At 39.8% G+C, this 52,700-nt stretch carries 51 protein-coding genes and 2 pseudogenes; 49 read left to right on the forward strand and 4 right to left on the reverse strand.

What is annotated here, in order from left to right; translation table 11 throughout:
• Positions 1-22 precede the first annotated feature (22 nt).
• Positions 23-1,726: a lysozyme family protein gene (locus ACQRBN_RS11800; RefSeq protein ID WP_427739199.1), complete on the forward strand. Its 1,704-nt coding sequence runs from the start codon at positions 23-25 to the stop codon at positions 1,724-1,726.
• A 64-nt stretch (positions 1,727-1,790) separates the two neighbouring features.
• Here ACQRBN_RS11800 and ACQRBN_RS11805 read toward each other — a convergent pair whose 3' ends face one another.
• Positions 1,791-2,243 (reverse strand): hypothetical protein, encoded by a 453-nt coding sequence (locus tag ACQRBN_RS11805; RefSeq protein ID WP_427739200.1) that lies wholly within the window; start codon positions 2,241-2,243, stop codon positions 1,791-1,793.
• A gap of 226 nt (positions 2,244-2,469) precedes the next feature.
• Between ACQRBN_RS11805 and ACQRBN_RS11810 the strand changes: the two genes are divergently transcribed.
• The 42 genes and pseudogenes from ACQRBN_RS11810 (at position 2,470) to ACQRBN_RS12015 (ending at position 42,951) form a co-directional block, all read left to right on the forward strand.
• Positions 2,470-2,805: a helix-turn-helix domain-containing protein gene (locus tag ACQRBN_RS11810; protein ID WP_101069756.1), complete on the forward strand. Its 336-nt coding sequence runs from the start codon at positions 2,470-2,472 to the stop codon at positions 2,803-2,805.
• 202 nt (positions 2,806-3,007) lie between these two features.
• Positions 3,008-3,214 carry a helix-turn-helix domain-containing protein gene (locus ACQRBN_RS11815; protein ID WP_101069754.1) on the forward strand — a complete coding sequence of 69 codons (207 nt, stop codon included), beginning with the start codon at positions 3,008-3,010 and terminating at the stop codon, positions 3,212-3,214.
• 74 nt (positions 3,215-3,288) lie between these two features.
• Positions 3,289-3,891 carry a DUF1819 family protein gene (locus ACQRBN_RS11820; protein ID WP_427739201.1) on the forward strand — a complete coding sequence of 201 codons (603 nt, stop codon included), beginning with the start codon at positions 3,289-3,291 and terminating at the stop codon, positions 3,889-3,891.
• Positions 3,892-3,894: 3 nt separating this feature from the next.
• Positions 3,895-4,470: a DUF1788 domain-containing protein gene (locus ACQRBN_RS11825; protein WP_427739237.1), complete on the forward strand. Its 576-nt coding sequence runs from the start codon at positions 3,895-3,897 to the stop codon at positions 4,468-4,470.
• A 13-nt stretch (positions 4,471-4,483) separates the two neighbouring features.
• Positions 4,484-8,101 (forward strand): BREX system P-loop protein BrxC, encoded by a 3,618-nt coding sequence (brxC, locus tag ACQRBN_RS11830; protein WP_427739202.1) that lies wholly within the window; start codon positions 4,484-4,486, stop codon positions 8,099-8,101.
• A gap of 20 nt (positions 8,102-8,121) precedes the next feature.
• A complete protein-coding gene (locus ACQRBN_RS11835; RefSeq protein WP_215631392.1) occupies positions 8,122-8,589 on the forward strand; it encodes a hypothetical protein in 468 nt (155 codons plus the stop codon).
• Positions 8,586-9,425, forward strand: a complete 840-nt coding sequence (locus tag ACQRBN_RS11840) for a hypothetical protein (RefSeq protein WP_427739203.1) — start codon at positions 8,586-8,588, stop codon at positions 9,423-9,425. The genes ACQRBN_RS11835 and ACQRBN_RS11840 overlap by 4 nt, the downstream gene beginning before the upstream one ends.
• Before the next feature lie 17 nt (positions 9,426-9,442).
• Entirely contained in the window at positions 9,443-13,048 is a 3,606-nt protein-coding gene (gene pglX, locus ACQRBN_RS11845) for a BREX-1 system adenine-specific DNA-methyltransferase PglX (protein WP_427739205.1), read from the forward strand.
• Between the two features lie 21 nt (positions 13,049-13,069).
• Complete coding sequence (locus ACQRBN_RS11850; protein WP_427739206.1) at positions 13,070-13,417, forward strand: hypothetical protein; 348 nt, start codon at positions 13,070-13,072, stop codon at positions 13,415-13,417.
• 45 nt (positions 13,418-13,462) lie between these two features.
• Entirely contained in the window at positions 13,463-13,885 is a 423-nt protein-coding gene (locus ACQRBN_RS11855; protein WP_427739207.1) for a hypothetical protein, read from the forward strand.
• Between the two features lie 22 nt (positions 13,886-13,907).
• Complete coding sequence (gene pglZ / locus ACQRBN_RS11860) at positions 13,908-16,430, forward strand: BREX-1 system phosphatase PglZ type A (RefSeq protein WP_427739208.1); 2,523 nt, start codon at positions 13,908-13,910, stop codon at positions 16,428-16,430.
• A 24-nt stretch (positions 16,431-16,454) separates the two neighbouring features.
• Positions 16,455-17,636 carry a hypothetical protein gene (locus ACQRBN_RS11865; RefSeq protein ID WP_427739209.1) on the forward strand — a complete coding sequence of 394 codons (1,182 nt, stop codon included), beginning with the start codon at positions 16,455-16,457 and terminating at the stop codon, positions 17,634-17,636.
• A gap of 153 nt (positions 17,637-17,789) precedes the next feature.
• On the forward strand, positions 17,790-19,820 hold the full coding sequence (gene brxL / locus ACQRBN_RS11870) for a protease Lon-related BREX system protein BrxL (protein ID WP_117886558.1): 2,031 nt from the start codon (positions 17,790-17,792) through the stop codon (positions 19,818-19,820).
• Between the two features lie 23 nt (positions 19,821-19,843).
• Positions 19,844-20,269 carry a RipA family octameric membrane protein gene (locus ACQRBN_RS11875; protein ID WP_427739210.1) on the forward strand — a complete coding sequence of 142 codons (426 nt, stop codon included), beginning with the start codon at positions 19,844-19,846 and terminating at the stop codon, positions 20,267-20,269.
• A 14-nt stretch (positions 20,270-20,283) separates the two neighbouring features.
• Positions 20,284-20,679, forward strand: a complete 396-nt coding sequence (locus tag ACQRBN_RS11880; protein ID WP_130179699.1) for a TIR domain-containing protein — start codon at positions 20,284-20,286, stop codon at positions 20,677-20,679.
• 100 nt (positions 20,680-20,779) lie between these two features.
• Positions 20,780-21,781 (forward strand): helix-turn-helix transcriptional regulator, encoded by a 1,002-nt coding sequence (locus ACQRBN_RS11885; RefSeq protein WP_427739212.1) that lies wholly within the window; start codon positions 20,780-20,782, stop codon positions 21,779-21,781.
• 100 nt (positions 21,782-21,881) lie between these two features.
• The gene (locus ACQRBN_RS11890) at positions 21,882-22,649 is read left to right on the forward strand and encodes a zinc ribbon domain-containing protein (RefSeq protein ID WP_044681695.1); all 768 of its coding nucleotides are present in this window, start codon (positions 21,882-21,884) and stop codon (positions 22,647-22,649) included.
• Between the two features lie 211 nt (positions 22,650-22,860).
• On the forward strand, positions 22,861-23,436 hold the full coding sequence (lexA, locus tag ACQRBN_RS11895; RefSeq protein WP_015530046.1) for a transcriptional repressor LexA: 576 nt from the start codon (positions 22,861-22,863) through the stop codon (positions 23,434-23,436).
• 130 nt (positions 23,437-23,566) lie between these two features.
• Positions 23,567-24,292 (forward strand): ImmA/IrrE family metallo-endopeptidase, encoded by a 726-nt coding sequence (locus ACQRBN_RS11900; RefSeq protein ID WP_118236493.1) that lies wholly within the window; start codon positions 23,567-23,569, stop codon positions 24,290-24,292.
• Positions 24,289-24,537 (forward strand): hypothetical protein, encoded by a 249-nt coding sequence (locus ACQRBN_RS11905; RefSeq protein WP_002594701.1) that lies wholly within the window; start codon positions 24,289-24,291, stop codon positions 24,535-24,537. Before ACQRBN_RS11900 ends, ACQRBN_RS11905 begins: the two co-directional genes overlap by 4 nt.
• A 311-nt stretch (positions 24,538-24,848) precedes the next feature.
• Entirely contained in the window at positions 24,849-25,436 is a 588-nt protein-coding gene (locus tag ACQRBN_RS11910; protein ID WP_118236494.1) for a sigma-70 family RNA polymerase sigma factor, read from the forward strand.
• A gap of 105 nt (positions 25,437-25,541) precedes the next feature.
• Positions 25,542-26,108 carry a type II toxin-antitoxin system PemK/MazF family toxin gene (locus ACQRBN_RS11915; RefSeq protein ID WP_427739213.1) on the forward strand — a complete coding sequence of 189 codons (567 nt, stop codon included), beginning with the start codon at positions 25,542-25,544 and terminating at the stop codon, positions 26,106-26,108.
• Positions 26,095-26,301 (forward strand): excisionase, encoded by a 207-nt coding sequence (locus ACQRBN_RS11920; RefSeq protein ID WP_002594704.1) that lies wholly within the window; start codon positions 26,095-26,097, stop codon positions 26,299-26,301. Before ACQRBN_RS11915 ends, ACQRBN_RS11920 begins: the two co-directional genes overlap by 14 nt.
• Before the next feature lie 99 nt (positions 26,302-26,400).
• Positions 26,401-26,628, forward strand: a complete 228-nt coding sequence (locus ACQRBN_RS11925) for an excisionase (RefSeq protein ID WP_002594705.1) — start codon at positions 26,401-26,403, stop codon at positions 26,626-26,628.
• On the forward strand, positions 26,594-26,875 hold the full coding sequence (locus ACQRBN_RS11930; RefSeq protein WP_118236496.1) for an excisionase: 282 nt from the start codon (positions 26,594-26,596) through the stop codon (positions 26,873-26,875). Before ACQRBN_RS11925 ends, ACQRBN_RS11930 begins: the two co-directional genes overlap by 35 nt.
• 9 nt (positions 26,876-26,884) lie before the next feature.
• Entirely contained in the window at positions 26,885-28,114 is a 1,230-nt protein-coding gene (locus ACQRBN_RS11935; protein ID WP_427739214.1) for a tyrosine-type recombinase/integrase, read from the forward strand.
• 170 nt (positions 28,115-28,284) lie between these two features.
• Positions 28,285-29,358 (forward strand): hypothetical protein, encoded by a 1,074-nt coding sequence (locus tag ACQRBN_RS11940; RefSeq protein ID WP_427739215.1) that lies wholly within the window; start codon positions 28,285-28,287, stop codon positions 29,356-29,358.
• 509 nt (positions 29,359-29,867) lie between these two features.
• The gene (locus tag ACQRBN_RS11945; protein ID WP_427739216.1) at positions 29,868-31,121 is read left to right on the forward strand and encodes a serine/arginine repetitive matrix protein 2; all 1,254 of its coding nucleotides are present in this window, start codon (positions 29,868-29,870) and stop codon (positions 31,119-31,121) included.
• A 2-nt stretch (positions 31,122-31,123) separates the two neighbouring features.
• A pseudogene (locus ACQRBN_RS11950) lies at positions 31,124-31,801 on the forward strand (CHC2 zinc finger domain-containing protein).
• On the forward strand, positions 31,743-33,092 hold the full coding sequence (locus tag ACQRBN_RS11955) for a VapE domain-containing protein (protein WP_427739238.1): 1,350 nt from the start codon (positions 31,743-31,745) through the stop codon (positions 33,090-33,092). The pseudogene ACQRBN_RS11950 and the gene ACQRBN_RS11955 overlap by 59 nt, the downstream one beginning before the upstream one ends.
• 238 nt (positions 33,093-33,330) lie before the next feature.
• Positions 33,331-33,528 carry an excisionase gene (locus tag ACQRBN_RS11960; RefSeq protein ID WP_427739217.1) on the forward strand — a complete coding sequence of 66 codons (198 nt, stop codon included), beginning with the start codon at positions 33,331-33,333 and terminating at the stop codon, positions 33,526-33,528.
• Between the two features lie 101 nt (positions 33,529-33,629).
• Complete coding sequence (locus ACQRBN_RS11965) at positions 33,630-34,907, forward strand: AAA family ATPase (protein WP_427739218.1); 1,278 nt, start codon at positions 33,630-33,632, stop codon at positions 34,905-34,907.
• Complete coding sequence (locus tag ACQRBN_RS11970; protein WP_427739219.1) at positions 34,897-35,529, forward strand: hypothetical protein; 633 nt, start codon at positions 34,897-34,899, stop codon at positions 35,527-35,529. Before ACQRBN_RS11965 ends, ACQRBN_RS11970 begins: the two co-directional genes overlap by 11 nt.
• Positions 35,530-35,713: 184 nt before the next feature.
• On the forward strand, positions 35,714-36,646 hold the full coding sequence (locus tag ACQRBN_RS11975; protein WP_427739220.1) for a hypothetical protein: 933 nt from the start codon (positions 35,714-35,716) through the stop codon (positions 36,644-36,646).
• Positions 36,624-37,175 carry a hypothetical protein gene (locus ACQRBN_RS11980; protein ID WP_427739221.1) on the forward strand — a complete coding sequence of 184 codons (552 nt, stop codon included), beginning with the start codon at positions 36,624-36,626 and terminating at the stop codon, positions 37,173-37,175. The genes ACQRBN_RS11975 and ACQRBN_RS11980 overlap by 23 nt, the downstream gene beginning before the upstream one ends.
• Positions 37,172-37,669, forward strand: coding sequence for a hypothetical protein (locus ACQRBN_RS11985; RefSeq protein ID WP_427739222.1), 498 nt, complete (start codon positions 37,172-37,174; stop codon positions 37,667-37,669). Before ACQRBN_RS11980 ends, ACQRBN_RS11985 begins: the two co-directional genes overlap by 4 nt.
• 166 nt (positions 37,670-37,835) lie before the next feature.
• Entirely contained in the window at positions 37,836-39,110 is a 1,275-nt protein-coding gene (locus ACQRBN_RS11990; RefSeq protein ID WP_427739223.1) for a tyrosine-type recombinase/integrase, read from the forward strand.
• A gap of 276 nt (positions 39,111-39,386) precedes the next feature.
• A complete protein-coding gene (locus ACQRBN_RS11995) occupies positions 39,387-39,722 on the forward strand; it encodes a hypothetical protein (RefSeq protein WP_427739224.1) in 336 nt (111 codons plus the stop codon).
• Between the two features lie 219 nt (positions 39,723-39,941).
• Positions 39,942-41,231: pseudogene (locus ACQRBN_RS12000) on the forward strand (Na/Pi cotransporter family protein); the annotation flags it as partial.
• A gap of 21 nt (positions 41,232-41,252) precedes the next feature.
• Positions 41,253-41,690, forward strand: coding sequence for a PhoU domain-containing protein (locus ACQRBN_RS12005; protein ID WP_427739239.1), 438 nt, complete (start codon positions 41,253-41,255; stop codon positions 41,688-41,690).
• Positions 41,691-41,915: 225 nt separating this feature from the next.
• Positions 41,916-42,059: an HPr family phosphocarrier protein gene (locus ACQRBN_RS12010; protein ID WP_427739225.1), complete on the forward strand. Its 144-nt coding sequence runs from the start codon at positions 41,916-41,918 to the stop codon at positions 42,057-42,059.
• A 175-nt stretch (positions 42,060-42,234) separates the two neighbouring features.
• On the forward strand, positions 42,235-42,951 hold the full coding sequence (locus ACQRBN_RS12015) for a sulfite exporter TauE/SafE family protein (protein ID WP_427739226.1): 717 nt from the start codon (positions 42,235-42,237) through the stop codon (positions 42,949-42,951).
• A 62-nt stretch (positions 42,952-43,013) separates the two neighbouring features.
• Here the strand turns inward: ACQRBN_RS12015 and ACQRBN_RS12020 are convergent, their stop codons facing one another.
• The 3 genes from ACQRBN_RS12020 to ACQRBN_RS12030 are packed head-to-tail and all read right to left on the reverse strand — an operon-like array spanning position 43,014 to position 45,425.
• Positions 43,014-43,409, reverse strand: coding sequence for a hypothetical protein (locus ACQRBN_RS12020; protein ID WP_427739227.1), 396 nt, complete (start codon positions 43,407-43,409; stop codon positions 43,014-43,016).
• Positions 43,410-43,422: 13 nt separating this feature from the next.
• Positions 43,423-44,541: a carbohydrate kinase family protein gene (locus ACQRBN_RS12025; protein WP_427739228.1), complete on the reverse strand. Its 1,119-nt coding sequence runs from the start codon at positions 44,539-44,541 to the stop codon at positions 43,423-43,425.
• Between the two features lie 53 nt (positions 44,542-44,594).
• Positions 44,595-45,425 carry a class II fructose-bisphosphate aldolase gene (locus ACQRBN_RS12030; protein ID WP_427739229.1) on the reverse strand — a complete coding sequence of 277 codons (831 nt, stop codon included), beginning with the start codon at positions 45,423-45,425 and terminating at the stop codon, positions 44,595-44,597.
• 223 nt (positions 45,426-45,648) lie between these two features.
• Between ACQRBN_RS12030 and ACQRBN_RS12035 the strand changes: the two genes are divergently transcribed.
• The 6 genes from ACQRBN_RS12035 (at position 45,649) to ACQRBN_RS12060 (ending at position 52,675) form a co-directional block, all read left to right on the forward strand.
• Complete coding sequence (locus ACQRBN_RS12035) at positions 45,649-46,407, forward strand: DeoR/GlpR family DNA-binding transcription regulator (protein WP_427739230.1); 759 nt, start codon at positions 45,649-45,651, stop codon at positions 46,405-46,407.
• Between the two features lie 96 nt (positions 46,408-46,503).
• Positions 46,504-47,430, forward strand: coding sequence for a cysteine synthase A (cysK, locus tag ACQRBN_RS12040; protein ID WP_427739231.1), 927 nt, complete (start codon positions 46,504-46,506; stop codon positions 47,428-47,430).
• Between the two features lie 50 nt (positions 47,431-47,480).
• On the forward strand, positions 47,481-48,191 hold the full coding sequence (locus ACQRBN_RS12045) for a FadR/GntR family transcriptional regulator (RefSeq protein ID WP_427739232.1): 711 nt from the start codon (positions 47,481-47,483) through the stop codon (positions 48,189-48,191).
• A 185-nt stretch (positions 48,192-48,376) separates the two neighbouring features.
• Entirely contained in the window at positions 48,377-49,735 is a 1,359-nt protein-coding gene (locus tag ACQRBN_RS12050) for a GntP family permease (RefSeq protein ID WP_427739233.1), read from the forward strand.
• 124 nt (positions 49,736-49,859) lie between these two features.
• Positions 49,860-51,605: a dihydroxy-acid dehydratase gene (gene ilvD, locus ACQRBN_RS12055; RefSeq protein ID WP_427739234.1), complete on the forward strand. Its 1,746-nt coding sequence runs from the start codon at positions 49,860-49,862 to the stop codon at positions 51,603-51,605.
• 47 nt (positions 51,606-51,652) lie between these two features.
• Entirely contained in the window at positions 51,653-52,675 is a 1,023-nt protein-coding gene (locus ACQRBN_RS12060; RefSeq protein WP_427739236.1) for a sugar kinase, read from the forward strand.
• The last annotated feature ends 25 nt before the right edge of the window (positions 52,676-52,700 follow it).

The raw sequence follows: 52,700 nt of genomic DNA on the forward strand, positions 1-52,700 counted from the left end.
TTTTCGAGAAAGGAGGAAACCGATGGCTGATATAAAAACAAGAGATACAAGCAAAGGTACAATCAAGACCATAAATAAGGCAGCAGTTGTAACGGAGCGAATGAAGAAAGCCTATGTGATGACGAAAGATAAGGCAGAACATTCCACGAATGCTTCGGAACATTCCGCAGAGGAATATGCTTCCGATAAAATCGAAGCGGCAACGGATAGGGCGATTCACGAAACAGCATACCGTGTGGATAAAGTCGGCAGATGGGGTGTGCGTGAAACAAGACAGAATTATCAGAAAGCCAAAACGGGAATTGAGAATTTCAAGACCAAGCGTGCAGAGAAACAGCTTCAGAAACAATCGGTCAATCCTGGCGGAAAACAGAGTATCCGAACTCTGGAGCATACGGAGAAAACAATTAAGCAGTCTGCAAGGTCAGCAGGAAATACGACAGTCAAGACCATATCGAAAGGTGCAACCAATACTGTTCAAAGGTCGGTCAAGACTGCGGAACAAACGGCAAAGACTTCTATTAAGACCACAAAGGAAGCTGCCATTATAGCACAGAAAACAGCAAAAACAACAACCAAAGCAGCACAGAAAGCGGCTCAGGCGGCAAAGAAAGCAACGAAAGCCACAGCAGATACCGTCAAAGCCACAGCGAAAGCTACTGTTGCGACAGTCAAAGCGATTATTGCAGGGACAAAAGCACTTGTAGCAGCAATCGCAGCAGGCGGTTGGATAGCGGTGCTGATTATTATGATTGTCGTGTTGTTTGGTGCTGCCGTAGCAATGTTTGGAGGAGGAAGTGACAGTAATTCTTATACTCCGGTAAGTGCAGAGGTAGAAGCCTATGAACCTATCATACAGAAATATGCTAAAGAGTACGGCATTCCTGAGTATGTAGAACTTATCAAGGCGGTTATGATGCAGGAAAGCGGCGGCAGAGGACTTGACCCTATGCAGGCAGCAGAAGGAAGCTTCAATACGAAGTATCCGCACGAACCCAATGGAATTAAAGACCCTGAATATTCTATCCAGTGTGGAGTTCAGGAATTGAAAGCGGCTCTTACTTCGGCAGAAGTGGAAAGTCCGATAGATATGGAGCATATCAAACTTGCCTTGCAAGGCTACAATTTCGGTAACGGATATATCTCTTGGGCAAAATCAAAGTATGGCGGTTATTCTTATGCCAATGCCGTGGAGTTTTCCACTCAGCAGGCACAAAGGCTTGGTTGGGACAGTTACGGAGATATTCAATATCCGGCTCACGTTCTGAGATATTATCCATACGGACGAGCATTTACTGCCGGAAGCAATCAGGCGATTGTTGAGGTTGCCTTGACGCAGGTAGGCAATCAGGGCGGACAACCTTACTGGAGCTGGTATGGTTTTGACAGCCGAGTGGAATGGTGTGCCTGCTTCGTATCTTGGTGTGCTGACCAATGCGGGTATATTGAAAGCGGACTTGTTCCGAAATTTGCAGGTTGTGTGGACGGTGCAAACTGGTTTAAGTCAAATGGAAAATGGCAAAACCGCACTTATGAACCAAAGGCAGGAGATATTATCTTCTTTGATTGGGAAGGCGACGGTACAACAGACCACGTTGGTATCGTAGAGAAGTGTGAGAATGGCACAGTTTATACCGTAGAGGGTAACTCAGGCGACGCCTGCAAGCAAAGACAGTACGCAGTCGGAAGCAGCAATATCTATGGATACGGTATTCCGGCGTATTAAAAATTCCAGACGGTGTCTGGAAAATCGAAAAGATGGCTGCTCAGTTGAGTAGCCATCGGGTACATTATGAGAAATCGGTTGTTTCTCTATTATTCAGGAAAATATGGTGTGTGTGATAAGTGAAGCTGAAAAGCATATCGACATTTTCTTTACTGCCGTCTAAAAAGGAAATATCATCGGCAAGGATAAAAAGAATTGCTAATAATTTCTTGATATATCCAGTGTAGCAGGCATAATCTACATAGATGTTGGCGATATATCCCTCGGCAAATTCTATCAGGTCAGCGTCAATTTCAAAGCTGTTGGATAGCTCGTAAACTGTTTTGATAAACTTATCTTTATCAGCAATTCGTTCTTTACTTGGAACACTTCTGCGGTTCTTCTGTATGAATTTCAAAAAATCATCAGCTTCCGTAAAGTCAGGAGTGATTGTGTTGCCAGTTCCCAAATCTGTTTTGTAATCCTCAAATTTCTCTTTTTCAAACCGATTACTGAATATTATCTTTTGTTCGTCCATTCCTTTTTACCCCTAAGTTTATTCTATGGAGATTGTTTAACCTGGCTCTTGGGTTGTGATTTGTCTTTCGCCATTAACAATCGTGAATTACTACTTTTATAGTATAACATAAAAATAGTTGGGAATCATCACTAATAGTTGGTTTGACTTCCTTTTGGTGCGTGTGATTTGAAATCGACTTAACCTATACTATTAGTTATGGAAACACACTAAGGGAGGTGATGTGATGAAGCTCGATACAATCGGCAAGAATATAAGAAAGTTTCGACTTGCGAAGAAATTACGCCAAGAAGATTTGGCTGAGAAAACAGACTTGACAACAAATTATATTGGTATGGTTGAGCGTGGAGAGAAAATTCCGTCACTCGAAACTTTCATAAAGATAGTAAATGCTTTAGGTGTATCATCGGATATGGTTCTTACAGATGTCTTGGAAACGGGATACACAGTCAAGAACTCTATGCTGAATGAGAAACTTGAAAAACTTGCTCCTGAAGATAGAAACAGAATTTATGAAGTCATAGATACACTTGTGAAGCAGTCAAAGCAAATACTTCCATAAAACACAGAAGTTCGTCCTAATCGACGAGCTTTCTTTTTTTGCTTTGAATTACCTTGCTGTTAGGTGTTAGTAAAAAATGACACCTAATCAATGACGAGTTGTAAATAAACGTCCATATCTTGAAAAAATAGATTATTTATGGTATGATGTTAATCGAGTAACTGTAACCAGAAGAAACGGAGAATACAAAGGAGAGTTACAGATGAGAATAAGCTATAATAAACTTCAAAAACTTATGATTGATAATCAGATGAAAAGGCAGGATTTAATGCGTGCAGCGGAAATTTCATCATCTGTTGCGACGAAGCTGAATAAGAACGAAACAGTATCTCTTGATGTCCTGATGAGAATTTGTAAAGTGTTCCATTGCGATATTGGAGATATATGTGAAGTTATATTAGACGAATAGAAGAAACATTGCTTCCAGTCAAAAAATAAAATTGGATATTAAAAGATTTAATGTCCACCAAAAGGGTGAATTAGATGGTAGAAGAAACATATAGTGCAGGATTAATTTCCCAATCATTCTGGTTTGTTGAAATGAAGAAGGTCATCAAGCTGATTGACGATGGAAAGTCCGAAGAAGAAATTAAAAAAATGTGTATAGAAGAAAATCTTTTTGGTGCGGCAAAAGAGTATCGAGCCAAAAGAATATATGGATACATTTGGAATAGAGCAAAAAGATTGGATAAGACATTGATTGACTTGTTTTGTACGTCTGACTTGGCAACCCAAAAGGTAATCAATTTGATTGCCATTCTCAGGTCAGACCGGTTGTTCTTTGAATTTATGTTTGAAGTGTATCGAGAAAAAAATATACTTGGTATTCCGATAATCGAAGATGCAGATGTAAATATTTTTTTCAAGAATAAAGAAATTCAAAGTGAAGATATTGCAGTTTGGACAGATGGTACAAAACGCAGGCTTCGCTCGATATATTTTAACTATTTGACAGATGCAAACCTTTTAACGGCTGTTGAGAAAAAGAAAACAATAACGCCACCAATTCTTGATATTGCTTTAGAACGTTATCTAGAAGCGTGTGGAGAGAGTGCAATGATTAAGGCAATTACGGGGGTGGACTAAATGATGTCGCTTGATGAACGATTAGATAAAGCAGAAGAAATGATACAAAAACCCTCGTTTAGAGAGAACAAAGGGTTAGGTAATGAAGTCGGATACTATATCTTTGATTATCCGTCTGAAAAAGAATTGTATATCCGTGAGAGGATAGAATACATCAAGAAAAAAAGTGAAAACTCAGATGATGATTTCAGAGTTGTAGTGTTTGACCTTTACGACATTATGATTGATATTCTTATCAAAAAAGGATATTTAGAAAAGTGTTATCAGTTTGAAAAGACAAAAGGCTTTGAGAGAGTATCAAAATCCATCAGCAATATGTTGAGGATAACATCATCAGACAGTCTGATAGTGAATCATATCAGGGATAATACGCCGGAGAAAGCAGTTGTGTTTATTACTGGTATTGGAAAGTGCTATCCGATATTGCGTTCACATACGGTACTGAATAATTTACATCAGGTCATAGATAATGTTCCGGTAGTACTGTTTTATCCGGGCAATTATGACGGTCAGGAACTGGTGCTGTTTGGAGAGATAAAGGACGATAACTATTACAGAGCATTCAAACTCGTGGATTAAGAGGAGAGGGAATATGATTATCAAGAATATGTTTTCAAAGCCTATCGACAGAGATATTAAAGGCGTAATCAAAGTTGGACAGGATGACGATGCAAATATTAAGCAAGAGCTTGAAGAATATGTTGTGACAAGAGAACTTCAGAAGCATTTTTCTGATTTCTTTGCGAGCTATAAGAGAGGAATTACTGGAAATACAGACAAGATGGGCGTATGGATTTCTGGTTTCTTTGGAAGTGGTAAATCTCACTTCCTGAAGATTTTATCCTATCTCCTTGAAAATAAAGAAGTTGGCGGTAAGAAAGCGATTGACTACTTCATAGATGATAATAAAATTTCTGACCAGATGGTGCTTGCAGATATGAAACTGGCTGGTACGATACCGACGGATGTTGTCCTTTTCAACATTGACTCTAAAAGCGAAGTGAATGGTAAGCAGTCTAAGGTTGCCATTGTTTCTGTATTGCAGAATGTATTCAATGAAATGCAGGGATTTAGTGGCTCTAATCCGTTCCTTGCAGATTTGGAACGCAAATTGACAGAAGAAGGAAAGTACAATTTATTCAAAGAAAAATTTGAAGATAGCTTTGGTTCTGCTTGGGAGGAAGCACGCAGCGACTTTGATTTCATTCAGGACGATGTGGTAGAAGTCCTTGATGAGATTGGATTTATGAGCATAGAAGCCGGTAGAAACTGGTGTGAGAAAGCTACCGGAGAATATACATATAAGGTTGAGGATTTCGCCAGACTTGTAAAAAAATACCTTGATAAAAAAGAGAGCAATCATCATATCGTATTCCTGATTGATGAGATTGGACAGTACATAGGCGACGATTCTAAACTTATGCTGAATCTTCAGACTGTAACAGAAGATTTGGGTACTGCCTGCGGCGGCAAGGCTTGGATTATCGTAACAAGTCAGCAGGATATTGATTCGATTACAAAAACAAAGGGAAATGATTTCTCGAAAATTCAGGGACGTTTTGACACCAGACTTTCTCTTTCATCTGCCAATGTTGATGAAGTAATCAAAAAGAGAATCCTTGAAAAGAACGAAGCAGGAAAACAGACGCTTACACTTCTTTATGATGATAAGGCGACAGTCATCAAAAACCTGATTTTGTTCAATGATGGTGTTGAAAAGAAATTATATTCCGATAGAGAAAATTTTGCGGACATCTATCCGTTTATTCCATATCAGTTTAATTTACTTGGAAGTGTGCTGACTTCCATTCGTACTCACGGTGCATCTGGTAAGCATCTGGCAGAAGGCGAGCGCTCTATGCTTGCATTGTTTAAAGAATCTGCCGTAAAAGTTATGAACGATGAGCCGGGAACGATTGTGCCATTTAATATGTTCTATGACGCCCTTGAGCAATTCCTTGACCATTCTCATAAGGGTGTTATTTCCCGTGCCTTAGATAATGAGTATCTGAATCCGAATCACGAAAAAGAATGCTTTGATGTTAATGTACTGAAAACACTCTTTATGATTAAGTACGTTAAGGAAATCAAAGCAAATATTGAGAATATCACAAGTCTTATGGTATCGAATGTAAATGATGACCGTATGGCTCTTGCACAGCAGGTAGAGGACGCGTTGAAACGACTTGTTCGTCAGACTTTGGTTCAGAAGAACGGGGATATTTATGTGTTCCTGACAGATGAGGAGCAGGAAATTAACAGAGCGATTGAATCGCAGAATGTAGATTCCGGAGAAGTTATTGCCAAAGTATCTGAAATGATTTTTGATGGTCTTTATGGTGAAAAGAAGTATCGCTACCCGGCATTCAACGGAAGATATGCGTTTGCTTTTAATCAGGTTGTCGATGATAAACCATATAAGGCAAATCAGAATAATGATATAACATTGAAAATTCTTACTCCGAACAGCGATGAACGAGCAGATGAAACGACAATGAGAATTCTGTCCGGTCAGTCAAGTTGTGTGCTTGTAGTATTGCCTGACGACAGAACATTCCTCGATGAAATCCGTTCTGCTTTGCAGATAGAAAAATTTATCCGTTTTGATGCTACAAATGCAGTTACGCAGTTTGAAAGCATTAAGGAAGCTAAGAAGGTGGAAATGCGTGAGAGAAACGGAGCTGCAAAGCTGTTCCTTTCCGAAAGCTTGAAGAATGCAGAAATTTACGTGAATGGCGATAAAATTCAGAGCGGAGCAAAGGAAATTGCTTCTAAGATAAATGAAGCACTCGGTAAGTTGGTTTCCACAGTTTATCACAAATTGTCTTATATTGATGCGGCAATGAGTGAGTCGGATATTCGCACACTGTTCAAGAATAATGGACAGCAGCTTACTCTTGCAGGTACAAATACAGCAAAGAATGAATTGGCTCTTCACGATGTTAATGACTATATCGCTTTAAACACACAGCGTCATATGAAAACTTCTATGAAGTCCATTCTGGAACGCTTCTTGAAAGCACCATATGGATTTGTAGAAGCCGATGTGCAGTGGCTTGTCGCTAAGTTGTTCAAAGATGGCGAAATTGCAATGTTCGTTAATAACGACGCAGTGACATTACTTTCAAAGACTCCGGAAGAAATTATCCGTTGTCTGACACGCAAAGAGTTCAATGAAAAACTGATGACCGAAAAGCGTGTAAAAGCGAATGAAAAACAGAAGAAATCTGTCCGTACAGTAATGAAAGAATTATTTAATGTTACTTCGGCAAGTGATGATGACGATGCGATTATGAGAAGTTTTCTTGGTTACGCATCAAATCTGAAGAATGACCTTGAAAAATTGGATATTCACTATGCGACACAGTCTGCATATCCGGGCAAACAGCTTATTGCTTCCGGTAAAAAGCTGATAGCTGATGTTCTGCAAATGAAATATTCCAATGAGTTCTTTGCAGGTATTGACCATAAAAAAGATGATTTCCTCGATTTTGCTGAGGATTATGAGCCTGTTAAGAAGTTCTTTGCGGGAGAACAGAAAGGCATATTTGATAAAGCACTGAAGCTGATGAAGATTTATGATGACAGTAAGACATTCATTGTAAATAGTGAGATTGAAGCAGTTGTTGCAGATATCAAGTCTATTTTGAAGAAATCTGTTCCTTATTCAGAAATCTTTAAATTACCGGAGTTACTGGATACATTTATCAATCTTTACAGCAAACTCCTTAACGAAATGCAGAAACCGATAGATAATGCCATTCAGGAAGCAAGACAGCGTGTTTTTGAAGAATTGCAAGATAAGAAATGCCACGATAAATTGGCTGATAAATATGTAAATCTGTTCAGAGAAATCAGTGACAAGGCAACGAGCTGTAATAATGTGGCTACACTGCAAAATATCAAAGTGGAAGCAGACGCACTAAAAGTCCGTTGCTTAAATGAGATTGAAAAGGAAGAAGCGAAAATCATTGCAGCAGAACAGCCTGCTCACGTTGCAGAAACCGGAAACTATGGCGGAGAAACGATTGCTCCGGCTACACCTGCTCCAAAGGTAAAGAGAAAGAAAACTGTCAGCATTAAATCTATCAATAATGCAACTACTTGGCAGCTTGAGAATGAAGCAGATGTTAAGAAGTACGTTGCAGAACTTGAGCAGAAATTGATGAATACACTGGAAGAAGATACGATTATCAATATTGAGTTCTAAGAGATTGGGAGGTGTAAGCCTTGTCAACAGAAAATTTTACAATATCTATTCAGGGAGATAGCGAAGGATATGTGACTTTCGAATGCCCATACTGCAATTCAGAATTTAAGTTGCAAGCCGGAGAATATCAAAATGACGATGAGCCCTTTGAAGAACTGTTTTGCCCTTACTGCGGTCTGGCGAAAGAAAAGAATGAATTTCTATCAGCAGAGGTAATCGAGCAGGCACAGGCAATCGCTTATAACTATATGGTAGAAGAATTGAACAAGACCTTTAAGAAAATGCAAAGGTCGCTTAATCGTTCTAAAGGCTTGATAAAGATAAAAATGGATTATAAGCCATTGAAAAAGGTTGCAACGAAAGAATTAAAGGATAAGGATACCACAGAAACAGAGTTTAAGTGTTCTTGCTGTGGTCGCAGAGTAAAGGTACTTTATTGTGCAGGAGCAGCGAAGGTATTTTGTCCGTATTGTGGGGTGGATATATGAACCGATTAGAATTAAGAAAACTGAGTTTAGAATTTCGTAGATTATCAAGCAATTTGCTTAATAGCACTAATGACACAGCAGATATAAACCTTTCTCGTTTTCTGAAATTTATAGATGGAAACGAGTTAATATCTGGAATCATTCAGGATAAAATATCAGGTGTCGATTATGACTTTAAGAAGTGCTATGCAATAGGCTGTTCAGGTTGGGCAGACTATAATCCGCCTGAAGATGAAGCGTGCCATATTAAAGCACAGTATGATTATCTGACATTTATAAATAATGAGGACAAAGTAAATGTTCAGGGACAATCAATGAGATATTGTTGGTCGAGCCGAAAAATCAATGATAATATTCAAAGCTTCCTTGAAATGGCATTTAAGCCGCTTATAGATTTTATCAACGACCAGCTTTCAATGGAAATGATTGTTCTTGACGAGGAGGCAAAAGCTATGGGAGGAAATACGTATATTCAGAATATTGAAACTGTCAATGGCTCTGCGAGTCAGCAGAACAGTGGCGTGATAAATACTTATAACACTACAAATGATACAAGTTCTATGCTTGAGTTAATTGACAAATTACTTGCTTCATTGCCTGAGATACAAGGTGTTGATGCAGAAGAAATTGAGAATGTAAAAGATGATTTGGAAATGGTTCAGGAACAGTTGAAAACCGATAATCCGAAAAAGAACCGTATAGGAAAAGCTCTTGTAGGTATCAAAAAGTTTGCAGGCGATTTTTCTATGAAACTTGCAGTAACGCTTGCTGCCGGAGCAGTTACCGGAGCAGATTGGGGTATGTTACTGCAACAGCTTGAAAACTTTATTAGATAAGAGATGGAGAAAGCAAGATGAATAAAACAGCAATAAAAAATTTTTCTGTATGGGCAAGGGAAAAACTTATATCAGATATCAAATATAAGGCAAGTATGATTGGTATCACAGAAGACGGAATTGCAGATGAGTTACCTCAGTCAACAAAAGACTTGCACTTTTTTGATATTGGAACGAAGAATTATGTTGAGATTTCAAGCGATGAGATTGAACAGCGTAATACATTAGTCAGTGTGATTAAGAAAAAAGAAAGAGATATTCAAAATTATAAAGAAGCATTTAGATATCTGGTTGAAGAAGTTGCATATACTTGGTTCAATCGTTTAATTGCGATTCGTTTTATGGAAGTCAATGATTATTTGCCTTCCGGTGTTCGTGTGCTTTCTTCTGAAAATAAAGCAAAAAAAGAGCCTGATTTGGTAACGGCACCATTTGATACCGATTTAGAATTTACATTATCTGAACAGGATAAAATAATACAACTGAAAGACGATAATGAACTAGATGAGTTGTTCCGTATTCTTTTCATTAAGCAGTGCAATAAACTTCACGATATTTTACCTGATTTATTTGAAAAGACAGATGATTACTCAGAACTATTGCTTACAATTCCGTTTACAGACCCAGATGGAATTATATATCATCTTGTGAACGATATTGAAGAAGTTGATTTCCGCATTAACGATGAAATGTATACCGATGATGGAAAAATAAAAGCTGATGGTCAGGTCGAAATTATTGGTTGGTTGTATCAATATTATAATATTGAACCAAAAGCAGCAGTTTTTGGACGAGCAAGCGGCAAGAAAATATCAAAAGAAGAAATTCCGGCGGCAACACAACTTTTTACACCGGATTGGATTGTTCGCTATATGGTTGAAAATTCACTGGGCAAAATTTGGTTAGAGGGACATCCGGATAATTCTTTGAAAAATACTTGGAAATATTATGTTGATGAAGCAGAACAAGAATCGGATATCATAACTAAACTTGAAGAAATTAAATCAACATATAAAGAATTAGTACCGGAAAGCATTAAGATAATAGACCCATGTATGGGTAGTGGTCATATTCTTGTGTATGCTTTTGATGTACTTATGCAGATATATGAGAACTATGGATATACGCAGAGAGATGCTGCACGTAGTATATTGAAAAATAATATTTTTGGTCTTGATATTGATAAACGTGCATATCAGCTTGCATATTTTGCAATTATGATGAAAGCTCGTCAGTATAACCGCAGAATACTAACTTCGGGAATAGAGCCTAATCTCTGCTACATTCAAAGCAGTAATGATTTATCCGAGTATGCACTTGAAAAAATGGACGATTATAAATCCATTACTCAACAGCTTATAACTGAATTTAAGTATGCCAGTGAATATGGTAGCGTTTTGAATGTTTCACTATCAGAAGAAGATTTGCAAAATATTCAAAATCAAATCGACTATCTTGAAACGCATAAATATGATGGAGATTTAATACATCAGTCGAATTGCAATGAAGCCATTGCAACGGTCAAGCCTATATTGAAGCAGGCAATAATGCTTGTACAAAAGTATGATGTAGTAGTAACCAATCCACCGTATATGCCGGTAAGTAATGCCGGTGCAAAATTAAGTGATTATGTCAAAGAAAATTATCCGGATAGTAAAACGGATTTATTTGCGGTATTTATTGAGCGATGCAAGGAAATGTTGAAAGTAAACGGATACCAAGCAATGATAACAATGCATTCCTGGCTATTTATATCTTCGTATGAGAAGCTACGTAAGAAAATATTATTATCTGACATAATTAGTATGGCACATCTTGGAGCAAGGGCATTTGATGAGATAGCAGGAGAAGTTGTTCAAACTACAAGCTTTGTTATGAGAAAAAGCCACCTTGAAGATTATAAAGGAACATATTGTAGATTGATAGAACCAACATCTGAAAAAGGTAAAGCAGATGAATTTTTGGCTGAGAATAATCGTTATTATGCTAAACAAAAAGATTTTGGAAAAATACCTGGAATGCCGATTTCTTATTGGGTTAGTAAACAGATAATTAAGGCATTTGATAAATATCCTTCCTTGGGGGAAATGGCATTAGCAAGAAATGGAATGAAGACAGGAGATAATAATCAATTTGTTCGTTTATGGTGGGAAGTCGCAGATAGCAAATTTAATTCAACAGCGAATTCTGCTAATGAAGCTGTGCAATCAGGAGCAAAATGGTTTCCATATAACAAAGGTGGAGAATATCGCAAATGGTATGGTAATAATGATTGTGTTGTTAATTGGGAGAATGAGGGAGCTTGTGTAATCGGAAAGGCAAAAATTGAAAAACGAAATGTACAAGATTATCCTAACAAATTGAAGTTTTTGCCATCTGCAACTTGGTCACTTATTACATCAAAGCCAGCATTTAGATATAAAAAGTGTAATATTTCTGATATTGCGGGAATGTCATTTTACCCATATGATGATAATTTGCATTACTATTTAGGCTTTTGTAATACAATAATCGCTTCTGAAATATTAAAGTTGATAGCTCCAACAATCAATTTTCAGGCAGGAGATATTTCTAGATTGCCTATAATTATAGAGAAGGATAAGAAAGAAATAATTGAAAATTTAGTGAAAATGTGTATTGATATATGTTCAAATGAATGGGATTCTTTTGAAGTTTCTTGGGACTTTAAAAAGCATCCATTGATTTGTTATGAAGCAGATAAGGTATCAGTGGCTTTTGAGAAATGGTCAAAAGAATGTGAAAATCATTTCAATCAGCTTAAAGCAAATGAAGAAAAACTCAATAGCATTTTTATGGATATTTACGGATTGCAGGACGAATTGACACCGGAAGTAGAAGATAAAGACGTTACAGTTCGTAAGGCGGATTTACAGAGAGATATTAAGAGCTTGTTATCCTATGCAGTTGGTTGTATGTTTGGTCGTTATTCCCTTGATACTGAAGGCATTGCCTATGCAGGTGGAGAGTGGAATAACAGCAAATATGACACTTTTATTCCTGATGCAGATAATTGTATTCCAATTACGGACGAGGAATATTTTGAAGATGATATTGTCGGTCTGTTTTGTGCTTGGCTGAAAAAGATTTATGGAGAAGATTCTCTTGAAGAAAATCTTGATTTTATTGCCAATGCTCTTGGCAATAAAGGTAAGACAAGCCGTGAAGTAATCAGAAATTACTTTCTGACTGAGTTCATAAAAGACCATATTAAGACCTATCAGAAACGTCCGATTTATTGGCTTTTTGACAGCGGTAAGCAGAATGGCTTTAAGGCTCTTGTTTATATGCACCGCTGGAATGCCGATACAACCGGCAATATGCGTGTCGAGTATCTGCATCGTATGCAGCGTGTGTATGAAAAAGAGATTATCCGTATGCAGGAAATTATCGACAATAGTCACGATAATAAGGAAATTTCCAATGCTACAAAGCGTAAAGAAAAGCTCCAGAAACAGATTAAGGAAACCAAAGATTATGATGCTAAAATCGCTCATTTGGCTCTTTCACGTATCGACATCGACCTTGATGACGGTGTAAAAGTCAACTACGAAAAGGTTCAGACCGCCGATGGAAAGAAAATGCAGATTTTAGCGAAGATATAAAAACAAGCGAGGTGAGAAACAGTGGACTTTGCCAATGACATATTTACTTTAGAACCACCTTCTAAAACATCATTTAAATTGGAAGGAACTTCTTTACCGACAAATAAAGACTTATATTTCAGAACGAAGCAGAGAGAGATTATTGACCAGTATGCAGCAGCTCGTATCTTTCTTAGGGAAACTGAAACTGATGATTGGTCGCATTGGTTTAATCAGGTTGATGATGAAAGAAATAATACTGCCTTCAAAAAAATATTTACAACATATTTTTATGAAACAGCATTAATGTATTACAACATCGTTGTAGACCTTACTTGGGCTCTTTGCTATGTAAGTGCAGAATTTGCAATTTCCAATAGTTCTAATTGAGTTGATTTTGAGGGTTGTAAGCCGATAGAAGAAGCATATCAGTTGTTGAGAACTGCTGAAAACTCTGTTACATCACCAACAGCAGAATCAAATCCATTTGGATATTTGCAGAAGATGTGTCCTGAATATTCAAAAGCCATACAGATAATCATAGATTTTTGGAATTCATTTAGCTCGTCAGCAATACGAAAGAAATACAACTACTGTAAACACAAAGGAAAGCCGGCTTATGACGAGATTGAAGAATTGAGAGGAAAAGGAAGATTGTTCGGTATATCTATTCAACTTGTTAATTCAACAGAAAAAATTGAAATTGCATCAAATATCAGAGATGTTCAGTGGGTACAATCATTGAAAGACAATATTTCGGAATTGATAAAATTTGATAATGAGCAACTTTTTCCATATGTAAAGTCATTATTGGAAGAATTAGAACGAGTAGTAAAACCGTCGCCAATGGTGATGTGAGTTGCTAAGAAAAGGTGAAACAATGGCAGAACTAAACTTGAAACAGATTACAGACAAATTAAATAGTGAGTTTGCAAGTGATGTCCGTAAACTTGTGTTTTGGTATGATGCCAATGCGGAGTTTCAGGAGGATATTGATAGCATAGAACTGGAAAATGCAAAGGTTCTGCATCTTGAGCCGGACAACCAGTTTTACATCAAATATTTCTTGGAACGAGAGGATACGACAACCAATTACCTTGTGTATGCTCCTTTTGCGAAACCGAGCATAAGGGATAATCATCTTGCAGATACAATCCGATATTCCAAAGAATTTTTTGCCGACCGTGCTTCTTTGCTTACGCTTGATTTGGGTATTGATGAACGGTACAAGCCTGTTATTCAGCATTATATTAAATTCTTTGCGAATAAAGACAGAACGCAGAAGTTTTATGATTTGGAAATAGAAAATTTCAACAGAAGTACGATAGAAGTTGCCTTGATGAGCGTGCTTTGCAAGGATAAGAACGCTTCTTTTGAAGAAGTGTTGCGTTCGATTTTGACAGATGATGGATTGCAGGATAACAAATATCTGGCTGAGTTTGAAAAGTATGATTTGCTTTCTGCATTCTGGCAGCAGGCAGATGTGGCATTTGGATATAATGACCCGAAGCCGACACTTGAAAAACTCGTTATCACGATGTTTGTTACATATGCGGCTAAGAGTATTCATACGGATATGCCGCAGGCTTGGAAACCATTTATTTCCTATAAATTCGGCAATATCATTGCGTTTATGGATAATCTGATGAACAGCTATCTGTATGGTACACGTTTTAATGAGATTTCAGAGATTATCTATAATGCAATTAATGGTAAGAATTATCTTGAAAAGATGGAAGTGGAAACACTTGTAGATTGCAATATCTTTGCAGGCGTTGATGAGCTTCTGATTAGTTGGATTATCGGCAGACTTGAGAATGAGGATATAGGAGCAAAGTTGAATGGAAAGACGATTCCGGAGCTTTGCGTAGAACGCAGGAAGCAACATTTTGGAAAGAACTTCCGCAGTGAGTATATCATTCTTCAAAATGCCTTTGATATGATTGCTGAAGGTAAGTATCAGCCAGTCAGTGGTATCAAAAACTTGGTTAAGGAATATACGGAGACAACCTATAAGATTGACCGTTATTATAGATACTTCTATTTTTACTTTGATAAATTGGAAGATACTACGCAGTTTGAAAAAATCAGGGAACTGGTTGAGAATATTTATACCAATGAGTATCTGAACCGAATAACAGTGAACTGGAACAATGAACTTGCAGACGCAGACGGAGAAACAGGACTTGCGTTGCAGAGAGATTTCTTTGCAAGACACATCAATTACTCAAAGGATAGAGTCGTTGTTATTATATCCGATGCACTCCGCTATGAGGTTGCACATACGCTGTTTGAAAAAATGCAGGCAGATGAGAAGTGCAATGCTTCTATCGGAGCTATGCAAGGCGTTCTTCCATCTTATACACCGTTAGGTATGGCTTCCCTGCTACCGCATAAGACGATTGAGTACAGTCCGTCTTATGATGTACTGGTAGACGGAAAAGCGTGCAGTTCCACGGAGCAAAGGGAAGCTATTCTGAAAGAGTATAAAGTGAACAGTAAGTGTGTTCAGTTCGATTCAATGAAAACAATGAAGCAGGCAGACCTTCGTTTTATCTTTACCGGACAGGACGTTGTGTATATTTATCATAATCAGATAGATGCCCGTGGAGATAAAGCGGCTTCTGAAAATGAAGTCTTTACTGCTTGCGAAGAAGCAATCGAAGAAATTTATACTTTGATAAAGAGAATTGCATCGCAAGCAAATACGTATCATTTTATTGTGACGGCAGACCACGGATTTATTTATAAGAGAGATAAAATTCAGGCAACAGATAAGATTGCCAGAGCTGCTTCAAAATCAAACAGCGTTGGACAACGTTATTCCATATCTTCCGAAGAAATCAAGGCAGACGGTGTTTGTCATACAACGGTTGGTAAGGTACTTGGCAATGATGATGAACGTATCGTGTCATTCCCGCTTGCTTCAGATATTTTCAAGGTAGCAGGAGCAGGACAGAACTATGTTCATGGTGGCTGCTCTCCGCAGGAAATGCTTGTACCAATGATTGATGTGAAAGTAGATAAGGGTAAAAAGGAAACAAGCCTTGCAGAGATTGCCCTTGTAAGTTTGACTTCAAAGATTACAAACCTTATCACGACACTGGATTTTGTTCAGACAGAACCAGTAAGCGATGTTGTAAAAGAAACAAGCTATCGAGTATATTTCATTTCTGATAATAACGAGAAGATTTCTAATGAGAATATTGTTATTGCTGATAAGAAAGATAAGGATACGACGAAGCGTATGTTCAGACTCCGCTTTAACTTTAAGAATAAGAAATACGATAAATCACAGAAATACTACTTGGTAGCTTATGACGATAAGAACGACATAGAAGTTCTTCGCCACGAGATTATTATGGATATTGCATTTGCCGATGATTTTGGATTCTTCGGGTAATATCTGAGAAGGGGGTATCGCCTTATGGGAAGATGGGGCTTTTCTGATGCCTTAGCCTTTGCAGTTGCAATGACTGTTCGGGATATGAGCAGAGAGAAAGAGAAAAGACTGATTAAAACACAGAAGTTTTATCAGGAATGTTATGAAAAGATAGCCAGTGATAGCGAACGGGCATTCAATATTGTATTAAAGGTTGTAACAAAAGCTTCACGTCGATATATTCCGAACGAGATAGCTTCGGGCAGTACCTACCTTGCGTTATATGCGTTTGCTCTTGTCATTGAAAGACAGGGCAGAGTGACAAAAGAGCAGAGTAAAATCATTAGGATTTATTTCAATAATATGAGCTTTCCATTTTCGGAGAGTGCATATTTAAGTGCAGCGAGAACCGGAGGAGAGGTTGGCAATTTCCGAAATGTCATATCTATAAGTAAGAGTTATGCAGGTGGCTTTTGGGTTAACTTCTTCCGGGCATTATACAAATCCGGAACGCAGAAAGATTTGCAGGATATGATTGATTATACGACGTCAATCATTATGCGGTTTTCGATTCTTGGAAATCCTGATAGTAATATTTCAAATGCAATCTGTCAGAACTTTATTGACAGCGTAAATTATCAGATTAACCAAGTACGTGAAATTTCTATTAAGGAAGTGGACTGGCTTGGCGTGATACCAATAGAAGACCGATTAGAAGAAATGAAGTTTTTCTATGAGGATTTGATTGACAGGTCAAACATTACAAACGACATTTCAAAAGAAGAATTGCTTCCGTATTTGGAACTTCAGATTTTGAATTGTATCTGCGATGTTGTAATGATGACGAAACAGCCAAAGTCCGTGAAACTGAGAATGATGAATGATGCCGTCAGACTTTCAGGCATACATACTGGTGTAACACCGGAACAATATGTAAGAGAGATTGCTAACAATACGGAGATGGGGCAGTTTTATAAAACAATGTTTTCATCAGGTAATCCATTGGGTTCATTTTGGCTCGTGATTTTTACAATGGGTGGACAGCTCTATGGAACGGACGCAACTGATGAACCGATTGGAATTGTCAATAATATTTTTTCTATCCTGATTCAGATTGAGAATTATCTTGATGAAAAGTATAACTTCTTAGGAAAAGACAGCATAGCGAAAGAATATATGTTGCATATCATCGAGCAGCTTGTCGATAAGTGCAATGAGGAGGATTAGATTATAATGGATAACATTGAAAAAGATATAGCTCAGGGCTATGCTGATTTTGCAGATGATGAAGGAAGCATAGAAGAAGTAGAAACAGAGGAAAATATTGTAACTGAGAATAGCACATCATTTAGCTTTGAAGAAACCACCAATTTTTCTGAGATGAGTGATATAAACAGAAAGCTCCGTACTTATTTTGATGGAAAGATTGTCCGTAAGGATTTGACGAAATCCATTAAAGAAGGTGCGAATGTTCCGGTTTATGTGCTTGAATTTTTACTTGGACAGTATTGCAGTTCTGATGACCCGTCTATCATCGAAGAAGGTGTGGCGAATGTAAAAAGAATACTGGCAGACAATTATGTACGACCAGACGAAGCACAGAAAATCCTTTCATTGCTCCGTCAGAGGGGAAGTCATACAGTCATTGATAAGATTACGGTTAATCTGAATATTAAAAAAGATACTTATGAAGCAGAGTTTTCTAACCTTGGAATTAAAGCAATTCCGATTAGCGAAGATTATCCGAGTAAATTTGACCGCCTGCTTTGTGGCGGTATCTGGTGTATTGTTCAGCTTGAATATGAATACATAGAGGAAGATAAAAATGCTTCTCCTATCCATATCCGTAAATTGACACCGATTCAGATGCCGCACGTTGACATCAATGAACTGAAACAAGGAAGAAAAGCATTTACAAAAGATGAATGGATAAGCGTAATGCTTCGTTCTATCGGTATGGAACCGGATACACTGACCGAAAGAGAAAAGTGGCTGCTTCTTGCCCGTATGTTACCGCTTGTGGAAAATAATTTTAACTTGTGTGAACTCGGACCGAGAAGTACAGGTAAATCCCATTTGTATAAAGAAATTTCACCGAACAGTATTCTTGTTTCCGGTGGTCAGACGACGGTTGCCAATTTGTTCTACAATATGGCAAGAAAGACAGTTGGTCTTGTCGGTTTGTGGGATTGTGTTGCCTTTGATGAGGTTGCAGGTATAAATTTCAAAGATAAAGACGGTATCCAGATAATGAAAGATTATATGGCTTCCGGTTCTTTCGCTCGTGGAAAAGAAGAAAAATCTGCGTCTGCATCAATGGTATTTGTGGGCAATATCAACCAGAGTGTTGATGTGCTGTTGAAAACATCAAGTCTGTTTGCTCCGTTCCCTCCGGAAATGGGAACAGATACAGCATTCCTTGACCGTATGCACTGCTATATTCCGGGTTGGGAAATTCCGAAGTTTAGACCGCAGCATTTTACAAATGATTATGGATTTATCAGTGATTATCTTGCAGAGTTTATTAGAGAACTTCGTAAAGAACAGTATGGCGATGCCTTGGATAAATATTTCCGCCTTGGAAAGAACTTAAATCAGCGTGATACGATTGCAGTCAGAAAGATGGTCGGTGGATTCATCAAGCTGCTTTATCCTGATGGAGAATATACAAAAGAGGAACTGGAAGAAGTTTTGAAGATTTCTCTTGAGATGCGTCGTAGAGTAAAAGAGCAGTTAAAGAAACTTGGTGGTATGGAGTTCTATGATGTTAATTTCTCATACATTGATAATGAAACATTTGAGGAATTCTATGTGTCCGTACCAGAGCAAGGCGGTGGAAAGCTGATTCCGGAAGGAATGTGCAATCCGGGACAAGTCTATACCGTGGCTCAGGGTAAAACAGGTATGCTTGGTGTATTCCGTTTGGAATCTCAGATGATGCCGGGGAATGGAAAATTTGAGCGTTCAGGTCTTGGTTCTGATGGAAAATGCAAAGAAGCAACGAACACAGCATTTAATTTCCTGAAAGCCAATTCTAACCGTATCAGTGGCTCTATCAGTACGACGACAAAGGATTATATCATCAATTACCAAGACTTGCAGGGCATTGGTATGACAGACAAATTGGCATTGCCGACCTTGATTGCATTGTCGTCAGTAGCACTGGGAAAACCCGTTGCAAGCAGTCTTGCAGTTCTTGGAGAAATCAGTATCGCAGGAACACTTATCAAAGTAGATGAGCTTGCAAACAGCTTGCAGGTATGTTTGGACAGCGGGGCAAAGAAAGTTTTGCTTCCTATCGTATCCGCAGCAGACATTGGAGCAGTTCCATCGGATTTAATTGGTTGTTTTAATTTGATTTTCTATTCCAGTGCGGAAGATGCAGTATATAAGGCGTTGGGTGTGGAATAAAAAGAAAGGGTGTTTTATTGAAAGTGGCAGAAGATAAAACAGAAATTATATTAGCACAATGGCAAACTTGCGTTGAAATGGCAAATTCAGTTAGTCAACGTAGAGATGCGATGAATAATATTTTTATTACCTTGAATTTAGCGATAATTGCAGCCGTTTCAATAGCGTGGAATGTAAAATCTTTGTTTATCCTTGTGGCAGGAATTGTTGTTTGTGCTATTTGGTTATTGTTTATTAGAAACTATAAGCTGCTTAATGCAGAGAAATTCAATGTAATAAATACTATCGAAAAGAAACTTCCGGTAACGCCATTTAATGATGAGTGGGAAAAACTGAAAAACAATAAAAAATATACAGATGGTACTAAGTTGGAGAAAACCCTTCCGATAATGTTTATCATTTTATATGGAGTTGCTGTTGTTACTATTATTATTATGAAATTTTGTTGAAAAGGAGAGATTATATGACATACCATTTATTTATCAGTCACTCTTGGAATTATTCAAATACATATAATGATTTGATTAGACTACTTGATTCAAAATCTTATTTCAGCTATAAGAATTATTCAGTTCCTAAAGATGACCCGATACATAATGCACCGTATGATTATCAATTAAAGGCGGCTATTCGAAATCAAATGCAGCACGCAAGTTGTGTTTTGATTCTTGCAGGTGTTTATTCAACTTATAGCAAATGGATAAATATTGAGATTCAACTGGCACAAGAGATGGGAAAGAAAATCATTGCAATTGAGCCGTGGGCTTCTGAAAGAACATCACTGGTTGTAAAAAGAGCTGCAAATGATATTGTAAAATGGAATACGGACTCTATTGTAAGAGCAATTAGAGGATATTAAACTGGAAAATGATATTCTTGAATAAACGATTAGGTTATGAAAAAACTATGGTTGCTAAGGAGAGTTACAATACATATTAGAAATTTGGAAAGGGCAGGCTATGGAAACAAAGCCAAGGATTTTATATTTACAAAAGATTTTACTGGAAAGAACCGATGAAGAAAATCCTCTTTCCACAACACAGCTAATCAATATATTGAATGATGAATACGGAATATCTGCACATAGAACGACGGTCACAAAAGACATTGCAGCACTTCAGGAGTTTGGAATGGATATTGTTACTATCCATTCTACGCAGAGCAAATACTTTGTAGCCAGCCGCAAGTTTGAACTGCCGGAACTGAAACTGCTGATAGATGCAGTGGAGTCATCGAAGTTCATTACAAAGAAGAAAAGCGAAACTCTGATTGAGAAGATACATACGATGACCAGTCCGGGGCAGGTGGCAAAGCTGAAGCGTAATAACTATGTGGTCAATCGCATTAAGCCGGATAATGAGCAGATATATTATATTATTGATGCTATAAACGATGCCATCAACGCAGGTAAACAGATTTCTTTCCAGTATTACGATTATACCGGATTAAAGAAAAAGGTTCTGAAGAATAAGGGCGAGATTTATAAGCTGAGTCCGTATAAACTTCTCTGGTGTGGGGACTATTATTATGTTCTCGGATATTCTGAGAAGAAAAGCAAGGTTATCAATTTCAGGGTAGACCGTATTGCTTCCAAGCCAGAGATATTGGATAAGGGCATTATTCCTATGCCTGATGATTTTGATATTGAGAATTACACAAAGGAAGTTTTCTTTATGTTCTCAGGCGAGAAAGTTTTGGTGGATTTACGGTGTGATAATAGCCTGATGAAAACAATGGTTGACCGTTTCGGAGAAGATGTGACAACCCTTGCGTATGATATGACTTCTTTCAGAGTACAGACCGAAGTATCAGCCAGTCCGACTTTTTTCGGTTGGGTATTTGGCTTCAATGGCAAAGTACAGATACTTGCACCGGAAAGTGTAAAAGAACAGTACAGACAGATGATTGCACAAGCTGATGAGGATATGCAGCAAAAAGAAAACAAAGAACAGGAAATCTAACTGTGAACGAAAAAGCTGAGTAATAAGGACAGCAACTGCAAGTTGCTTGTTTGAGATAATGCGTGAGACTATAATAAAGGTGTAAGGGAGGTACTGCATAATGGATACAAAACAGGTTATACTTGAACTTCGCACTCAAAAGGGAATGTCGCAGGATGAGCTTGCAGAAAAAGTTTTTGTAAGTCGTCAGGCAGTTTCACGTTGGGAAAACGGAGAAACAGTTCCGAATACGGAAACATTGAAATTGCTGTCAAAAGTATTAGATGTTTCCATAAATACACTTTTAGGCTCACCGAGAAAGCTTATTTGCCAATGCTGTGGAATGCCGCTTGAAGATGATGATATTATCGGACACAATCACGATGGTTCCTTCAACGAGGACTATTGTAAGTGGTGTTATGCCGATGGAACATATACTTACAATGATATGGACGATTTGATTGAAGTTTGTGTTAAGAATATGGTAAGCGAGAATTTCACGGAGGAACAAGCCCGTTCTTATATGAAAGAGCTACTTCCTACTTTGGATTACTGGAAGAAATATGATGAGCTTAGTGATAACGGTCAGTTTGAAGAATTCAAGAAAAAGTTAATCAATGAAATTAACGAATTGAATGTTGACGGAATGCCAAAGGTCGAAAAACTGAATGCCCTTGTGGGAAAGTATGTGAATCTTGAGTACCGGCTTCCGAATGGGCAAGCGGCTAAGTTTTTGAATGAGGCAAAGACATATCTGGGCAATCAGCTTGAATGTGAATACGGCGGCGATAGATGTTTCGGCGTTGTTGCAGATATGGATTTTATTCTTATTTGTACTTATGAAGAAGATGGTAAAAATCCGGAACTTGTATTGTATAAGAAAAGATAAGTATAGAGAAAATAGCAAACCATTGGAGTTCATAATTTTAGTGCGAGTGAATAGATTTTGAGGTGTTAGCAAATTGCGACACCTCTTTTCTTTTGCGAAAAACCTACTTGAAAAATTTTTCGTATCAGGTATAATAAAACTATCGAAAGCAAACTGCTTCCGATAGAAAAGAAAGCGAGGTGCAGGTATGAGAAGAAAGAGTCCTGAACTTATGAGTGAGATAAAAAAGTATATAGAGGATTATTACCTGCAAAACAGACAATCCCCATCGACTACAAAGATTGCTGAAGCGGTTGGCATTGCCAGAGGTACAGCATACAAATACTTAGTAGAGATGGCTGAGAAGAATATGATTGAGTACGACGGGCAGGAGATTCGCACCAATGTGACCCGTAAGTACAGTGGCGAACAGACACAGACACCGATTGTAGGTTCTATTCCTTGTGGCAGTCCTCAGTATGAGGAAGAAAATATTGAAGAATATGTATCACTTCCTACTGCTATTTTCGGCAAAGGAGATTTCTTTATATTAAGAGCAAGCGGTCAGTCTATGATTGAAGCAGGGATTGATGACGGCGACCTTGTGGTTGTCAAAAAGCAGGTAGAAGCCAATGAGGGCGACATAGTAGTTGCCCTTGTGGATAATCAGAATACATTGAAACGTTACTTCCGAGATGATGAGAATAAGAAAATCATTCTCCATCCGGAAAATAAGAAGATGAAAGACATCATTGTAGATGAGTGCTGCATTCAGGGTGTGGCTTGTCACATCATCAAAGAACTATAACAGAGGACAGACGAATGAGAACACTTGAAGGAATTCGCTATCTAATCAATTTGGATAGTGCGGAAATACAACAGAACTTTGCCGGAGGAGTTGCACCGCCGGACAAGGTGGAGTCGGAGGTGGACACAACTTGAGTATTTATATGTCAAGAGCCGAGTTGGAAGAAATCAGCGAAGGCTTGATAACAGCTTACGCTAATAAGTTTAGCAATCGAGTGATTCAATCCATCGACATAGAACATTTCATTACAGAATTTCTTATGTTACGAATTGAATACGCTTCTTTCGCAGAAGATGATGCAGGCAGGATTGGCTTTCTGGCAGATGGAGCAACACCACTGCTGGTACATCAGGACGGAAAAATTATTCCCTTTGTTTTCCCGAAAGATACCATCGTACTTGATAAATTTCTTCTTGCCGAAAAGGAGCAAGGACGTCGCAGGTTTACAATGGCACACGAAGCGTCACATCATATCTTGAGTAAGATGTATGCAATGCCGAGTGAAGGACGCTTTCATGCAGAGTATGACAGTGAGCGTAGTTATTCCAAAGAGGAACTGGCTCAGATGTTTGCGTCTGTTGAGTGGCAGGCAGATACAATGGGAGCTTCGCTTCTTATGCCGAGAAGGATTATTGAAAATGCCTTGGCGAAATATAATCAGTCAAATCCGATAAAAGTTTATGGTGATAATACCATTGCTTCAAAGGAAAAAGCAGTTATTCGTAGAATGGCAGCTTATATCGGAGTATCTTATACAGCCTTGGTTATCAGATTGAGAGATATGGGACTATTTGAGTATCACAATATCCTTGAATACATTTCCAATGAATTAAATCTTGGAGGTGTTTCGCAATGAGGTTACAGACTCAGGTAGCACCTGAAATACAAAAGAGATTGCTTCTGTCAAGAGTAGAAGCAGAAAGCCTGAAAGAGCGTGATATTCTCTGCCCGACTTGCGGGTTCAGGATACAGAGAGTTTTTTCAGACGCAACCGGACATTTGAGTGTGAAGTGTCAGAAGTGCAAGAATGTCCACATCTTAAATCTCGCTTACTTCCGCAGAATCCGTAGGAATGGATATGGCAGGAATTGCAGGCGATGAGGATTACAAGTAAATATCGAAACGATTTCTAATCGAGTAAGCGGAGATAAGCAATTTATTTGCTAAACTACCAAGCACCGTACGAAGCCGGATAAGTGAAGAATAGAAGTATTCTTTGCTGTCCAGATTCGACGGTGCTTTTTTTGCTGCTGTTTTATTCGATTATGCTTCGTGCAGTATTAGGTCTTTTCCCTTACTTGGGAAAGGACTTTTATGTTTTATAACGCATGGCAGTGCCAGATAGCTGAGTACCCGTAATCTCCGAATTTTGAAACTTATCAATTTTTCAAAATTCAAAGGAGATTACGAAAATGACAAACAAACTTACATTAGCAGAACAAGAAGAATTATTTGCAAAGGATTGTAAACTGATAAACCTTAAATACGAATATAACGGTTATACCGGAGATGAGAGATGGGCGATTATTACGGAATTATCTGTAAAAGAGCTTTGGGAGAAGTATCCATTTGTTATAGAAAGATATTCTCCGTTTGTTCATCTTTCCATTGCTCAGGGAGAGGTAATTGACGATGCAAACCGAAATGAGGACAAGTATGCAAAGAGAAGCAGTCGCACACTTGACTGCTATGGATATGACGATGAAATGTCCTCACAGTTTCATAAAGAGCTTGCCATTATGTTTGACGACCCGTTTGAAAGAGCAGAGGAAGAAAGGCTTGAACTGGAAAGAGAAGAATTGCGTCAGTGTGAAATCAGGAAAGCAAGGATAGCACTTTCAATGTTGCAGCCACTTCAAAGGGAACGCCTTATGAAGAATGTATGCTGCGGTCTGAGTTCCAGAGCGATTGCAAAGCAGGAGGGCGTATATTACAGCTCCGTGGATAAGTCTATTGCTGCGGCAAAGAAAAACTTTATCAAATTTTATGAAAATCTCTGATTTTGGGTGTGCATTTCAGTCCCCTTTGTCCAAATGAGTGAAGGGGTTATTTCATTCCGGATACGAATGACACTTTAAAAATTAGATTCTTGTGAGGTTATGTATATGAAAGAAAAAATGATTTGTCGTGGGGATTTATTTTACTATGACTTTGGAGATAACAGTGGTTCAGTACAAAGCGGAGAGCGTCCGGTGCTTGTCGTTCAGGCGGACGATTATAACCAGAATGCTCCGACGATTATTGTTGCAGCGGTTACAAGTGTAATCAAGAAAAGATATTTGCCATCGCACATTATTCTCGGCGAGGAGTTTGGACTGAAGAAACCGTCAATGGTTCTTCTGGAACAGATTCGGACAGTCAATAGAGAGGATTTACGTGAATACATAGGTACGGTAGATGACGATAAACTTTTCAAACAGATAAATGCAACTTTGAAAAAGACTTTTGGACTTTGGGTTTACAAGCCAGAGGGAAAAGAAAATATTCGCTGCCTATGCCCGAAGTGCCTGAATGATTACATTCACAATCCAGACTATATTGTAAGGCGACTCGACCTGTTTGCAAAGCGAAAAGACAGATGTGATAAGTGCGATGGGGATGGTTGGGATTATGTTGTTACCGACAGATATTCATCAAAGAAAGAAAAGAGGGGAAGCAATGACCGAAAATAAAATCATTATTCCTATCTGGAAGAAGTCCAATCTTACAGTAGAAGAAGCCGCAGCTTATTGTGGTATTGGTTCAAGAAAATTAAGAGAAATGTCCGACTCGGAGTTTTGCCCGTTTGTTCTTTGGAATGGAAGTAAGCGACTGATTAAAAGAAGAAAACTGGACGAATATCTTGATAATGCGTATTCGATATAGCTGATTTGTAAAGTGTGCGATGGGTCGGTTCGCATAATAGGCTCATCGCTCATTTTTAATTATCATAAGGGCAGAAAAAAACAAGGAGGTGCTTCCGTAATGGCAGATACAGAAAAGATTATCCGAAAAAAATATGATGTGCCGATATGGCATAAGTCTAATTTGACGATTGATGAAGCAGTTGAATATTCTGGCATAGGTAGAGAAAGACTGAGAAAACTAACAAGCCAAGAAGAATGCCCATTTGTTCTTCATATAGGAAATCGTCGAATGATTAAGAGGAGGATTTTTGATGAATACATTGAAAAACTTACTTTCCTTGAATGATGATGAACGCTTACTTGCCGAAGTAAGAACATATCAGGAAAAACTCATAAGCAATGCTGAAGAACCGATATGGGAAAGAAAGTGGCTGACAATCGAAGAAGCCGCAGCATATTCCGGTATAGGAAGAACGAAGTTGCGTGAGTTATCTAATCAAGCAGGTTGTCCCTTTGCAATATGGATAGGCAATAAAATCCATATTGTGAGGGAACGACTTGATAAATATACAGATAAACAGTTTGAGATTTAGGAGGATACAATGGCGACAAAAAGAAAAGATAAATCAAGGGTTGTTCTGAAAACCGGAGAGGTTCAGAGAAAAGACGGTACTTATCAATTTAGCTGGCAGGACAGCCAAATGAAAAGGCGATTTGTTTATGCAAGAACTTTAGATGACCTGAGAGAAAAAGAGAAGCGTATTCAGAAAGATAAATGTGATGGTATCAAGACCGAAGCACGATACACAACCCTTGATGAATTATTTGACCTTTGGGCAAATATGAAAAGAGGGCTGAAGAATAATACCTTTGAAAATTACAAATATATGTACAATACCTTTGTGCGACCAGTGATTGGAAGTAAAAGAATATCAACGCTGAAGAAATCGGATATTAAGAAATACTACAATTATCTTGTTGATGAAAGAAATTTGAAGCCTTCAACGATTGACAATATTCATACGGTTCTTCATCAGGTTTTGCAGATTGCGGTTGATGATGACTTTATCAGAAATAACCCGTCAGATAATGTGCTGAGAGAATTGAAAAAAGCACATTGTTTTCAGTCGGAAAAGCGTAGAGCGTTGACGAAACCTGAGCAGGAGTTATTTCTGAATTTCCTAAAAACCCACCCTGTATATGAACATTGGTATCCTGTCTTTGCAGTAATGATAGGAACTGGGCTTCGTGTGGGGGAAGTGACTGGATTGAGATGGTGTGATATTGATATGGAAAGTGGAATGATTGATGTTAATCATACTCTTGTATATTATGACCACAGAACTGAGGGAAGTAAAAGTGGCTGTTATTTCAATGTAAATACAACGAAGACTCCAGCGAGTATGAGGCAGGTTCCAATGCTCGGTTTTGTAAAAGAAGCATTTGAACAGGAGAAACAGAAGCAGGAAGATTTAGGACTTCATTGCGAGGTCACAATAGATGGATATACAGATTTTATTTTCATCAATCGTTTCGGTCAGGCACAGCACCAAGCCACACTCAACAAAGCAATCCGAAGAATTATCCGTGATTGCAATGATGAGCAGTTTTTGCACAGTGATGAACCTGATGTGTTACTTCCTCATTTTAGCTGTCACTCGCTTAGACATACATTTACAACAAGAATGTGCGAAGCTGGAGTAAATATAAAGGTTATTCAAGACGCACTCGGACATTCAGATATTTCAACCACATTGAATATTTATGCTGATGTTACAAAGGAAATGAAAACGGCAGAGTTCAAAGGATTGGATAGCTACTTCATAGTATAATATTGGACTTCACATACGGAAAGAGAACATACAGAGTGTTGTGTGTTCTTTTTTTTGCGGGAACTAGAAATAGTTGTCTCGATAAAAGTGTGATAGAATGGGAGAAGAATAAATGATTGATTATAGAAAGTATATGAAATAGATGTTATGTGACAAAGAGGAAAGCTATTATGGAAAACGAACTGCGAAAAGCTATAGAGGAATGGGTTGAATATCGGATTGAGCAAAACAAGGAATTAGAAAAGAAATACCCACCTAATCCACCGAATGATGTATGTAAAACGGCTTATATGAAAGGGCTTTTAATTGAAAATAGTTTTGAACCTGAAGTTGGCGAGATGAATGAATTATTTGAGGTAGAGCATGAAAAAGTATTCGTATGGACACATGAAAAAGATAGAAATTCATCTATCATAATTAAAGTAGACCCGGAAGTTAAGGATATGCCATTTTGGAAAAATATTGCAAGCATTATGTGGCTGGCTATGCAATATGCAAATTCTTTTGAGAGGATTTCAGCAGATTGGTATGAATATAGATGGATATATTATTTTGATTCTAATAAAAACTTAGCAGAACAAGTATTCAATAACCTCGAACAGTTTGATAGTGTAAACTTAACAAATGGAAGAATCATAAAAGCGACTGATATTGGAAATCTCGCACCGGAAATAGAGCTAATGATACGTGATGATAAGGCATATACAGCGATGATGATGTTGAGCAATTCATTTATACAACATTATATTTGCTTGATTTGTGAGTTGAGTAATTATCCATATCATGACCATTTAGCGGAAGAACCGGAAATATGGGAACATGCAGCAATAATCCCAAATATGGAAGTGGCAGTAGTTCAAGCGTGTAGGAGTGTAGAAGGAATATTAGGAGAACCACCTAATTCCAAAAAGCAAGGAGCGGTAATGAAACATAAAAAGAGATGGGAGGAATTAACAGGAACTAATCCTGATAGCATATTTGAAAAAGCAAATATGTCATATTGGGATTTTTATTACAAATTATTTTTTGAACTAAGAAATCCATCAGCACATAGTTATGGGAACATCAATTATAAATTGGAAAAGGCAAAAACCGTTCAGGCACAATGTTTTGCTGCAATTATTGTTCGTGATTATTTTAATAAGAATGTGTTAGAATTAAAAGAGGCTCAGAAAAAACTGAATTTTAATTTAAGCCTACTTGATAGAGTAAGTGATGTAATGAGTACAAAAATAACAAAATAGCTCCGATAATTTGATTAGCATGTTAAAAGCAATCAGGCTACAGAAGTAAAAAGGAATTATGGTGTAACGGAATTGAGGAATGGACAAGATGAATTGACTTTGTAAATAAAAGAAGTTATAATTTCTTTTATATAACTATGCGCTTGCATATACTATTATCGCCCTACATCATTTACATCATATTTTACATCATTTGCCCGCAAAGTGACTCAAAGTAGAGCAGAAATATGAAGTATGAGGATAATTGGAATATGGAGAATTTTATAGTAACAACATCAGCTTGGTCGAGTATGAAAGAACCACAAAAAAACTCCCGACGATGAAGTCACTCGATAAATAAGAGTGCCGATTTTCCTTGAAAATCAAGGAAGAATGAGGTTTGGTGAAGTCTTAAATTTAAGCATTTAAGCCAAACTTAAGCCAATCAATACATGAAAAAATGCAATAGACAGCCATGAGATAGAAATATTTCGTGGCTGTTTTTACGTATCAGGAAATAATATTGATTATTGAAATTAACAAGACACAACGGTCGCTCTGGGAAGAACGGAACTTATAATCCCAGACATAATGACAGACGTTTCAATGTGGAAAACAGTGAACATATTGATGCGGAGCGAGCAAAGAAAAATGTTTATTGGGACTGTTATCGTGGTGTCACATATTTTGAAAGCCGAGAAAAGGATGAGGAACATGATTTCAGTTTTGAAGAAGTGGAACGTATCTATTATAACGAGCATTACAGTGATCATATAGAAGCACAGAATGCGAGAAATGCAAAGACCAGACACATTGAGCGTAATCGAACGGTCGAAGATCTGTTGAAGAACAAAAAGACCTGTCCGGAAGAAACGATTTATCAGATTGGAAATATTGATGAAACGGTTTCACCGGAAGAATTATTGATTGTTGCGAGTACGTTCTTTGGAGAACTGGAAAAAAGATATGGGGAATATTTTCACATTTTAGATTGGGCTCTTCATGTAGACGAAGGAACACCTCATATTCATGAACGTCATGTATTCGATTGTGAAAATAAATATGGAGAAATCTGTCCCCAGCAGGAAAAAGCATTGGAAAAAATGGGAATCCCATTGCCAGAATCAGATAAGCCAAAGAGCAAAGCAAATAATCGAAAGAAAACATTTGATGCCATGTGCAGAGAGTTGCTTTTGGATATTTGCGATAACCGAAAACTGTATCTGGATAAAGAGCCGGAATATGGTGGTCGTGATTATCTGGAAAAGCAGGATTATATCCTGATGAAGCAAAAGGAGCAGATGGCAACTCAGAAAGAACAGATCACTCAGCAGGAGCAGACATTGGAGGAACTGACCTTAAAGATTGAAGATGTAGAAGTGCTGATTGATGAAGTTTCAGATGTTGCTTATGACAAAGCAGTGGAAGTTGTTACAGATAAAGTCAGGGAGGAAACGCAGAAAGAAGATTTGATTTTGATTGAGGATTATAAAAAATGGGTGACTTCCTCCGAGCGAAACATCCCAAAAGATAAAAGAGATTTTGTCGGGAAGTGTCTGGATGCGTTTCAGAATAAACTGATGAAGGCGGCACAGAAAGTTCTGAATACGGTGAAGGCTACTATGATGAATCCAAAAGTTAAAGCAGAGGGTAAGGAAGAGATTAAGAAAAAAGCCAAAAGTTCTGTTTTGGATAAGCTGTATCAGCATCGGGATGCGATTGCAAATCGAAAAACAGATACAGACAGGACAATGGCACAGAGAAAAAATGAGATGGAGAGGTAAATTTGAATGTATTTGAAACTGTGAAGCAGTCGGTCACTACCCGTCAGGCTGCGGAGCATTATGGTATCAGGGTAGGCAGAAACGGAATGGCGTGTTGTCCATTCCATAAAGACAGAACGCCCAGCATGAAAGTAGACAGTTGTTATTATTGCTTCGGATGCGGGGCAACTGGTGACGTGATTGATTTCGTCGCTTCACTTCACAATGTAGGAAAAAAGGTTGCAGCAATCAGACTGGCAGAGGATTTTGGGATTGTTTATGATGCAGATTCGCATAAGAAAGTGAATCTTCCAGTTAAGAAGACAGTTCCCAAATTGGCTTTTGAGCAGAGATACGAACAGATGAAAACGAAATGTATTCGGGTTCTGTTGGATTGTCGGCATCTGCTTAGAAGCTGGAAAGAAATATATGCGCCTAAGTCAGATGATGAAATGTAGCATCCACGATTTTGTGAAGCATTACAGGATATTTCATATATAGAGTATTTATTAGATATTTTGTTGTTTGGAGAAACAGAAGAACAAGCGGCAGTGATTGCCGAACAAGGAAAGAAGGTGATGGAACTTGAACAACGAATTAGAGAATCTGTCTCCTCTGATGAAACAGAGCCTGTCCGAAATAATGGATGCGATGGAGCCGGAACTGACAGTGGAGGAAATCCGGGAGATGCTGGATTATAAACAGAAAGGTGCTGTGAAAAACAATCGGCATAATTGCAGGATTATTCTTGAACATGACCCGATTTTAAAAGGAGCATTTAGGAAAAATATCCTGACAGACCAGACGGATATCGTAAAACCATTATGGTGGGACAAGGTCAGTCCGGCACTCAATGATATGGATGTGAATTATATCATGCTCTATCTGGAAGAAACATATGGTCTGACCATTGATAAGATCGTGGAAAAGAGTATTGATCTGGAGGCAGACGGAAATAAGTATCATCCGATTCGGGATTTTCTGAATGGTCTTGTGTGGGATGGACAGGAACGTATCCGATATGTTCTGCATCACTTCTTAGGGGCGCCAGTCGATGATCTGACCTATGAGAGCATGAAAATGTTCCTTTTGGGGGCAATTTCCAGAGTTTTTAGACCCGGCATCAAGTTTGAATATATGCTGTGCCTTGTAGGTGGTCAGGGTGTTGGAAAGTCCACATTCTTCCGATTGCTGGCAATGAATGATGACTGGTTCACCGATGATCTGAAAAAGCTGGATGACGAAAACGTGTATCGCAGACTCAGAGGGCATTGGATTATTGAACTATCAGAAATGGTTGCAACTGCCAGAGCAAAGAGTATTGAGGAAATCAAGAGTTTCCTGAGCAGGCAGAAAGAGAATTATAAGGATTTGTATGCACTTCATGCGGTTGACCGCCCGAGACAGTGTGTGTTTGGCGGAACTTCCAATAAAAAGAAGTTTCTGCCCTTTGATAGAACAGGAAATAGACGTTTTGTTCCGGTACAGACCGATCGTTCTCAGATGGAGGTTCATTTACTGAAGAATGAAAAAGAGTCCAGAGCTTATTTGGAGCAGGTCTGGGCAGAAGCAATGGTGATTTTTCGAAGCGGCAATTTCAAGCTGGCATTTTCCAGAGAGATTGAGGAAGAACTGGATAAGCTGCGATTAGAATTTATGGCAGAAGATACGGAAACTGGAGTGATTCAGGCATGGCTTGGCGAACATGAGGATATGAAGGTGTGTTCGTTGATGATTTTCAAAGAAGCATTGGACAATCCCTATGTGAAACCAAAGAAAAGCGATACAGATCGTATCTGTGAGATTATGAACTCGTCGATCATTGGCTGGGTATCTGGTCCGACGGTAAGATTTAAGGAATATGGAACTCAGCGTTCTTGGATATGTGTAAACAACAGTTGTAAACGAGACGATAAAAACTTAAAAGATGAAAATGGATGGCAGACGGTCAGCGAGGAAGAAGCGAAGCAGATGGAACTTCCATTTGGCTAAAACAGTCTGCCGGGTTTACAGTGGTTGACGTTTTATTTGCAGAATCAAGGCTTTTCTTATCAATACTTTTCAAGGTTTGTAAACCATAAACAGATAAATAGAAGTAATTTTGTATTGGATAGGAAAACAGAAAATATTGTAACAAATGAATTTTTTAGGAGCTTGTTTACAGAGGTCGTTTACAAGGGGGCTTCCCCTTTGACCGGCTCCTATCACTAAAATATGGAGGTAAGTGCCTATGAAGCATGAAGTTCCCATTTGGGAAAAGAGCAATTTAACACTGGAAGAAGCGGCAGCTTATTCTGGTATTGGAGTGAATAAATTGCGTAAATTGTCTGATGATGAGAATTGTCAGTTCGTACTCTGGATTGGGGCGAAACGACTGATTAAGCGCAGGCAGCTTGATGAGTATACAGGACGAATGTGTTCTGTATAATTTTTTGTGAAAAAATATTGCATAAAAAATAAAACTGTGGTATATTATAGATACAGATATAACAGAAAAGATTTCTGTTGGAGGTATGGAGGTATGAAGGTATGATAATAGAAGTAAGAGTGAATAATTGTTTTTCTTTTTCGGACCCTATAGTGTTCTCGATGAAGGCGGATATGAGAAACAAAAAGTTTGCATCTAATGTGCATAAAGAGAATAATTTTAATATTTTGAAAACGGCAGGGATTTATGGACCAAATAATGCCGGAAAGACTTGCCTGGTTAAATGTATACGTAGTATTGTAAACGTTTTTTTGAATCAGAATCCAGCAATTAAATCCAATATTTTTACGAAGAGTTCAATTTGTCAAATGGGAATTTCTTTTTTGGTGGATGGCAGAGAGTTTTCGTATGATTTTTGGTACGATACAATGAAGAAAGAGTATCCATATGAGGAGTTTAAAGAAATTTTAAAAGATCAATATGGCAACGAAAAAGAAGTTGTTTGGTTGCTGAAGGATAGCGTTAACTCAAAATATCAATATGAAGATGAAGAACTTACAAAAATGATTCCGTTGGTTTCTCAAAGCAATTTGTTAGTATATTTGGTTGATACAAGTAAGTTTAAGTATTTAGCAGAAATGAAAGAACTCATTGTGCGATTTGCATCTAAGGTTGATATTGTTGATATGAACAATATTCCAATGGAAAGAACAATTAATTTAATGAAGAACAAAAATGACTTGCAGAAAAAAGTTGTTGAGTTTATTAAAAATGCAGATCTTTATATGGATGATTATGCGTATGTAGATATGGATAAAATCCATGTCAAAGTTGAGAATGTAGATGAAAGACCTGAGGAGAAAGCACTTAATATACCTGAACAGATTATAGATCAAATTAGATTAGTGTCTGTATATAAAGGAATTCCAGTGCCGAGTATTTTGTTTGATTCTACAGGTACTAAGAAAATTGCAGCACTTGCAAGTTATATTATTGAAGGATTGGAAAATGGTAGAATTCTTGTCGTTGATGAATTGGACAGTAGTATTCATTTTAAATTGACGAGAGCCATTGTTGCTATGTTCAATAACGAATTGAATTCTAACTCACAGCTGATTTTTACAGTTCACGATATAAATCTTATGGACTGCAAAAAAATGTTCCGTAAAGAACAAATTTGGTTTGTTCATAAAGATCAGGATGGTGTGTATTTATATTCTTTAGCAGAATTTACAGCACAGCAAGGAGTTCGTGATACGACGGATATTATGGAGAAATACAGAAAAGGTGTATTAGGTGCTTTACCTGATCCAGAACTGATTCGTTCTTTGCTAAGTATTAAAGGAAATAAAAAGGAGGTACTTGCGGATGGCAAATAAACTTCCTTGGATTTTTTCTGGTAGTAAAGTATGCATTATATGTGAGGGCGATGAAGAATATGAATATCTTGATAAGCTGATATCATTAGATGTGTGGAACGAGAATTATAAGTTTACGTTGGAGAATGCAGAAGGTAATGGAAATATTCCAGCACGATATCAAGATAAGTATCAGAATGGTTCTTATGATGTAGTACTGGTTTTTTGTGACACCGATAGAAAACCTTATGAGCAATATGTTGATATTAAAAGAAAGATCAACGAGTTTCATGGAGTTGAGAATGCTGCTGACAAAGTTGTGATTTATGGAAATCCATGTACAATGCAAATTATTGTTGAACATTGGGATGAAATTATGCTGAAATCACATCAGAAAAAGAAAAATGCTCCAATTATTTTTGAATTAACTGGAGTAGAAAATTACAAAGGAAGAGAAGATCAAAGACAGGAATTGTTTTCTGGAATTACAAAAGAGAATTATCTGGAAATGAAAGAACGCATCAAGAAATTATCGTCTGATGATACAATAAAAGGAAGTAGTAATTTCGGTCATTTTATAGAATGCTTTTCCATGAAAGATGATGCATGGATAAAGGATATTAATGACTCCTTAGAAGAGTAAAAGTTCTGTAAAATTACAGGTAATGTATATGCAGGGGACGGAAACAAAGTCTTCTGCATATCAAAAAGTCAGAAGTACTATGAATGTAAAGGGATTTTTTAACCTTGGATTAGCAGCTAAACACAAAGAATGCTGACAAAAAGTGAGAAAGTGTGGATAATTAAGCCACAGGAAGGAGTAAAGGATGAAATTAAAAGCATTAAGTCATTACGATGGGGATACAGATACAAGATTTGGCGATTGTATTTTATTGTATGATGCAACTACGCTAATCGTGTATGACTGTGGACATGAGAGACATGCAGAAGAAGTAGAAAATTTTTTGAAGAATAACTCATTGATTTCAGAGGTACATGTTGTAATATCTCACAATGATGAAGATCATATAAAGGGAGTCATAACATTGTTTGATAGTTTGTATGATGAGGGATATGATGTGACGGTGTATTCTTCTTTGTATCTTAAAAGTGCTAAAAAAGTGCTGGATATTCTGGATGATGATAGAAGAACTCTGAAGGGAACGAAAGAGCGTATTCTTAAAACATTTGTCCATATCAAAGAAATTGTTGAAAAAGCGCAAGAATATAATTTTACGGTTAAAGATGCGGCGGTTAATACGAAAGTTGCATCTGGAAGTATCGTAGGTCCAACAGAAGATGAATTTGTTAATGTAGTAGCACAAGCTGTCGAAGATGACAAAGTAACGAAATATGAAGGCGAGACTGTAATGAATGCAGCAAGTGTCCAGTTGAAATGTAAGGTTGATGATGGAAAGTCGGTTTTATTATGTGGAGATGCAACGCCTGCATTTTTGCATAATTTAAATGTATATGGAGTTATCCAATTGCCACATCATGGGAAGTTAGACAATGCTCAAGAGATTTTTGAAAAATTAACAGATTCTTATAGTAAGACATACCTTATTTCTGACAATACTGGTTCAGGACCAACAAGTGGAGGTTCGGACAAATTGGTTGAGTACATGAAAGACGAACTTTATGATCCTGCATTAAACACAAAAGATGGTGTAGTAAACTATCCGAAAAATGGTGGAATCCATGTTTCTGTCAAAAAGACACAAGGAGTGAAGCTCGGTGGAGTGGATACTTGGTTTTAGTGCTGATATAGTAGTAGATGCCAATCAACTGAAGGCAAGACATGAATATATTCAAAAGGTGACAAATTCAGAAGTATCACCTTGGTCTTTCCTTCAGTTGGGAGGAAAAATATATAAGCAATTCGTCTGCTGTGAATCAAAAGACGGATTGAATGGTGTTTTTATTACAGCCCACATTGGAACTGTAAAAGGGTTGTGTGCAATAAAAGAAATAGCTGCAAAGGATTTTGTTGTAGCAAATACCTGTATATGGGAGCGTTTTTCTGAAAAGGATACTTTGACTGGAATGATGAAACATAACAAGAACGCTGAATTATGGTTTGCTAAGCAAGCATTGTCAGTAGAAAATAAACATATTTTGAGGCAATCTACAACAGTAGAAGATATCGGTAAATTTGGATTTCAGACTTCCGTGTCAGAAAGAAAATTGTTTGCAAACAGACGAAAGGGTTTTATGGAGGCCGTAAACCTATCATTTGACAAAGTGTCGCCTATTATATTACCAACAGATTTAGGAGGAATAGTGTGAGTAGCATTATTGAAAAATTGGATTCATATCAAATAATGACAAATTTGCTGCCAGGAGCCTTCTTTGGCATTGCATTAGACTTAATACTTGGAATGGCAATTCCGTTTCAAGGCGTAGTGGAGGAGATTGTGATTTATTATTTCATTGGGCTTATTCTTAATCGAATTGGTTCATTAGTTGTAAAGCCAGTCTTGAAAAAAAGTAAATTTATCGTAGAAGCACCATATCCAGAATATGTTAAAGCTGTAAAAAGGGATTCGAAGATAGATATTTTGTCTGAGACAAACAATTATTTCCGTACTTTGTTAGCAGGAGTTATTCTTTTATTTACAATTTATCTATGCATGAATTTAGAAACTATATGGGGATGGCTCATATCTAATTGGAGATGGATTGCGTTAGCATGTTTGATTGCTCTGTTTTTATTTGCATTTAGAAACCAGACGGATTATGTAAGAAAACGTGTTGAAGCAGTAAATAGTCAAGAAGAATAATTCTTATATAAAATCAAGAATTAAAATAGTTTAACTAAGTAAATTAACAATTGCACAAGGACGATGTACCGTTTTCGTGAAAAACGGTCATTGAATTAGGGACATCCTTTTGGTACAATAAGTATCGGAATGACGTCCCTTTTCTGTTGTGCGGAAAGGAGCCAAAATGGCAGGAAAAGGACAAACAAAAAGAAAAGATAAAGACAGAATCGTTCTTCGTAAAGGAGAAAGCCAGCGTCCAAATGGAACTTATGATTACAGATGGACAGGAAAAGACGGAAAGCGCCATGTGGTTTACGCAAAAACGCTGGAGGATCTTCGAGAGAAAGAAAAGGAAATCGAGAGAGACAAAAGTGATGGCATTAAAGCCGAAGCAAGATATGTGACCATTAATGATCTGTTTGATTTATGGAAGCAGATTAAACGAGGTCTGAAGGACAACACATTCCAAAATTATCAGTATATGTATAATACTTTTGTGAGATCGGAGTTTGGAAAAACAAGAGTGTCTACGGTGAAAAAGACGGATGTGAAGCGTTTTTACAATTATCTTGCGGACGAGTGTGGATTACAGGCATCAACCATTGATAGTGTGCATACTGTTTTGCATCAGGTGTTGGAAATGGCAGTAGATGATTGCTATTTGAGAAACAATCCGAGCAATAATGTGTTGAAAGAATTGAAGCAGTCTCATGTGTTTAAAACAGAGAAGAGAAAGGCTTTAACGAAACCGCAGCAGGATTTACTTTTGGACTTTTTAAAAAGAAATCATACCTATAATCATTGGTATCCGGTTATCGCTGTTATGGTTGGAACGGGGCTTCGTGTCGGTGAAGTGACAGGGCTTCATTGGTGCGACATTGATCTGGAAAATGGCATGATTGATGTGAACCACACATTGATATATTATTGTCACAGAGATGAAGCACAGAAGAACGGCTGTTATTTTAATGTGAATACTCCAAAGTCTGAAGCGGGTGTGCGTCAGGTTCCGATGCTGGACTTTGTAAAAGAAGCATTTTTGCTGGAGAAACAGTATCAGGAAGCGATGGGCGTTGAGTGTAAGGCAACAGTGGATGGTTATACGGATTTCATCTTTGTAAATCGTTTTGGGAATGTTCAGCATCAGGGTACTTTAAACAAGGCGATTCGCAGAGTTATCCGTGACTGTAATGATGAAGTGTTGCTTAAGGAAGAAAATGAACCAGTATTACTTCCGCATTTTAACTGTCATACGCTGAGACACACATTTACAACACGTTTATGTGAAGCTGGTGTAAATATAAAAGTAATTCAGGATACCTTGGGGCACGCAGATGTTCAAACTACTTTGAATATCTACGCAGACGTGACTAAGGAACTGAAACAGGCAGAGTTTGCAGGACTGGAAGAGTATTTTGAAAAAACTACAAAGCAATATATCTCTGAAATGGCGGTTTAAGCCAGTTAAGCCAAAAGATAAGCCAATGGAAACAAGTTGAGTAATGGCTTATGAAGGCTTATGTATTTTGGAGTGAATTGAATATGGCGCAGATACAGAGTTAGGGAGAGAAATAACGAGATATAAATTTCGTGAATTAGAAATCCCGACGATGAAAAGCATTGGTGGTTCCGATACATCCAAAAAGGCTCAGACAACACCGGTGGCAAAAACAGAAGAAAAGCCGGAATAAAAATTGATTTTTCAAATGTAGAGATTGAGCCATTATTTGAAGACATGGTGGATTTTGAGACATTCAGCACATCCGATTACCGTGCTGTTAAGATCAAAGAGTGCGAACCGGTAAAGAAAAGCAAAAAACTTCTGAAATTCGTATTAGACGACGGAACAGGTACGGATCGTGTGATTCTTTCCGGAATCCACGAATACTACGAGCCGGAAGAACTGGTTGGAAAGACAGCAATCGCTATTGTGAACCTGCCGCCAAGAAGCATGATGGGAATTGATTCCTGTGGTATGCTTATCTCAGCTGTACACCATGAAAATGGTGAGGAAAGACTTCACCTGCTGATGGTAGATGATGCGATTCCGGCAGGCGCAAAATTGTACTAATTAGCAGTGGCTTGAGGGCGCTGAAGAAATGAAGAGAAAAGATAGTGGCTGAAACAATGGGTTTTTGCCACTTTTCTTTTTGCTGGTTGCTAAAAAACTATAGTAATTCATGTAAAAACTTGGTAAAATCTGTGTAAAATGTATTTTAATTATTACGAATTTTACAGGTGGATGAGTATGAATATTTTTAATGTAATTACACTTTTTGGCGGATTGGCCATGTTTTTGTATGGAATGCGTTTGATGGGAGATGGATTAAAAACAAGTTCGTCAGGGACGCTTAAAAAGGCAATGGAGAAGGTTACTAATACCCCAATCAAGGCATTTCTTCTAGGACTTGCGATGACTGCGGTCATCTAGTCTTCAACAGCTACTATCGTTATTACCTCAGGTCTTGTAGGTGCCGGGATTATCTCCCTTGGGCAGTCGCTGGGGGTTGTGATCGGTGCCAATGTTGGTACAACTGTTACTGGACAGATCATCAGACTCCTGGATTTGAATTCGTCGGGGGCTTCGATTCTCCAGTTTTTCAAGCCATCAACGCTGGCACCACTGGCTCTGATTATCGGTATTATTGTAATCATGGGAGTAAAATCCAAAGGTTCAGACAAGGTAGGGCAGATTATCATTGGGTTTGGAATCCTGTTTTCCGGACTTTTGAATATGACGGATGCGGTAAGCGTGCTGACCGAAAGCGGAATCGTGGAACGTCTTTTCTCGGGTCTGGGGCAGAATCCTTTGATTGCTTATGCTGTTGGAGCGGGAGTTGCGTTTGTGCTGCAGAGTTCTTCTGCAACGATCGGTATCTTGCAGGCATTTTCTACTTCCGGACAATTGACTTTTGGGGCAATCTATGCGGTTCTGGTTGGTATCTATCTTGGCGATTGTGTAACGACTGCGATTGTCTGCAACATCGGTGCAAAGCCAGAAGCCAAACGTGTGGGTGTTGTGAATATTCTATTTAACTTAAGCGAGTTTGCCTTGATTCTGACGGTTGTTACAATGATACATAAAGTCGGGCTTTTGGATAGTATCTGGAATAGTACGATCCACTCAGGCGGAATTGCGAATACGAATACGATTTTTAATCTGTCATGTGCGATTCTACTGTTGCCATTGGTGGGAATCTATGAAAAGATCAGTTACAAGATTGTGAAGGACGAGCCTGTTGCCTCCGGGAAATATGATGAGATGCTGGATGCGCTTAATCCAGTGTTCATCAGTACTCCGGCGCTGGCTTTTGGGCGCTGCTATGAGGTGCTTCTGGTAATGTGCCAGATGGCACGGACGAATATTAATCGTGCTTTTGATATGTTTACCAAATATGACCCGGAAGTCATAGGGCAGATAGTAGAAGAAGAGGATTATATGGACCGTATGGCGGACCGGGTGAGCAATTATCTGGTTCAGATATCTGCGAAGATTACTTCTTCTTATCATGTTGAGATCATGAATTATTATTATTCTGCAGTCACGGAGTTTGAACGGCTGGGAGATCATGCTTTGAATATTGCTGAGATTGCGATGGCTATGAAAGAGAATGGCAATGAATTCTCGAAGAATGCGTTGTCAGAACTGCTTGTACTCCGGGAATTGCTTGATCGGATTCTGGATTATACGAATGAAGCGTTCAGAAAGCAGAATCTGATGGCAGCCAGACATATTGAACCGTTGGAAGAAGTTGTGGATGATATGGTAAATGCATTGAAGGAGAACCATATAGAACGGCTTCGCGGCGGAGAGTGCGGAGTCGTTAATGGCACGGAATTCTTCAATCTGCTTTCGGAAGCGGAACGTATCTCCGATGTCTGTTCGAATGTCGGTGTGGCGACGGTTGCAAGAGCAACACCTGAGATCAAGCATCAGGTGCATGATTATGTTACGATGCTGCATTCTGGGCGGGATGAAGAATTTAACCGGGATTATCAGGAGGCACATGATCGGTATTTCCGGCTTTTAGAAAACTAGACTGTAATAAGGCTGCTATGTCAAAGGCGATAACATATGATAAAAACAATTTTATTTGACCTGGATGAACTCTCCTCCCAATGAATCAGGATGAGTTTGTGAAAGTATATTTCGGGCATCTGGCGAGGAAACTTGCACCCCACGGCTATCAACTGGATGAATTGATCGGTGCAATCTGGAAAGGCATCAATGCAATGGTGGAAAATGTAAAGGGGTGGGCGAAAAATGAAAGAAATTACATGTACGGTTCAATCAGAAGTCGGACTTCACGACGAGTATGCTGTAAACCTGGTCGCGGAGGCCAATCGGTATAAGAGCGACATCTATATAGTGAAAGACGGGAGAAGATTATACTTAACACGCTGCTGAAACTAACGAAGAAGGAATGAACATTTGTCATCTCAATATTTTTATATTATTGTTGATTATTCTTATTGTTCTGTTGAAGATATCTCATTATAATTATAAATTGTAAATCGGATGAGTCTTTGATAAGACGTTAAGTGAGAAAGTCAAGAATCAATCATATAAATAGGGGGATAAAATGTTTTGGTGGATCGTTGCATCAGTAGGTGCATTTTTTATAAAGGGCTTATGTGGTTTTGCGAATACGCTTGTATTTACGACAATCCTCAGTTTTGGAAATAGTAATATTAATATCTCGCCTGTGGAATTGCTCTTAGGGTATCCGACTAACGCGATTCTCGCATGGAAAGAGCGAGGATCTATTCAGTGGGGCATCTGCCTTCCGCTTGCGATACTCGTGCTTTTTGGGAACATTCCGGGGGTCTTGCTTTTGAAAAATGCAGATACCGGGCATATCAAGATTGTTTTCGGTTTTCTTATCATTTTTGTTGGTGTAGAGATGCTGCTGCGGGAAGCGCAGGCAATCAAGATAAAAGAATCGAAGGTTGTGCTGGGCATTATCGGAATCCTGTCAGGAGTATTATGCGGCTTATATGGAGTAGGAGCGCTGCTGGGGGCATACGTGGGCAGAGTGACTGAGGACAGCCATGGGTTCAAGGCGAATATCTGCATGGTATTTGTTGTGGAGAATACATTCCGGATTGTATTGTATACGGTTCTGGGAATCATTACGTTTGATGTCCTGAAGCAGGCTGTGATCTTGATTCCGGCGATGCTGGCAGGATTATACCTGGGAATGGCAAGCAGCAAAGTGCTGGATGAGAAAGTTGTGAAGAAATTAGTGATCGTAATGCTGATTCTGTCGGGGGTGGCATTGGTTGTAAATAATCTTTAATGGAGGGGTATCATGAGTATAACACCCCTCCTTTTTGAAATATAAAGTACTTTTTAAATCCTTTATTTCCAGTCTTTATCAATATATTCGATTGCTTCTGCTTCGGATAAAGAGAATTTCATGCAGATTCTGCTGATAGTATCATCTCTGGAAACTCCGAAATCCTGGCAGGTTTCCGCTAGTACTTGTATACCGCCTTCTTTGATACCCTCTTTGATACCTTCTTTAATGCCCATCTTAATTCCGTCACTTTTTCCATCTTCATATATATCTTCTAATGCCTTACACATATCGACCTTCTCCTCTCCGTTATATTTTGTTACAATCCCTCTTAACTGCTTCCTGGAATGCAGAAGTTCCCGAATTGCCTGATAAGTTCCGGTATCCAGTTCGCTAAAATATTCCTTGTGATCCTCCAGATATTTCTGCAATGCATCCTTCTCGCCATTATAAAACATTCCTTATTCTATTTTAGAACGAATTCTTCTCCCATCCCCCATCAATCTTCCGAATCAACTCTTCAAAAGACAGCAGCCCGCTCAAAGTATCATAAGCCGTAATGCAGGACGCCCCAGTCCCTGTCGCCAACTGCAGGCACCGGCTTGCAGGATACCCGTCAATGGCCGCTTTTAAGAACGCCGCGATGCTGGTATCGCCCGCCCCGGTTCCGGACAGAATAAGATCCGGCACATAACTCTTCTCGAAGATATCCAGGTTATCCCAGTCTCCAAATTGTGGATCAATCTGTGACATAACCTCAGAACATGCTGTCCTTAAATACATCCCGGAAGCACCGCACTTGATCAATACACATTTCGCGCCCCATTCGATCAGCCTGTCAGCCAAAGGCTTTACATCTTCCCGGGCATCCAGCATTAATGTAATATCGGCTCCGTTTGCCCGTCTGTTCCACTCATTGTAAAGTGGTCTGTCCATCATATATCCCAGTTCTTCAATACTTGGGACGAAGAAATCTACATACGGCAGCACATCTCGGATTAATTTTGCCCAGTCACATGCAGCGACCTCAGATCCATCCTCCACAGCAGCCATATCAAGAGAAGTGGTAAGCCCCAGTTCTTTTACTTTCTTGAATATCCTGATCAGTTCGCTGCCGCCATCCACATACATGCTGCGCATAAGCGGAGGATATCCGAAGTGGAAATGTCCTGCCTGTGCGATCAGGTCAAAATCAAGATCCTCATAGCAGAAGGTATCATTCGTCCCCGGATGATGCAGGAAGATGCGGTCGATTCCCGGAGGGGCGATGACCATTGTATAGGAGGTACTTTCATTCTCGGCATGGATCAGATGCTGAGCGGCCGTCTGCTCCTGAAATGTCCGCTCAATAATGCTTCCAAAAGCATCATCGGCAATCTTGCCAAGCAGAATAACTTCGCTTCCGAACTTCTTAAGAGCAAGTCCGGTGTTGGCAACGACACCGCCAACACTGTTGGTAGCATTTCCTACATTCAGAAGTTTTCCTGGCTTTAGCAGAGCGCTGACGCTGTCGGTTCTCTGAGATTCAAAGAACTTAGGCGTGATGTCGACACAGAGGTGTCCTGCCACAACAATTTTTTTATTCTTCATAATATTTCACCTGCTTTTTATTGCGATATTCCCAAGAGGAATCGCATAGAGTATTATTTTCCGCTGAATACCTTCATGGCAGCCAGTACATCCGCCTTGATCGCTTCGCGTCCCCATACGGCTACGTCATGATAGTAGACGAATTCATTCTCCGCCTTAAGACACTGCTTTTTAACAGCCTCTCCGCCAGCCTTGGCAGAATAGGTGTAGTAGTTGATCTTGCGTACGCCGCGCCTGATACATTCCCGGAAGTCTTTGTCGCTTACGCCGGAACCGCCGTGCATAACCACTGGAATTCCGGTTTTCTGCCGGATATCGGAGATTCGGTCAAAGTCCAGTTTTGGTTCTGCGAAATACAGTCCGTGGATCGTGCCAAAAGAACATGCCAGGGCATTGATGCCCGTCAGTTCTACGAAACTTTTCGCTTCGTCAGGGTTTGTGTACCGGTCTTCATCTGTGCTTCCGTTGCCGCCCATAGCTCCCAGTTCTGCTTCTGCGGATGCACCGTATCTGGCTGCCATCTCCACAGCGATTCTTGTATTGGCAACATTCTGATCGAAGTCCAGCATAGAGCCGTCATACATGATGGATGTGAAGCCCATATCCAGGGCTTTCTGCAGGTAATCCAGTTTCTCACCGTGATCCAGATGTACGCAGACTGGCACGTTTGCTTTCTCTGCCATCATAACCATGATCGGTCCGATCACATCCAGTGAGATATAAGCCTCATGGAGTTCTACGAATTGGATGATCACCGGCTGTTTTAGTTCCTCGGCAGCCTCCAATGTAGCCTGGATTCCTTCTAAAGTACATACGTTGAATGCGCCGATTGCCTGTCCGTAACTTTCTGCGTATTCTAAGACTCTGTTCATTGTTACAAGCATATTCCGTTCCTCCTTGCATATAGACACTATATAAAATATTACATGATAACTGGAGTATAGCATGAAAAAAAGCCGAAAGAAAGCGTGGCACTTATTTTGAGATTTGGACAGAAAAATGTGATTGCAATCATGAAAATGATCATTGGAAATAATCAGTAAAATTGCTTTTTTATACCGTCATTGTTATAATACATATAACATACCCAGGAAAGAGGCTAAGACTATGACGCCCAAAGAAAGACAAAGAGAGATTCTGAATCATTTAGAAAAAAGATTATATATGAGTGTGGAAGAACTGGCAAAGGCAGTCTATGCCAGCGAACCGACAATCCGGCGGGATCTGATCCAGATGGAGAGAGAAGGGCTGATTAAGAAGAAGCGTGGCGGTGCAGCCTTTATTTCCCAGGAGAAGATTAAACTGCCCTTTGGATTCCGAAGCCATGCGAATATTGATAAGAAGAATTATCTTGCGAGTCTTGCGGCGGCATATGTAGAAGAAGGAGACTGTATCTTCATGGATGGCAGTAGTACGTGTTATTGTCTTGCGCGCCATCTGGCAGAATATTCGAGTCTGAGAGTTCTGACCAATGGAATACCAGCTTTGCAGTTGATGGGGAATTATGGCAATATCCTGGCGGACTGTGTCTGTGGGACCTATCATTCGGATAGGGTGAGTATCTATGGTCATGAGGCATGTGAATATATTGCGAAGCATCATGCAAGGACGTGCTTTATCTCTTGCTGTGGGGTAGACCTTAAGCAGGGTGTGATGGAATATCTGCCGGAAGATGCTGCGCTGAAAAGGGCATTCCACGAGCATTCTGATCGAACCATCCTACTGGCAGACAGTTCTAAGATGAACCAGATGTCTTATTATGGAGTGATGCCCCTGAAAGAATTGTCAGCGATTGTTACGGACCAGCCTCTGCCGGAAGAGATGAATGAATTCTGTATAGAGCATCAGATAGAGGTAGTGTATTAAGCGATTTCAAAGTATTTCTATTTTCCTATGCAATATAGCGGCATATTATGATAGAATAGATGTAATTAAGGTTAATTAGAAGGAGTAAATGCAATCATGATATATAATGATATACTTGAAGCGGTGGGGAATACTCCGCTGATCCGTCTGAATCATATGACGGATGAGGACAGTGCAGAGATTCTTGTGAAGTTCGAGGCTGTCAATATCGGCGGCTCTGTGAAGACCCGCGTGGCATACAATATGATCCTGGAAGCCGAGAAGCAGGGGCTGCTGAATGAGGATACGATTATCGTAGAGCCGACCAGCGGCAATCAGGGGATCGGTCTTGCGCTTGTCGGGGCTGTGAGAGGTTATAAGACGGTGATCATTATGCCGGATTCGGTAAGTGAGGAACGGAGGAAATTAGTTCAGAATTATGGGGCGGAAGTAAAACTGATTCATGATGCGGGTGATATTGGAGCGTGTATCAATGAATGTATCCGGACGGCGCTTCGTATGAAGGAGGAGAATCCGCACGTGTTCGTGCCGCAGCAGTTCGAGAACCCGGCGAATAGCAAGTCGCATTATGAAGGGACCGGCGCAGAGATCATCGCTCAGGCGGGAAAGAAGATTGACGGTTTCTGTTCCGGCATTGGTACGGGCGGAACAATCACAGGGATTGGAGAGATTCTGAAAAAACAGAACCCGGATGTGGAGATCTGGGCGGTTGAGCCGGAGAATGCAGCGCTTCTGTCCGGCGGTGAAGTGGGGAGCCATATCCAGATGGGAATCGGGGATGGCGTGATCCCGGCGATTCTGAATCAGGAGATCTATGATGAGGTTGTGATCGTGACGGATGAAGAAGCGCTTGAGACAGCCAGGGAACTGGCAAGATCAGAAGGCATGATGTGTGGAATTTCCAGTGGCACGAATGTGGCGGCAGCCAGAAGGCTGGCGAAGAAGCTGGGGCGAGGGAAGACAGTGGTTACGGTGCTGCCGGATACTGCGGAGAGATATTTTTCTACGGCATTATTTGATTAGTGCTGCGTTCTGTGAATGCTGTATTGAAGACGGGATAGAAGGAAGGATATATGTATCGGTTTGAGAAGATGGATAGGAGGCTTCTGGGGTCTCAGGTAGAAGAGGAATTATTCCATTATATTTTGCAGGAGCCGGTGGAAGTCGGGCAGAAGATTCCGAATGAATTCGAATTGGCGGAGAAGTTCGGCGTGGGTCGAAGCACGATCCGGGAAGCGGTAAAAGGTCTGGTTTCGAAAGGCGTGCTGGAAGTGCGGCGAGGTTCCGGAACCTATGTGATCAGTACCAGCACATTGGAAGATGATCCTTTGGGATTGGGCAGATTCGATGATAAATACAAGTTGGCTTTGGAACTTTGTGAAGTGCGTCTGATGCTGGAACCGGAGATTGCATCTATGGCAAGTGAAAACGCTGCGCAAGAGGATCTTGAGCAGTTGAAGAGCCTGTGTGATGAGGTGGAACAATTATATCTTACGGGGAAAAATCACATAAAAAAAGATGTGGAATTCCATACATGCATTGCGAAATGCAGCCAGAACAGGGTAGTGGAGATATTGATTCCTGTCATTAACTCAGCGGTTGTGACATTCGCGAATCTTACACACAGAATACTGATGAAAGAGACGATAGAGACGCATCGTGCAATTACGGATGCAATTTTAAATAAGGACCCGATGGGGGCGAAGTGCGCGATGATTATGCACTTGACTTATAATCGTCAGATGATTATGAGGATGATGGAGGAACACGAGGAATCGAATTAGACAAAACGCACAAAAACGGTGGGCATATCTGAGAGTATCCCACTGTTTTTTTATGCGAAAAGTAGAAAAAATAAAAGCAAACATCAGATGTATTGACAAAATTAACTGAAAAAAGTAGTAAAAGCAACAAGACATAAGACGTCAGATGTTAAAAAGTAATGTAAATGTAGAAGGAGGAAAAACAAATGAATGCTGAAACAGCAGCGTTAAATCCAACCAGACTTGTGGTTGCAGCATTGGTGGGGCTTGTAATATTGTTGGTATTAATTATTAAGTTTAATATCCAGGCGATGGTTTCGATTCTGATCGGAGCGATTGCGATTGGATTGATTGCGGGGATGCCGTTTGATGATATTGTCACAGCGGTGAATGATGGTATTGGAAATACGTTAAAGGGAATTGCGTTATTGGTAGGACTTGGCTCGATGTTTGGGGCGATACTGGAGACTTCCGGTGGCGCGCAGACACTGGCAGTTACGATGGTCAAAAGATTCGGGGATAAGAAAGCGGCTTGGGCGCTTGGTATTACAGGTCTGGTCATTGCAATGCCGGTATTCTTTGATGCAGGATTGATTATTCTGATTCCGCTGGCATTCTCTCTTGCAAAGAGAACCAACCGTTCCTCTTTGTTCTATGTAATTCCGCTGCTGGCAGGACTGGCTGTCGGACATGCATTTATCCCGCCGACACCGGGACCGGTTCTGGTGGCAACGATGTTAGAGGTTGATCTTGGCTGGGTAATTATGGTAGGTGTTGTATGTGGAATCTTTGCCATGATTGTGGCTGGACCGATCTGGGGATCGATCTGTGGCAATAAATTTGATGTTCCGGTTCCTGATCATATTGCGAATCAGGCGGATTTTGATGAGTCAAAACTTCCGAACTTCTGGACGATTGTCGGAATTATCCTGATTCCGCTTGTACTGATTGTTCTGGACTCTGTATCTGGCGTTGTTCCTGCACTGAGCGGTCTTGCACCAGTCTTCGGATTCCTTGGAGAGCCATTCGTAGCACTTCTGATTGCGACAGTAGCTGCGATGATCGTACTGGGACTCAGACATGGATATACGACGAATGAATTGGAAAAGGTTATGACAAAGTCATTAGAGCCGACGGGTCTGATCTTATTAGTGACAGCCTGCGGTGGTGTCCTGCGCTATATGCTGCAGTATTCCGGTCTTGGAGAAGTGATTGGTAATGCAGTATCTTCTGCAAACCTGCCGATTGTGGTAATTGCGTTCGTTGTGGCAGCACTTGTACGAATCTGTGTAGGCTCCGCTACGGTTGCAATGACAATGGCAGCGGGCATTATCGCGGCTATGCCGGGAATCGCAGATCTGTCACCGCTGTATCTGGCGTGTACAACAGCGGCAGTTGCTGGCGGATCTACGGTATGTTCTCATTTCAATGATTCGGGATTCTGGCTGGTGAAGTCATTGGTAGGAATGGATGAGAAGACGACCTTTAAGACATGGACTGTTATGGAGACATTGGTTGGCGCGACAGGATTCGTTGTAGCACTGATTATTTCCTTCTTTGCATAGAATTTGTGCAGATTTTGCATAGGAAATGTGAGAATGAAGCGTGTGGAATAATAAAAGTGGTAAAATGATAAAAGCAAAACTGAAAAGTAAAACAGTAACATAGAGAATATGGAGGAAGGTAGCAATGGAACTTAGAAGTCAGGAAATGCGTAAACTGGCGCCGGAATTAGACCCGCTGCGTATCGGAACAGGCTGGCAGCCGGAGGATCTGGCAAAGCCACAGGTGATGATTGAGAGTACATATGGCGACAGCCATCCTGGAAGCGGGCATCTGAATATTCTGGTGGAAGAAGTAAGAAAAGGCGTGGAACAGGCTGGCGGGCATGGCGCAAGGTATTTTTGTACGGATATCTGTGACGGCGAGAGCCAGGGAACGGATGGTATTAACTACAGTCTTGCAAGCCGTGAGATGATTGCCAATATGATCGAGATTCATGCCAATGCAACGCCATTTGATGCGGGGGTATATCTTTCAAGTTGTGACAAGGGTATGCCGGGGAATCTGATTGGTCTTGCAAGAGTGGATATTCCGTCTGTTGTAGTGCCGGGAGGTACGATGAATGCCGGACCGGAGATGTTGACGCTGGAGCAGTTGGGAATGTATAATGCTAAGTATCAGCGGGGAGAGATTGACGAGGAGAAGTTGAATTGGGCGAAATGCAATGCTTGTCCAAGTTGTGGTGCATGTTCTTTTATCGGAACGGCGTCTACCATGCAGATTATGGCGGAAGCACTGGGACTGGCGCTTCCGGGCAGTGCATTGATGCCGGCGACCAGCCCTGATCTGCTTGCATTTGCAAGACAGGCAGGAGAGCAGGCGGTAAGACTTGCAACTATGCCGAATATGCGTCCAAGCGATATTGTGACGATGGATAGTTTCGAGAATGCGATCCTGGTTCATGCGGCAATCTCCGGAAGCACCAATTGCCTGCTTCATATTCCGGCGATCGCGCATGAGTTCGGTATTGAGATCACGGGTGATACGTTTGATAGACTGCATCGTAATGCCCATTATCTTCTGGATGTACGTCCGGCAGGGCGCTGGCCTGCAGAATGCTTCTATTATGCCGGCGGTGTGCCTGCGATTATGGAAGAGATTAAGCAGCACCTGCATCTGGATGTGATGACGATCACAGGCAAGACTTTGGGTGAGAATCTGGAAGAATTGAAGAAGAATGGATTCTATGAACGCTGCGAGAAGTGGCTTGAGGAATTCAATAAGCGTTATGGCGTATCTCTGACAAGAGGGGATATTATCCGTCCATATGACCAGGCGATTGGAACCGATGGAAGCATAGCGATCTTAAGAGGCAATCTGGCACCGGAGGGAGCGGTAATTAAGCATACGGCTTGCCCGAAGGAGATGTTCCGGGCGGTATTAAGAGCCAGACCGTTCGACAGCGAAGAAGAATGTCTGGATGCTGTGCTGAAACACAAAGTGCAAAAAGGAGATGCGGTATTCATCCGTTATGAAGGTCCGAAAGGCAGCGGAATGCCTGAGATGTTCTACACATCTGAAGCAATCAGCAGCGATAAGGAACTGGGAAGAAGTATTGCGTTGATTACGGACGGACGATTCTCTGGGGCGTCGACGGGGCCTGTAATCGGGCATTGCAGCCCGGAAGCGGTAGATTGCGGACCGATTGCGCTTGTGGAAGAAGGCGATCTGATTGAAATCGATGTTATGGGAAGGAAACTGAATATTATCGGTATCCACGGCGAGAAGAAGACCCCAGAGGAAGTGGATGCGGTATTAGAAGAACGCCGGAAGAATTGGAAACCAAGAGCGCCAAAATACAAAAAAGGTGTACTCCGTATGTTCAGCGAGCATGCGGTCAGCCCGATGAAAGGGGCATATCTGGAGTATTAGTAGTTAAGGCTATATCTTGGCGGCGTATCGCGTATGGAGGTAATTATATGAAGAAAGAGTTTGATTTGCTGTCGGTTGGAGAAGTATTGTTAAGGCTTTCGCCGCCGAGCAACGAGCGTCTTGTGCGCGGCGAGACATTTCAGAAGCAGGTAGGAGGCGCTGAATTGAATGTGGTATCCGGTGTCTCTTTGTTGGGACTTCGGACGGGGATTATTTCCAAATTACCTGCGAACGATATCGGGATCTATGCGAAGAATCGGATTCGTTTCTGCGGTGTCAGTGATGATTATCTGGTCTATGACCAGGAGAAGGATGCGCGCCTGGGTGTCTACTATTATGAGAATGGCGCATATCCAAGGAAGCCTAGAGTTGCGTATGACCGCGCTCATACTTCCATAACGAAACTGGATATCTCAGAGTTTGATGATTCCCTTTATTCTTCTGCGAGATGCTTCCATACGAGTGGGATTACCCTGGCGCTTAGCCACCAGTGTCAGGAGACAGTGATTGAGATGATGAAAAGATTCAAAGAACATGGGACATTCATCTCATTTGACGTGAATTTCCGGGGGAATCTGTGGAGCGGCGAAGAGGCGCGCAAGTGCATCGAGGACATCCTGCCTTATGTAGATCTTTTCTTCTGCTCTGAGGATACGGCACGTCTTACCTTCAAGAAAGAAGGAAGTGTCAAAGAGATGATGAAGAGTTTCACACAGGAGTATCCGATCTCTGTGGTGGCATCCACCCAGCGTATCGTGCATAGCCCGAGGGTGCATACCTTTGGTTCTGTGATCTATAGTGCGAAGGAAGATACGTATTATGAAGAAGAGCCATATCGCAATATTGAGGTGGTGGACCGCATCGGAAGCGGAGATGCCTATATCTCAGGTGTCCTCTACGGACTGCTGTCAGAGCCGGAGAATTATCAGCGGGCACTGGAATATGGCAACGCAACCGGAGCAGTGAAGAATACGATCCCGGGAGATCTGCCTTCTTCAGACTTGAAAGAGATTGATTCGATTATAGAAGCGCACCATTCGACTGGGGCACAGTTAGAGATGAACCGTTAGTAGTTGGGGACGGGGGAAATTGCAA

Source organism: Bariatricus sp. SGI.154 (assembly GCF_050313795.1).
In the GTDB taxonomy this organism is placed as follows: domain Bacteria; phylum Bacillota; class Clostridia; order Lachnospirales; family Lachnospiraceae; genus CAMBRQ01.

Excerpts from the sequence above, each read along its gene's own strand:
- ACQRBN_RS11820 (WP_427739201.1), top strand. The coding sequence starts at position 3,289 with ATGGTAGAAGAAACATATAGTGCAGGATTAATTTCCCAATCATTCTGG.
- pglZ (WP_427739208.1), top strand. The coding sequence starts at position 13,908 with ATGGCAGAACTAAACTTGAAACAGATTACAGACAAATTAAATAGTGAG.
- ACQRBN_RS11965 (WP_427739218.1), top strand. The coding sequence starts at position 33,630 with ATGATAATAGAAGTAAGAGTGAATAATTGTTTTTCTTTTTCGGACCCT.
- ACQRBN_RS11915 (WP_427739213.1), top strand. The coding sequence starts at position 25,542 with ATGAAAGAAAAAATGATTTGTCGTGGGGATTTATTTTACTATGACTTT.
- ACQRBN_RS12020 (WP_427739227.1), bottom strand. The coding sequence starts at position 43,409 with ATGTTTTATAATGGCGAGAAGGATGCATTGCAGAAATATCTGGAGGAT.
- ACQRBN_RS11825 (WP_427739237.1), top strand. The coding sequence starts at position 3,895 with ATGTCGCTTGATGAACGATTAGATAAAGCAGAAGAAATGATACAAAAA.
- ilvD (WP_427739234.1), top strand. The coding sequence starts at position 49,860 with ATGGAACTTAGAAGTCAGGAAATGCGTAAACTGGCGCCGGAATTAGAC.
- ACQRBN_RS11865 (WP_427739209.1), top strand. The coding sequence starts at position 16,455 with ATGGGAAGATGGGGCTTTTCTGATGCCTTAGCCTTTGCAGTTGCAATG.
- brxL (WP_117886558.1), top strand. The coding sequence starts at position 17,790 with ATGAGTGATATAAACAGAAAGCTCCGTACTTATTTTGATGGAAAGATT.
- ACQRBN_RS12045 (WP_427739232.1), top strand. The coding sequence starts at position 47,481 with ATGTATCGGTTTGAGAAGATGGATAGGAGGCTTCTGGGGTCTCAGGTA.
- ACQRBN_RS11990 (WP_427739223.1), top strand. The coding sequence starts at position 37,836 with ATGGCAGGAAAAGGACAAACAAAAAGAAAAGATAAAGACAGAATCGTT.
- ACQRBN_RS12050 (WP_427739233.1), top strand. The coding sequence starts at position 48,377 with ATGAATGCTGAAACAGCAGCGTTAAATCCAACCAGACTTGTGGTTGCA.
- ACQRBN_RS11805 (WP_427739200.1), bottom strand. The coding sequence starts at position 2,243 with ATGGACGAACAAAAGATAATATTCAGTAATCGGTTTGAAAAAGAGAAA.
- ACQRBN_RS12025 (WP_427739228.1), bottom strand. The coding sequence starts at position 44,541 with ATGAAGAATAAAAAAATTGTTGTGGCAGGACACCTCTGTGTCGACATC.
- ACQRBN_RS11930 (WP_118236496.1), top strand. The coding sequence starts at position 26,594 with ATGAATACATTGAAAAACTTACTTTCCTTGAATGATGATGAACGCTTA.
- ACQRBN_RS11905 (WP_002594701.1), top strand. The coding sequence starts at position 24,289 with ATGAGGTTACAGACTCAGGTAGCACCTGAAATACAAAAGAGATTGCTT.
- pglX (WP_427739205.1), top strand. The coding sequence starts at position 9,443 with ATGAATAAAACAGCAATAAAAAATTTTTCTGTATGGGCAAGGGAAAAA.
- ACQRBN_RS12015 (WP_427739226.1), top strand. The coding sequence starts at position 42,235 with ATGTTTTGGTGGATCGTTGCATCAGTAGGTGCATTTTTTATAAAGGGC.
- ACQRBN_RS11955 (WP_427739238.1), top strand. The coding sequence starts at position 31,743 with ATGGATGCGATGGAGCCGGAACTGACAGTGGAGGAAATCCGGGAGATG.
- ACQRBN_RS11885 (WP_427739212.1), top strand. The coding sequence starts at position 20,780 with ATGGAAACAAAGCCAAGGATTTTATATTTACAAAAGATTTTACTGGAA.
- ACQRBN_RS11940 (WP_427739215.1), top strand. The coding sequence starts at position 28,285 with ATGGAAAACGAACTGCGAAAAGCTATAGAGGAATGGGTTGAATATCGG.
- ACQRBN_RS11810 (WP_101069756.1), top strand. The coding sequence starts at position 2,470 with ATGAAGCTCGATACAATCGGCAAGAATATAAGAAAGTTTCGACTTGCG.
- brxC (WP_427739202.1), top strand. The coding sequence starts at position 4,484 with ATGATTATCAAGAATATGTTTTCAAAGCCTATCGACAGAGATATTAAA.
- ACQRBN_RS12030 (WP_427739229.1), bottom strand. The coding sequence starts at position 45,425 with ATGCTTGTAACAATGAACAGAGTCTTAGAATACGCAGAAAGTTACGGA.
- ACQRBN_RS11975 (WP_427739220.1), top strand. The coding sequence starts at position 35,714 with ATGAAATTAAAAGCATTAAGTCATTACGATGGGGATACAGATACAAGA.
- cysK (WP_427739231.1), top strand. The coding sequence starts at position 46,504 with ATGATATATAATGATATACTTGAAGCGGTGGGGAATACTCCGCTGATC.
- ACQRBN_RS11880 (WP_130179699.1), top strand. The coding sequence starts at position 20,284 with ATGACATACCATTTATTTATCAGTCACTCTTGGAATTATTCAAATACA.
- ACQRBN_RS11925 (WP_002594705.1), top strand. The coding sequence starts at position 26,401 with ATGGCAGATACAGAAAAGATTATCCGAAAAAAATATGATGTGCCGATA.
- ACQRBN_RS11920 (WP_002594704.1), top strand. The coding sequence starts at position 26,095 with ATGACCGAAAATAAAATCATTATTCCTATCTGGAAGAAGTCCAATCTT.
- ACQRBN_RS11890 (WP_044681695.1), top strand. The coding sequence starts at position 21,882 with ATGGATACAAAACAGGTTATACTTGAACTTCGCACTCAAAAGGGAATG.
- ACQRBN_RS11995 (WP_427739224.1), top strand. The coding sequence starts at position 39,387 with ATGGTGGATTTTGAGACATTCAGCACATCCGATTACCGTGCTGTTAAG.
- ACQRBN_RS11800 (WP_427739199.1), top strand. The coding sequence starts at position 23 with ATGGCTGATATAAAAACAAGAGATACAAGCAAAGGTACAATCAAGACC.
- ACQRBN_RS12035 (WP_427739230.1), top strand. The coding sequence starts at position 45,649 with ATGACGCCCAAAGAAAGACAAAGAGAGATTCTGAATCATTTAGAAAAA.
- lexA (WP_015530046.1), top strand. The coding sequence starts at position 22,861 with ATGAGTGAGATAAAAAAGTATATAGAGGATTATTACCTGCAAAACAGA.
- ACQRBN_RS11910 (WP_118236494.1), top strand. The coding sequence starts at position 24,849 with ATGACAAACAAACTTACATTAGCAGAACAAGAAGAATTATTTGCAAAG.
- ACQRBN_RS12010 (WP_427739225.1), top strand. The coding sequence starts at position 41,916 with ATGAAAGAAATTACATGTACGGTTCAATCAGAAGTCGGACTTCACGAC.
- ACQRBN_RS11960 (WP_427739217.1), top strand. The coding sequence starts at position 33,331 with ATGAAGCATGAAGTTCCCATTTGGGAAAAGAGCAATTTAACACTGGAA.
- ACQRBN_RS11970 (WP_427739219.1), top strand. The coding sequence starts at position 34,897 with ATGGCAAATAAACTTCCTTGGATTTTTTCTGGTAGTAAAGTATGCATT.
- ACQRBN_RS12005 (WP_427739239.1), top strand. The coding sequence starts at position 41,253 with ATGAAAGAGAATGGCAATGAATTCTCGAAGAATGCGTTGTCAGAACTG.
- ACQRBN_RS11935 (WP_427739214.1), top strand. The coding sequence starts at position 26,885 with ATGGCGACAAAAAGAAAAGATAAATCAAGGGTTGTTCTGAAAACCGGA.
- ACQRBN_RS12060 (WP_427739236.1), top strand. The coding sequence starts at position 51,653 with ATGAAGAAAGAGTTTGATTTGCTGTCGGTTGGAGAAGTATTGTTAAGG.
- ACQRBN_RS11815 (WP_101069754.1), top strand. The coding sequence starts at position 3,008 with ATGAGAATAAGCTATAATAAACTTCAAAAACTTATGATTGATAATCAG.
- ACQRBN_RS11840 (WP_427739203.1), top strand. The coding sequence starts at position 8,586 with ATGAACCGATTAGAATTAAGAAAACTGAGTTTAGAATTTCGTAGATTA.